Annotated in this window: 57 protein-coding genes and 1 other RNA gene (1 of these 58 running past the window's edge); 30 read left to right on the plus strand and 28 right to left on the minus strand. The window is 45.3% G+C overall.

The features are described from left to right. Positions 1-86: 86 nt before the first annotated feature. From hemW to R7O03_RS19000, 7 genes are all read right to left on the minus strand, one after another. On the minus strand, positions 87-1,265 hold the full coding sequence (gene hemW / locus R7O03_RS18970; RefSeq protein WP_042521300.1) for a radical SAM family heme chaperone HemW: 1,179 nt from the start codon (positions 1,263-1,265) through the stop codon (positions 87-89). A gap of 18 nt (positions 1,266-1,283) precedes the next feature. Then, positions 1,284-1,886 (minus strand): XTP/dITP diphosphatase, encoded by a 603-nt coding sequence (locus R7O03_RS18975; protein WP_005381009.1) that lies wholly within the window; start codon positions 1,884-1,886, stop codon positions 1,284-1,286. A gap of 118 nt (positions 1,887-2,004) precedes the next feature. Further along, positions 2,005-2,436, minus strand: a complete 432-nt coding sequence (locus tag R7O03_RS18980; protein WP_005381010.1) for a DUF4426 domain-containing protein — start codon at positions 2,434-2,436, stop codon at positions 2,005-2,007. Positions 2,437-2,564: 128 nt separating this feature from the next. Continuing rightward, a complete protein-coding gene (yggU, locus tag R7O03_RS18985; protein WP_005381011.1) occupies positions 2,565-2,855 on the minus strand; it encodes a DUF167 family protein YggU in 291 nt (96 codons plus the stop codon). Next, complete coding sequence (locus tag R7O03_RS18990) at positions 2,855-3,412, minus strand: YggT family protein (RefSeq protein WP_005381012.1); 558 nt, start codon at positions 3,410-3,412, stop codon at positions 2,855-2,857. The genes yggU and R7O03_RS18990 overlap by 1 nt, the downstream gene beginning before the upstream one ends. Before the next feature lie 52 nt (positions 3,413-3,464). Then, positions 3,465-4,283: a pyrroline-5-carboxylate reductase gene (proC, locus tag R7O03_RS18995; RefSeq protein ID WP_005381013.1), complete on the minus strand. Its 819-nt coding sequence runs from the start codon at positions 4,281-4,283 to the stop codon at positions 3,465-3,467. A 159-nt stretch (positions 4,284-4,442) separates the two neighbouring features. Then, positions 4,443-5,144: a YggS family pyridoxal phosphate-dependent enzyme gene (locus tag R7O03_RS19000; protein ID WP_005384521.1), complete on the minus strand. Its 702-nt coding sequence runs from the start codon at positions 5,142-5,144 to the stop codon at positions 4,443-4,445. Positions 5,145-5,172: 28 nt separating this feature from the next. Here R7O03_RS19000 and R7O03_RS19005 point away from each other — a divergent pair, with 28 nt between their 5' ends. Continuing rightward, positions 5,173-6,213, plus strand: a complete 1,041-nt coding sequence (locus R7O03_RS19005) for a type IV pilus twitching motility protein PilT (protein WP_005381015.1) — start codon at positions 5,173-5,175, stop codon at positions 6,211-6,213. A 30-nt stretch (positions 6,214-6,243) separates the two neighbouring features. Next, positions 6,244-7,350, plus strand: a complete 1,107-nt coding sequence (locus R7O03_RS19010) for a PilT/PilU family type 4a pilus ATPase (protein ID WP_005381016.1) — start codon at positions 6,244-6,246, stop codon at positions 7,348-7,350. A gap of 61 nt (positions 7,351-7,411) precedes the next feature. Here R7O03_RS19010 and ruvX read toward each other — a convergent pair whose 3' ends face one another. The 8 genes from ruvX to metK form a co-directional block, all read right to left on the minus strand. Further along, on the minus strand, positions 7,412-7,837 hold the full coding sequence (ruvX, locus tag R7O03_RS19015) for a Holliday junction resolvase RuvX (protein WP_005381017.1): 426 nt from the start codon (positions 7,835-7,837) through the stop codon (positions 7,412-7,414). A gap of 35 nt (positions 7,838-7,872) precedes the next feature. Continuing rightward, entirely contained in the window at positions 7,873-8,436 is a 564-nt protein-coding gene (locus R7O03_RS19020; RefSeq protein ID WP_005381020.1) for a YqgE/AlgH family protein, read from the minus strand. 128 nt (positions 8,437-8,564) lie between these two features. Next, positions 8,565-9,515 (minus strand): glutathione synthase, encoded by a 951-nt coding sequence (gene gshB, locus R7O03_RS19025; protein ID WP_005381021.1) that lies wholly within the window; start codon positions 9,513-9,515, stop codon positions 8,565-8,567. A 14-nt stretch (positions 9,516-9,529) separates the two neighbouring features. Continuing rightward, positions 9,530-10,261 carry a 16S rRNA (uracil(1498)-N(3))-methyltransferase gene (gene rsmE, locus R7O03_RS19030; RefSeq protein ID WP_053304141.1) on the minus strand — a complete coding sequence of 244 codons (732 nt, stop codon included), beginning with the start codon at positions 10,259-10,261 and terminating at the stop codon, positions 9,530-9,532. Between the two features lie 113 nt (positions 10,262-10,374). Beyond that, positions 10,375-11,070, minus strand: coding sequence for a deoxyribonuclease I (gene endA / locus R7O03_RS19035; protein WP_053306786.1), 696 nt, complete (start codon positions 11,068-11,070; stop codon positions 10,375-10,377). Positions 11,071-11,220: 150 nt separating this feature from the next. Then, positions 11,221-11,718, minus strand: a complete 498-nt coding sequence (locus R7O03_RS19040; RefSeq protein WP_054866486.1) for a SprT family zinc-dependent metalloprotease — start codon at positions 11,716-11,718, stop codon at positions 11,221-11,223. A gap of 68 nt (positions 11,719-11,786) precedes the next feature. Then, positions 11,787-12,584 carry a DUF2189 domain-containing protein gene (locus R7O03_RS19045; RefSeq protein WP_213908004.1) on the minus strand — a complete coding sequence of 266 codons (798 nt, stop codon included), beginning with the start codon at positions 12,582-12,584 and terminating at the stop codon, positions 11,787-11,789. A 402-nt stretch (positions 12,585-12,986) separates the two neighbouring features. Next, positions 12,987-14,141 carry a methionine adenosyltransferase gene (gene metK / locus R7O03_RS19050; protein WP_005381027.1) on the minus strand — a complete coding sequence of 385 codons (1,155 nt, stop codon included), beginning with the start codon at positions 14,139-14,141 and terminating at the stop codon, positions 12,987-12,989. Between the two features lie 315 nt (positions 14,142-14,456). On the opposite strand from metK, the gene tkt reads away from it, so the two are divergent. Next, positions 14,457-16,451, plus strand: a complete 1,995-nt coding sequence (tkt, locus tag R7O03_RS19055; RefSeq protein ID WP_005381028.1) for a transketolase — start codon at positions 14,457-14,459, stop codon at positions 16,449-16,451. A 91-nt stretch (positions 16,452-16,542) separates the two neighbouring features. Here the strand turns inward: tkt and R7O03_RS19060 are convergent, their stop codons facing one another. Then, positions 16,543-17,436, minus strand: a complete 894-nt coding sequence (locus R7O03_RS19060) for a LysR family transcriptional regulator (protein WP_053306784.1) — start codon at positions 17,434-17,436, stop codon at positions 16,543-16,545. Positions 17,437-17,576: 140 nt separating this feature from the next. Between R7O03_RS19060 and R7O03_RS19065 the strand changes: the two genes are divergently transcribed. From R7O03_RS19065 to mscS, 5 genes are all read left to right on the plus strand, one after another. Next, a complete protein-coding gene (locus R7O03_RS19065; protein ID WP_054575406.1) occupies positions 17,577-19,535 on the plus strand; it encodes a ligand-gated channel protein in 1,959 nt (652 codons plus the stop codon). A gap of 135 nt (positions 19,536-19,670) precedes the next feature. Beyond that, entirely contained in the window at positions 19,671-20,708 is a 1,038-nt protein-coding gene (epd, locus tag R7O03_RS19070; RefSeq protein WP_318131945.1) for an erythrose-4-phosphate dehydrogenase, read from the plus strand. A 151-nt stretch (positions 20,709-20,859) separates the two neighbouring features. Further along, entirely contained in the window at positions 20,860-22,020 is a 1,161-nt protein-coding gene (locus R7O03_RS19075) for a phosphoglycerate kinase (protein WP_005384547.1), read from the plus strand. 154 nt (positions 22,021-22,174) lie between these two features. After that, positions 22,175-23,251, plus strand: coding sequence for a class II fructose-bisphosphate aldolase (fbaA, locus tag R7O03_RS19080; RefSeq protein WP_005380996.1), 1,077 nt, complete (start codon positions 22,175-22,177; stop codon positions 23,249-23,251). A 424-nt stretch (positions 23,252-23,675) separates the two neighbouring features. Next, on the plus strand, positions 23,676-24,542 hold the full coding sequence (mscS, locus tag R7O03_RS19085) for a small-conductance mechanosensitive channel MscS (RefSeq protein ID WP_005380995.1): 867 nt from the start codon (positions 23,676-23,678) through the stop codon (positions 24,540-24,542). 47 nt (positions 24,543-24,589) lie between these two features. Here the strand turns inward: mscS and R7O03_RS19090 are convergent, their stop codons facing one another. Both R7O03_RS19090 and R7O03_RS19095 read right to left on the minus strand, forming a co-directional pair. Continuing rightward, a complete protein-coding gene (locus tag R7O03_RS19090) occupies positions 24,590-25,072 on the minus strand; it encodes a YbaK/EbsC family protein (protein ID WP_017633558.1) in 483 nt (160 codons plus the stop codon). A 26-nt stretch (positions 25,073-25,098) separates the two neighbouring features. Next, on the minus strand, positions 25,099-25,728 hold the full coding sequence (locus R7O03_RS19095; protein WP_213867360.1) for a LysE/ArgO family amino acid transporter: 630 nt from the start codon (positions 25,726-25,728) through the stop codon (positions 25,099-25,101). 147 nt (positions 25,729-25,875) lie between these two features. Between R7O03_RS19095 and R7O03_RS19100 the strand changes: the two genes are divergently transcribed. Continuing rightward, complete coding sequence (locus R7O03_RS19100) at positions 25,876-26,772, plus strand: LysR family transcriptional regulator ArgP (RefSeq protein WP_064368772.1); 897 nt, start codon at positions 25,876-25,878, stop codon at positions 26,770-26,772. Between the two features lie 208 nt (positions 26,773-26,980). Then, positions 26,981-27,673: an oxidative stress defense protein gene (locus R7O03_RS19105; protein WP_064368771.1), complete on the plus strand. Its 693-nt coding sequence runs from the start codon at positions 26,981-26,983 to the stop codon at positions 27,671-27,673. A 71-nt stretch (positions 27,674-27,744) separates the two neighbouring features. Here the strand turns inward: R7O03_RS19105 and serA are convergent, their stop codons facing one another. The 5 genes from serA to R7O03_RS19130 form a co-directional block, all read right to left on the minus strand. Further along, positions 27,745-28,977: a phosphoglycerate dehydrogenase gene (gene serA / locus R7O03_RS19110; protein WP_005384551.1), complete on the minus strand. Its 1,233-nt coding sequence runs from the start codon at positions 28,975-28,977 to the stop codon at positions 27,745-27,747. Between the two features lie 274 nt (positions 28,978-29,251). Further along, positions 29,252-29,908 (minus strand): ribose-5-phosphate isomerase RpiA, encoded by a 657-nt coding sequence (gene rpiA, locus R7O03_RS19115; RefSeq protein WP_005380982.1) that lies wholly within the window; start codon positions 29,906-29,908, stop codon positions 29,252-29,254. Between the two features lie 53 nt (positions 29,909-29,961). After that, on the minus strand, positions 29,962-30,561 hold the full coding sequence (locus tag R7O03_RS19120; RefSeq protein ID WP_065274855.1) for a 5-formyltetrahydrofolate cyclo-ligase: 600 nt from the start codon (positions 30,559-30,561) through the stop codon (positions 29,962-29,964). 5 nt (positions 30,562-30,566) lie between these two features. Continuing rightward, a non-coding RNA gene (gene ssrS / locus R7O03_RS19125) (6S RNA) lies at positions 30,567-30,751 on the minus strand. 8 nt (positions 30,752-30,759) lie between these two features. Then, on the minus strand, positions 30,760-31,068 hold the full coding sequence (locus R7O03_RS19130; protein WP_005384553.1) for a cell division protein ZapA: 309 nt from the start codon (positions 31,066-31,068) through the stop codon (positions 30,760-30,762). 249 nt (positions 31,069-31,317) lie between these two features. Between R7O03_RS19130 and R7O03_RS19135 the strand changes: the two genes are divergently transcribed. Genes R7O03_RS19135 through R7O03_RS19145 form a run of 3 tightly spaced genes read left to right on the plus strand, consistent with a single transcriptional unit; the run spans position 31,318 to position 34,338 of the window. Further along, positions 31,318-31,896, plus strand: a complete 579-nt coding sequence (locus tag R7O03_RS19135) for a YecA family protein (RefSeq protein ID WP_005380976.1) — start codon at positions 31,318-31,320, stop codon at positions 31,894-31,896. Between the two features lie 23 nt (positions 31,897-31,919). Beyond that, complete coding sequence (gene ubiH / locus R7O03_RS19140; RefSeq protein WP_318131946.1) at positions 31,920-33,098, plus strand: 2-octaprenyl-6-methoxyphenyl hydroxylase; 1,179 nt, start codon at positions 31,920-31,922, stop codon at positions 33,096-33,098. Positions 33,099-33,129: 31 nt separating this feature from the next. After that, complete coding sequence (locus tag R7O03_RS19145; RefSeq protein ID WP_318131947.1) at positions 33,130-34,338, plus strand: FAD-dependent 2-octaprenylphenol hydroxylase; 1,209 nt, start codon at positions 33,130-33,132, stop codon at positions 34,336-34,338. Positions 34,339-34,403: 65 nt separating this feature from the next. On the opposite strand, the gene R7O03_RS19150 is transcribed toward R7O03_RS19145, so the two are convergent. From R7O03_RS19150 to ygfZ, 3 genes are all read right to left on the minus strand, one after another. Then, positions 34,404-34,610, minus strand: a complete 207-nt coding sequence (locus R7O03_RS19150; RefSeq protein ID WP_005380970.1) for a DUF1107 domain-containing protein — start codon at positions 34,608-34,610, stop codon at positions 34,404-34,406. Between the two features lie 639 nt (positions 34,611-35,249). Continuing rightward, a complete protein-coding gene (locus R7O03_RS19155; RefSeq protein ID WP_005384562.1) occupies positions 35,250-35,723 on the minus strand; it encodes an aminoacyl-tRNA deacylase in 474 nt (157 codons plus the stop codon). Next, positions 35,716-36,684, minus strand: a complete 969-nt coding sequence (gene ygfZ, locus R7O03_RS19160) for a tRNA-modifying protein YgfZ (RefSeq protein WP_238762462.1) — start codon at positions 36,682-36,684, stop codon at positions 35,716-35,718. Before ygfZ ends, R7O03_RS19155 begins: the two co-directional genes overlap by 8 nt. Positions 36,685-36,873: 189 nt before the next feature. Between ygfZ and R7O03_RS19165 the strand changes: the two genes are divergently transcribed. Together R7O03_RS19165 and R7O03_RS19170 are read left to right on the plus strand one after the other, a co-directional pair. Continuing rightward, positions 36,874-37,134 carry a succinate dehydrogenase assembly factor 2 gene (locus R7O03_RS19165; protein WP_005380951.1) on the plus strand — a complete coding sequence of 87 codons (261 nt, stop codon included), beginning with the start codon at positions 36,874-36,876 and terminating at the stop codon, positions 37,132-37,134. Next, positions 37,082-37,564 carry a protein YgfX gene (locus R7O03_RS19170; RefSeq protein WP_309304495.1) on the plus strand — a complete coding sequence of 161 codons (483 nt, stop codon included), beginning with the start codon at positions 37,082-37,084 and terminating at the stop codon, positions 37,562-37,564. The genes R7O03_RS19165 and R7O03_RS19170 overlap by 53 nt, the downstream gene beginning before the upstream one ends. A gap of 22 nt (positions 37,565-37,586) precedes the next feature. Here R7O03_RS19170 and nadB read toward each other — a convergent pair whose 3' ends face one another. Further along, complete coding sequence (gene nadB, locus R7O03_RS19175) at positions 37,587-39,200, minus strand: L-aspartate oxidase (protein ID WP_005380947.1); 1,614 nt, start codon at positions 39,198-39,200, stop codon at positions 37,587-37,589. Between the two features lie 554 nt (positions 39,201-39,754). Here nadB and rpoE point away from each other — a divergent pair. From rpoE to acpS, 11 genes are all read left to right on the plus strand, one after another. Continuing rightward, entirely contained in the window at positions 39,755-40,333 is a 579-nt protein-coding gene (rpoE, locus tag R7O03_RS19180) for an RNA polymerase sigma factor RpoE (RefSeq protein ID WP_005380946.1), read from the plus strand. 26 nt (positions 40,334-40,359) lie between these two features. Further along, positions 40,360-40,986 carry a sigma-E factor negative regulatory protein gene (locus R7O03_RS19185; RefSeq protein WP_005380944.1) on the plus strand — a complete coding sequence of 209 codons (627 nt, stop codon included), beginning with the start codon at positions 40,360-40,362 and terminating at the stop codon, positions 40,984-40,986. Further along, the gene (rseB, locus tag R7O03_RS19190; RefSeq protein WP_005380941.1) at positions 40,983-41,942 is read left to right on the plus strand and encodes a sigma-E factor regulatory protein RseB; all 960 of its coding nucleotides are present in this window, start codon (positions 40,983-40,985) and stop codon (positions 41,940-41,942) included. Before R7O03_RS19185 ends, rseB begins: the two co-directional genes overlap by 4 nt. A gap of 2 nt (positions 41,943-41,944) precedes the next feature. Beyond that, positions 41,945-42,415 carry a SoxR reducing system RseC family protein gene (locus tag R7O03_RS19195; protein ID WP_005384575.1) on the plus strand — a complete coding sequence of 157 codons (471 nt, stop codon included), beginning with the start codon at positions 41,945-41,947 and terminating at the stop codon, positions 42,413-42,415. Between the two features lie 158 nt (positions 42,416-42,573). Continuing rightward, positions 42,574-44,367, plus strand: coding sequence for a translation elongation factor 4 (lepA, locus tag R7O03_RS19200; protein WP_005384577.1), 1,794 nt, complete (start codon positions 42,574-42,576; stop codon positions 44,365-44,367). 104 nt (positions 44,368-44,471) lie between these two features. Further along, positions 44,472-45,371: a signal peptidase I gene (gene lepB / locus R7O03_RS19205; RefSeq protein WP_171343182.1), complete on the plus strand. Its 900-nt coding sequence runs from the start codon at positions 44,472-44,474 to the stop codon at positions 45,369-45,371. Between the two features lie 21 nt (positions 45,372-45,392). Continuing rightward, complete coding sequence (gene rnc, locus R7O03_RS19210) at positions 45,393-46,070, plus strand: ribonuclease III (RefSeq protein ID WP_005380932.1); 678 nt, start codon at positions 45,393-45,395, stop codon at positions 46,068-46,070. Further along, entirely contained in the window at positions 46,063-47,025 is a 963-nt protein-coding gene (era, locus tag R7O03_RS19215; protein WP_005380931.1) for a GTPase Era, read from the plus strand. Before rnc ends, era begins: the two co-directional genes overlap by 8 nt. A 115-nt stretch (positions 47,026-47,140) precedes the next feature. Next, the gene (gene recO, locus R7O03_RS19220) at positions 47,141-47,872 is read left to right on the plus strand and encodes a DNA repair protein RecO (RefSeq protein ID WP_005384578.1); all 732 of its coding nucleotides are present in this window, start codon (positions 47,141-47,143) and stop codon (positions 47,870-47,872) included. Continuing rightward, positions 47,869-48,603, plus strand: a complete 735-nt coding sequence (gene pdxJ / locus R7O03_RS19225) for a pyridoxine 5'-phosphate synthase (protein ID WP_053306777.1) — start codon at positions 47,869-47,871, stop codon at positions 48,601-48,603. The genes recO and pdxJ overlap by 4 nt, the downstream gene beginning before the upstream one ends. Before the next feature lie 10 nt (positions 48,604-48,613). Then, on the plus strand, positions 48,614-48,994 hold the full coding sequence (gene acpS / locus R7O03_RS19230; RefSeq protein ID WP_053306776.1) for a holo-ACP synthase: 381 nt from the start codon (positions 48,614-48,616) through the stop codon (positions 48,992-48,994). Positions 48,995-49,063: 69 nt separating this feature from the next. Here the strand turns inward: acpS and barA are convergent, their stop codons facing one another. Further along, positions 49,064-51,862, minus strand: a complete 2,799-nt coding sequence (gene barA, locus R7O03_RS19235) for a two-component sensor histidine kinase BarA (protein ID WP_033907441.1) — start codon at positions 51,860-51,862, stop codon at positions 49,064-49,066. Positions 51,863-52,054: 192 nt separating this feature from the next. Here barA and rlmD point away from each other — a divergent pair, with 192 nt between their 5' ends. The 4 genes from rlmD to R7O03_RS19255 form a co-directional block, all read left to right on the plus strand. Continuing rightward, entirely contained in the window at positions 52,055-53,374 is a 1,320-nt protein-coding gene (gene rlmD, locus R7O03_RS19240; RefSeq protein WP_053306774.1) for a 23S rRNA (uracil(1939)-C(5))-methyltransferase RlmD, read from the plus strand. A gap of 123 nt (positions 53,375-53,497) precedes the next feature. Next, entirely contained in the window at positions 53,498-55,717 is a 2,220-nt protein-coding gene (gene relA, locus R7O03_RS19245) for a GTP diphosphokinase (RefSeq protein WP_005380915.1), read from the plus strand. A gap of 349 nt (positions 55,718-56,066) precedes the next feature. Beyond that, positions 56,067-56,870 (plus strand): nucleoside triphosphate pyrophosphohydrolase, encoded by an 804-nt coding sequence (mazG, locus tag R7O03_RS19250; RefSeq protein ID WP_005383780.1) that lies wholly within the window; start codon positions 56,067-56,069, stop codon positions 56,868-56,870. A gap of 205 nt (positions 56,871-57,075) precedes the next feature. Further along, positions 57,076-57,671 carry the beginning of a CTP synthase gene (locus R7O03_RS19255; protein WP_021034029.1) on the plus strand. The gene runs 1,045 nt beyond the window's last position, so 596 of the gene's 1,641 nt are visible here — the first part of the coding sequence; the start codon lies at positions 57,076-57,078; its stop codon lies off the right edge, out of view.

The raw sequence follows: 57,671 nt of genomic DNA on the forward strand, positions 1-57,671 counted from the left end.
GGCGCTGGACTAAACAAAGGCCCCCTTTTAGGGGGCTCACACAAAGCCACCTTCTTTAGAAGGTGGTAATTTACTTTGGGGTTGCGTTACTCTTCGCTTTCTTCGGCCATAAAGGCTTCGAGCAAATCATTAAGGAAGAGCTTCCCTTTTTCAGTAATTTGCCAATGGGTAGCCGTTTCACTCAGGTAGCCCATTTCTATCGCCCAGTCGATGGTTTCTTGAATCGTACTAAGCGGTAAGCCCGTGGTGTCCACATAATCTTGCTTCGGACAGGCTTCGATTAAGCGGAATCGGTTCATAAAAAACTCGAATGGACGATCTTCATCCGCGACGACATGTTCTGTATGCAGATAAGGTTTGACCATATTTTGATAAGCCGCTAAATAGCCTCGCGGGTGTTTTACCTTTGTCGTTCGAATAATACGTCCGTCGGTAAAACTGAGTTTGCCATGAGAGCCACAACCGATACCAAGGTAATCACCAAAGCGCCAGTAGTTGAGGTTGTGCTGACACTGATAGCCCGGCTTGCTGTAACCGGAGATTTCATATTGCACATAACCCGCGGCTGCAAGTTTTTGGTGTCCGAGCTCGAAAATATCCCACAAGTCATCATCGTCAGGTAGCGTTGGTGGCTTGTAGTAGAACATGGTGTTTGGTTCGATGGTCAGCTGATACCAAGACAAGTGCGGCGGTGCCAACTCAATCGCTTTGTCCAAATCTGCCAAGGCTTGTTCGATGCTTTGATCAGGTAAGCCGTGCATGAGATCGAGGTTAAAGCTGTTCAAACCGATTTGGTGCGCCAGCTGAGCAGCGTTGACGGCTTCGTCTTGGCCGTGAATACGCCCCAAACGCTCAAGCTTTTGTTGCTCAAAGCTTTGCACGCCGATAGAGATACGCGTTACCCCGGCTTTACGGTAGCCAACAAAACGCTCTGCTTCGATGGTGCCTGGGTTCGCTTCCATGGTTATTTCGATTTCAGGCTTGAACGGAATACGCGCTTCAATGCCCTTAAGTAGACGCTCGATGCCTTCTGCCGAAATCAAACTCGGCGTACCACCACCAATGAAGATTGAATGCAGTGGACGTGGCGCTTCGTTAAGTCGGTATTTCTCAATGTCGGTATCCAAATCTTCTAAAAGGGCACTGATGTACTCTTCTTCTGGAATCTCGGTTTTGAGCGCGTGAGAGTTAAAGTCGCAATACGGGCACTTTTGCACACACCAAGGGATGTGTACATACAAGCTGAGTGCTGGGGGCGTTAACATGGTCTAATTCGCTCGTGATTACTGAGACACTTGCTCAGACAGTTGAGCAAACAACGACTTGAGCGCTTTACCGCGGTGAGACAGTTGTTTCTTACGTGCAGGTTCAAGTTCGGCTGACGCACAGTTGTCTTCAGGAACAAAGAAGATTGGGTCGTAGCCAAAGCCATTTTCACCGTGTGCTTCAGTTAGAATTCGGCCTTCCCATTTACCGTGACAGACGATAGGCGTTGGGTCGTTCTCGTGACGCATGAGGACTAATACACAGTGGAAACGTGCTGTACGCTCTGCTTCTGGTACGCCTTCCATTGCCGCTAGCAATTTTTCTAGATTCTCTTGATCAGATGCGCTCTCGCCTGCGTAACGTGCAGAGTAAATGCCCGGAGCGCCTTTTAAGAAATCGACTTCTAATCCAGAGTCGTCTGCAATGGCAGGAAGCCCTGTTTCTTGTGCGGCATGGCGAGCTTTAATGATTGCGTTTTCAATGAAAGTTGTACCCGTTTCAGCTACTTCCGATACATTGAATTCACTTTGCGCTAATACTTCAAAGCCGAAGTCAGACAATAAATCTGCCATTTCACGAACTTTGCCTTGGTTACCAGTTGCTAGCACAATTTTTTTCATGGGAATCTCTTTTAATAGTGATAGAGGAGAACAAATCGTTCTCCTCTAGATATTCTTTAACTAATAAGTGGTTTTTAGCCTGCTTAGATCCAAAAGCTTTTGGAACATCACAACCCAATTACTCTTCAACATAAAACTTCTGGGTGAATTTAAGCTTACCTGAGCCTTTGTTTCCAGCTTTTACGTCAATATCGAAAGTAAAAGTTTCTTCGTGGGTAATTGGTAGTTCGGCTAAATAGTATATCGCATTGCCTTCTTTGACTTCACGAAAGGTCAAGGTCTGAGTTTGGCCGATAAGGTTCTTCGCGCGTCCAGCAATTTTTGCTTCTAATGCTGGCTTACCCAATGAAGCTCTATCTAACACGCTAATATTAACCACAGCGAGGTATCCATTACGTTTGATATCGTAGCTACGTGCGACTTTGGGTGTTAGGAATGTTGAGTTAAACGCGACATAGTGTACTTCGATATCTTTCATATTTTTAAACTGATCGGCGAAGCTTGGTAACGACAACAGGCTAATCAGTAATGCGGTAATCCATTTGCTCATTGTTACTTCCTCAAAGCACTTGTTATAAAACAACCATAGCTGCAATTTTACCTTGGTCAGGGGGTAAAAAATGCGTACTCAGTCGTTGGTATTAGTAAGTGTGGTACAAAATCGTAAATAAAAAGCCATCATATGATGGCTTTAATTTCTGTCGGTATCTGGGTAGGCGATTCTATCCGAATTTGTTTGTGCCGTCCTAATTCACCTTTTTCTATGTGAACCAAGCCCTTAGCGATTTTAAACTGCTTGGCTAAGAACTTAGTTAGGTGTGCATTAGCTTTGCCATCGACAGGTGGAGCAGTAATGGCGATTTTTAGCTCTTCACCATGCAAGCCAACGATTTTATCGCGGCTAGCTTTAGGTTGAATATAGAGCTTCAGGATGATGTCCTCACCATCTTGCCAAACTGCAGCTGACATTATAGCTGGAACCAAATTGGACCAATGATATCGCCCATTAAGAAGTTCGCGAACTGCAAGCCGATAAATAGCACCAGTACGCTTAAATCAAGACCACCAATAGCCGGAAGAATACGACGGATTGGAGCGCACATTGGCTCGGTCAGTTGATGGAATACGTACTCGATAGGGCTGCGGCCTTGGCTTACCCAGCTCAAAATTGCACGGATCAATAGTACCCAGAACAATAGGCCACCTGCGGCTTTGATTAATGATAATAAGCCCAAGAATAAGAAGTCAGCGCTGAAAGAGACGGAACCGTTCGAAGCTATTAGGATAAGCACGACAAATTTAAGCACACACAACACGTAGGCAAACAACACGGTTGCTAGGTCAATATTCCCCACGGAAGGGATAACGCGGCGCAATGGACCAATGACCGGCTGAGTCGCTTTTACTATGAATTGCGAGAATGGGTTGTAGAAGTCTGCGCGCGCAGCTTGCAACCAAATTCGCAAAATTACGACCATGATGTACAGGTCAAATAGGGTTGAGATGAGAAAACTCATTGAATTCATAAGGTACCCTTAACAAGTGATGGATGATACTAAACGGAGTTCATCCAAATAATTAAAACAGTTTTTCCATTTCTTCCGCGCGAGCCACAGCAGCTTGCATGGCTTTAGCGACAATATCTGAAAGTTGATGTTCGTTGAATGTACGCAGTGCTTCTGCCGTTGTCCCACCTTTCGATGTTACGTTCTCACGCAGGGTTGATAGCTCAGTTTCTGGGTTGCTAACCACCATACTGGCCGCGCCCAGTGCAGCTTGCTGAACCAATAGTCGAGCGGTCTCTTTATCAAAGCCTTGCGCAATCGCTTCTGCTTGCATCGCTTCCATAAACAGGAAGAAGTATGCTGGAGCACTGCCCGCTGCGGCAATCACATTATTGATGCCAGACTCTTGCTCAACCCAGCATACTTTACCGACCGCTTCCATTAACTCTGCGGCAAAAGCTTTGTCGTGCTCGGTTACATGAGTTGGTGCGAATAACCCACTCATACCCAACCCAAGTTGTGATGGCGTATTTGGCATAACACGAACCAAGTTCAATTTGGTGGCTAGCATATCATCCAATCGTGAACAGTTGATGCCTGCGGCAATAGAAATCACCAGTTTATTAGTGAAATCGATCGATTGCAGTGGTTTACAGACATCAGCCATCATTTGCGGTTTTACAGACAATACCACCACATCCGCCTCGGTCGCAGCTTGGATGTTATCGCTGGTGGTACGGATGCCAAAATCTTGTTCTAGCAGAAGGCGGCGAGCCTCTGAAGGAGCCGTCGCGGTAATGTTTTGCGCTGGGTATCCGTTAGCAACCAAGCCGGAAACAATGGCTCTCACCATGTTGCCAGCACCAATGAAGGCGATTTTTTTATGTTCCATTTGTCTGATTTCCATCATGATATTTAGAATTTGTTGTGCGCTCAGGTGTATAATGGCGCCGCTGTTACTTACTGCTCCTATTGGCGAGTAAGATGATTGCGCATTTACGCTCTAACGATTGACGACATAACTTATGTCGCGAGTGAGCGTTTTGTTGATTTAGCTGTAGTCTCGTGCGCCGAAAATAGCGGTTCCAATACGAACCATTGTACTACCAGCTTCGATTGCAGCGGTCATATCACCACTCATTCCCATTGATAATGTATCGATTTCTGGGAACTGTGCTTCGAGTGTTTGCTTCAACGTAGCCAACTTCTGAAATTCACGGAGTTGTGATTCGTAGTCAGACACGTTGGCAGGAATCGACATCAACCCTCTTAAAGTGAGGTTGGGTAGGCGAGAAATCAACTCCGCCAGCTCGAATACTTCCGCTTCAGTGACACCAGACTTAGATGCCTCACCACTGGTGTTAACCTGAATCAGAACTTGTAGCGGTTTAAGTTCGCTTGGCCGCTGATCATTCAGGCGTTGAGCAATCTTGGTTCGATCGATGGTGTGAACCCAATCGAAATGTTCAGCAACAAGTCGCGATTTATTCGATTGAATCGGGCCAATGAAGTGCCATTCGATTCGATTATCTGGATAATGCTCGGCAAAGTGCTGAACTTTACTGACGCCCTCTTGAACGTAGTTTTCACCAAAGGCGGTTTGTCCCGCTTGGTAGGCTTCGAGAATTGCCTCGACAGGTTTAGTTTTGCTTACCGCTAGAAGTTGCACTGACTCTGGAGTTCGACCACATTTTTGCTCGTCATATCGAATTTGAGAGGTGATATGTTCAATATTTTGTTGAATACTACTCATAGCTGTACTTTAGACTTAAGGATTTTAAATGGATATCACTGAGTTACTGGATTTTAGTGTAAAACATAATGCCTCGGATCTACATCTTTCTGCAGGTGTCCCACCAATGGTTCGTATTGATGGGGATGTGAGAAAACTAGGCATTCCAGCGTTTACACACCAAGAAGTGCATCGTTTGGTTTTCGAAATCATGAACGATGCCCAACGCAGTGAGTTCGAAGAAAAACTCGAAGTCGATTTCTCTTTTGAGTTGCATAACGTTGGCCGTTTCCGTGTCAACGCTTTCAACCAATCTCGCGGTTGTGCGGCAGTATTCCGTACCATTCCAAGTAGCATTCCAACTCTGGAAGAGCTAGAAGCGCCAGAGATCTTCAAAAAAATTGCGAACGCTGAAAAAGGCTTAGTTCTGGTCACTGGCCCAACAGGTTCAGGTAAATCGACGACCTTAGCAGCCATTGTTGACTACATTAACCGTAATCACAACAAGCACGTACTCACAATTGAAGATCCGATTGAATTTGTTCACAACAACAATAAATGTTTGATCAACCAGCGTGAAGTTCACCGTGACACCCATAGTTTCCAAAATGCTTTGCGTAGTGCATTGCGCGAAGACCCAGACGTTATTCTGGTTGGTGAGATGCGTGACAAAGAAACCATCAGCCTTGCCTTAACGGCGGCAGAAACGGGTCACTTAGTTTTCGGGACGTTGCACACCAGCTCGGCGGCAAAAACCATTGACCGTATTATCGATGTGTTTCCTGGTAGTGATAAAGATATGGTTCGCTCGATGCTATCTGAGTCTCTTCGTTCGGTTATCGCGCAAAAGCTTCTGAAGCGTAATGGTGGTGGACGTATTGCATGCCATGAAATTATGATGGCAACGCCTGCGATTCGTAACTTGATCCGCGAAGACAAAGTCGCGCAGATGTATTCGATCATTCAAACAGGTGCGGCTCACGGCATGCAAACCATGGAGCAAAATGCTCGTCAGTTAATGGCGCAAGGCATGGTTGCTCGTGAAGAGGTCGATAGTAAGATCGGATTAGAAGTGCAGCAATTCTCGTAACGTTCATACAGATAATGGTGAATACGGAAGATGGATCTAGATAAATTTCTCGAAGGCATGCTGGCGCTGAAAGCGTCGGATCTTTACATCACGGTTGGAGCGCCAATTCTATTTCGTGTGGATGGCGAATTGCGTCCGCAAGGGGAAAAACTCACCGAGAGTGATGTGGCTGCATTACTCGACAGCGCTATGGAACCAGATCGGCGTCAGGAATTTCGTAAAAGTCGCGAGTCGAATTTTGCCATTGTGAGAGATTGTGGTCGCTTCCGTGTGAGTGCCTTTTTTCAACGCGAGTTACCAGGCGCAGTGATTCGTCGTATTGAAACTAATATCCCTACTTTTGAGCAGTTAAAGTTACCGTTAGTGTTGCAAGATTTGGCGATAGCTAAGCGTGGTTTGGTGCTGGTGGTCGGTGCTACTGGATCGGGTAAATCGACCACCATGGCGGCGATGACAGGCTATCGAAACAGCAATAAAACCGGGCACATTTTGACGGTCGAAGATCCGATCGAGTTCGTGCATGAACACAAGCGCTGTATCGTGACTCAACGTGAAGTTGGGTTAGATACGGAAAGCTATGAAGTTGCGCTTAAAAACTCGCTGCGCCAAGCACCAGATATGATTTTGATTGGTGAGATCCGTAGCCGTGAAACAATGGAATACGCGATGACCTTCGCCGAAACGGGTCACCTGTGTATGGCAACGTTGCACGCCAACAATGCAAACCAAGCTTTAGAGCGCATTCTTCACTTGGTACCGAAAGATCAAAAAGAACAATTCTTGTTCGATTTGTCGATGAACCTAAAAGGCGTGGTTGGTCAGCAGCTGATCCGAGATAAAAATGGGCAGGGACGTCATGGTGTATTTGAGATCTTGCTAAATAGCCCACGTGTGTCGGATTTGATTCGTCGCGGAGATTTACATGAGTTGAAGTCAACCATGGCTCGCTCAAATGAGTTTGGTATGCTGACGTTCGATCAATCTCTTTATAAGTTAGTGATGCAAGGTAAGATCAGCGAAGAGGATGCACTACATAGTGCCGACTCGGCAAATGATCTGCGCCTGATGTTGAAAACGCAGCGTGGTGAAGCATTCTCTACGGGCAGTTTGGCAAACGTTAAGATCGATATGGATTAATCCAATCCAGAAACAAAAAAGGTTGGCAGAAGCCAACCTTTTTTCATTGTGCTTGAAGTGTTTACTCACCCCAAAGGGCTTCAAACCAGCTTTCTAGAATCACCACCGCTGACTGGCAGTCAACATTACCTTTCGATAGGGCTTTGTAGCCGCCCATGCTGAACAACTCCGCACGAGCTTCTGCAGTAGATAAACGCTCATCATGCAGCTCAACAGGCAATCCGTATCGGCCTTGCAGACGCTTAGCAAATTTTCGTGCACGAGGGGTTATGGTCTCAAGGTCTTTACCATGCAGATCGGTCGGTAAACCGACCACTAGCAAATCTGGTTGCCACTCTTTGATTTGCTTTTCGATATCGTCCCAGTTTGGAATACCGTCATTGGCTTTAAAGGCTTTTAATGGGGAAGCTGTACCAGTAATTTCTTGGCCAATAGCGCTACCAATGCTTTTGGTTCCAAAGTCAAAAGCCATAATTGTGCGTGACATAAGGTGTCTCTATCTAATGTAACTGTATATTTGGACTAAGCATGTCCAGAGTCTGCTGAAAGGTGACTTGGGTCGATACCCAGCTTTTCGACCGCTTTCTTCCAACGCTCGTTGATTGGTGTATTAAAGATAATTTCAGGCGTCGCTTCAATGGTGAGCCAAGAGTTTTCGACCAGCTCACTTTCTAATTGGCCTGCACTCCAACCGGAGTAGCCAAGTGCCACTAAGTAATCACTTGGTTCTGCTTCTGTTCCTAACACCGACAGAATATCACGCGAAGTGGTTACCGCGAGGTCATCGGTCATTTGGACGCTGGACTCGTAGTAATCTTTGGGTTTATGCAAAATAAAACCACGATCTTCCGAGATTGGGCCGCCATTGTAGACTGGTCTATCTAGACTGGCTTCAAACAGGCGCGGGTGTACTGGCTGAACTTCCACCTGCTTGAGCATGTTGCCGACGGTGATATCAACAGGAGCATTGATCATCAGCCCCATAGCGCCGTCTTCGTTGTGCTCACAAACGTAGATCACGCTGTTTTGAAAGTACGGATCTTTCATCCCAGGCATGGCAACCAAAAAGTGATTTGTGAGATTCATACTCATATTGACCCTTAACTCTCGTAAATGCCCTTAAGCAAACATCATACAGTTTACCATCTAGGTATGTGCATGAGTTTGCTTAAGTTAATGTACTACGCTCTCTATTAACTGTAATACAGTTTGAGTTATTCGCCTTTTACTCGACGCTCAATCGCATCCATCAGCTTGCCTGTGATTGAGATATCAAAAGCAGCTTCAATTTCGCGAATACAGGTTGGGCTGGTGACGTTGATTTCTGTTAGCTTGTCGCCAATTACGTCAAGGCCAACAAAGATAAGGCCTTTTTCTTTCAGTGTCGGAGCAACGGTTTGCGCAATTTTGAGGTCGGTTTCGCTTAGCGGACGAGCTTCACCAGTACCACCAGCGGCTAGGTTGCCGCGCGTTTCGCCTTTAGCAGGAATGCGTGCTAGACAGTAAGGCATAGGTTCGCCATCTACCACTAGGATACGTTTGTCACCGTTGCTGATGTCTGGCACGAAGGTTTGTGCCATTGCGTAGTTTTGACCGTGGTTAGTCAATGTCTCGATGATCACAGAGACGTTTGGATCGTTTTCTTTTACACGGAAGATGGACGCGCCACCCATACCATCAAGCGGTTTCAGGATGACATCACCATGTTTTTCACGAAATTCTTTAATTTTCTCTGCTTTTCGCGTCACGATCGTTGTAGGTGTCAGCTCTGGGAACCATGCCGTAAACAGCTTTTCGTTACAATCACGTAAGCTTTGAGGCTTGTTAACGATCAGTGCGCCTTGTTCTTCTGCACGCTCAAGGATGTAAGTCGCGTAGATGTATTCAGTATCAAACGGAGGATCTTTACGCATTAGCACCGCGTCTAGCTCAGACAGTTCGATAGTTTGCTCTGATTTGAACTCGTACCAACCGTTTGGATCTTCTTTTAGTTCTACCACTTTAGTATCTGCAATGGCAACGCCTTGATCGAGATGCAGATCATTCATTTCCATGTAGTGGATTTCATAGCCGCGTCGTTGCGCTTCAAGCATCATGGCAAAGCTAGAGTCTTTTTTGATGTTAATGGACGAGATTGGGTCCATTACGATACCGAGTTTGATCATTATTTTTCTCCGTTTTAACCAAGATCGCCGAAACGAACTTGTAAGGCTGTAATTGCTGTCAGAGCCGCTGTTTCGGTACGCAGAACGCGAGGGCCGAGTAGCGTTTCTTCAAATTGGTATTCTCGAGTCATCTCGATCTCTTCAGACGATAAACCGCCTTCAGGACCGATCAGTAGGCGCACTTTTTCAACCGGGGTTGGCAAAGTGTTGATTGAGTATTTAGCACGAGGGTGAAGGTTAAGCTTTAAACCATCGTACTCTTCTTGACACCACTCTTCCAAGCTCATAATTGGACGAATTTCGGGCACGACATTACGCCCACATTGCTCACAGGCACTGATGGCGATTTTCTGCCATTGCGCGAGTTTTTTCTCAAAACGCTTTTGGTCAAGCTTGACGCCACAACGTTCAGAAATCAGAGGAGTGATGGTATTGACGCCAAGTTCAACAGACTTTTGGATGGTGAACTCCATCTTATCGCCACGTGAAATGACTTGACCAAGGTGCAGATCTAAAGGGGATTCAATACTGTTTTCTACGCGCTCGGTGATGTTAACCAAAACTGATTTCTTGCTGACTTCACTGATAACCGCTGGGAACTCTGCGCCACTGCCGTCAAAAAGGAGAACGTCTTGGCCTTCTTTCATGCGCAAAACACGACCGATATGGCCTGCTGCGTCGTCACTTAAAGCAAGTGAGCCAAGTTGATGAATGGTTTCTGGATGATAAATTCGAGGGGTACGCATGAGATTTCCAGCAAGAGAATAAACTTAAACCCTAACATGGATGCTTTGCACCGAAAAAACAAGGGGCAAGAAGCGTTTCAATATCAGTAATTGAAACGCTTCGAGGTCGGAGGTTACAGTGCGCGGCAGGCTTCTTGAACAAATGGGTTGTGATTGCCCTGTACTTTTGCAATGCGCTCGTCACGCTCACATTCCCATTTATCGACAGGATAGGTTTTGTTCCAAGCACTCATTAATTGCGTTTGCTGCTTCGACAGTTTGAAACCGTACTCTTTGCTCATGTATAGATAGGTACGAGCAATTGAGCCACGCGCACGGTCTGGTGGCATGACTTTACGCTGCTTAAAGTTCACTTGCATCTCACAGCGACCATAACTCACGCCATCCATACCGTTCCATTGGCTGAAGTTGTAGTTCGAACGGTCACCGTTTACTTCACCAATAGCAGGAGTTAGGTTGTGCAAGTCTGCTTCCATCAAACGAAAAGTTTTGTCTTTTTTCTTACAGTTTTTACGTCCGCCATCTTGCCAGCATTGACGCTGGTGGCCAAATTGCCACGCAGGAACAACGTGCTCCCATTCGATTCGTGCAGCCCGTTTTTCTTGTTTACGGACTTGGTAGCCGCAAGAGGCTAAATCGGGTAAGCCTTTCTTGCCTTGCCATTGAATGTTACAGCCACAGTAGAAGCTTGTTGGGTGGTCTTGATAAATTTTGACCGCCTCACGTTTGGCTGCAGAGAATGAGCTCGGTGGCGCGGCAATCGCAGTGCTAGAAAGCGCGATAAGCAACAGAGAGAGTAAGTATTTCATGATAAAAGTCTTTATAAAGTATGACTTTATTCATGATAACACGCATAAAATAGCTTTAGTGATGAGTAAGTTAACAATAAGTGGCGAAGGGAAGGTTTTGATCAACTCGATCTTTATTTTGGGAACGCAAGTAACACTATGAGGTAAGGGCTACGATAACTGAATGCCGGTGAAGTTAAGTGGTTGGCGGCACTTTTGACAAGAGTACGTCGCCTCTTTGCGCAGTACTTTATTATGACGGCGAATCGATAGAGGGTAGGTCATACAACCACAACGATACTCAAAGGTTTTACCTTGAACGGATTTTACTTCAAAGTTGTGAGTGGTTTTGGCTGGTACGTTAAATACGGCTTCCATGACGCCTTTCCATTCTTTGCCGTGAGGCCTAACTCGCCCGTAAACCTGATAAGTAATCAGGTGTGCTACTTCATGAGGAATGACTTCATCTAAGAATGCTTGGGTGTTTTCGCGAAATAAAACAGGGTTTAGGCGTACTTGATTTAATTGAAGGTAGGCCTTTCCTGCCGCTTTCCCACGGACGTCGAAGGTGATTGTTGGAATCGGGAAAGAACGTTTGAAAGCTTGTTCTGCCATCGCGATACAGCCCGCCATCACTTGCTTGGCTTTATAGCTGAGTTCTATATCCACAATTCACCTCGATAAATCAAATAAAAAAGCCCCCGCATTTGCGAGGGCCAGATCATAGCATCAGTTAATTATGGTGTGTGTTTTTTCTTGATGGTGGCATGGTAAGCGTGCCATGTACCGTAGCCTAGAATTGGCATGGTAAACAACATTCCGATCCCGTAGGTCGCAAAGCCGATAAGAATACCGCCACAGATGATCGCTGCCCAAACAATCATTGCTGGAATGTTGGATTTCACGGCATTAAAGCTGGTAAATACAGCGGTCATCATGTCTACGCGACGCTCCATCATGAGCGGAATAGAAAAGGCTGAAATACTAAACACCACACAAGCCAAAACAAAGCCAACTAAAGAGCCGATGACAAGGAAGGGTAGAAACTCCCTTAAAGGTGCCCCTTGAACAGAAGGGTAGAGCGCATGAAGTAGAGCGGCAATGCGCATCCAAAATATCATACACACTGCGAGTAACACGGCGAACGCCCATTGAGATGTTGAGTTACGACCGATCGCTTTCATTGAATGGAACAAGCTTGCTTTGTGTCCGCGCTCTCTCTCCCAACTGGCATCATACAAGCCGAGCGCGAGAAACGGACCGATTAACATGTAAACAATCAAACTGGGCATGACGACCAAGTGTGTGCCTTGCCACTGTACGAGCAAAACAATGCCTATCGCAGCTGCCATAAAACAGATGCCATAGAAAGCACTAATAAGTGGCATTCGCACGAAATCATGCAGACCTAATGCGAGCCAATGAAAAGGTGCAGAAAGATTGACCGTATTGCACGGTATGGTTCTGGCGTATTCGTTGTCTGGCACTTCCTTTCGCTTGTTGTGGAAGTCCGATGGATTAACAGTTCGAGGCATAACTCCTCCTTGATTTATTCCCACATTATCCGCTTATACCAACTGACAGCGGTTTTTGTTCAGTCAAACTTGAAGCGACTTTTTCAAGTTTACATCTGAGCATTGGCTTAGTTTGGTATCGGCCATAAAGATGCCTGACTCATGTCTTTACTTAAGTGTTGCTTCCACAGTCGCCAGCATCCGACGTCTCTATTTAAATTGGAGTTAACAATATTTTAACTATTGGCGGAGATGGGATAATTTACAAATAATTGCTTAAAATTTATTCGGTATAAAAATGAGGGAGAAACAGGACTGCTTTGTGGGGCAGGGCGGTATGAGTCGAAATGACTAGATAAAAGTTGCTGAAAATAAAAAGCCCCCACCATAGGCGAGGGCTTGATTGATTCTTGCTTGGCTTGATTATTTGATGCCAGCGAAATCGCGTAGAAGTGCAGCTTTGTCTGTTGCTTCCCACGGGAATTCTTCACGACCGAAGTGACCGTAAGCCGCTGTCTTCTTGTAGATAGGTTGAAGAAGGTTAAGCATTTCTTGTAGACCGTATGGACGTAGGTCGAAGAATTGACGAACCGCTTCAATGATGATGTCGTGAGATACTTTCTCAGTACCGAACGTTTCCACCATGATAGACGTTGGATCAGCAACACCGATTGCGTAAGAAAGTTGGATCTCACAACGGTCAGCCATGCCTGCCGCTACGATGTTTTTCGCTACGTAGCGTGCTGCGTATGCTGCACTACGGTCAACTTTTGATGGATCTTTACCAGAAAACGCACCGCCACCGTGACGAGCTGCGCCGCCGTAGGTATCTACGATGATCTTACGACCAGTTAGACCACAGTCACCCATAGGACCACCGATTACGAAGCGACCGGTTGGGTTAATGAAGAAGTTTGTTTCTTTGTTGATCCACTCAGAAGGTAGCACTGGCTTAATGATCTCTTCCATTACCGCTTCACGCAGGTCTGAAGTTGAGATTGAATCACAGTGTTGAGTTGAAAGAACAACCGCGTCGATACCAACGATGTTACCTTGATCGTATTGGAATGTTACCTGAGATTTTGCATCAGGACGCAACCAAGGTAGTGTGCCGTTTTTACGAACTTCTGCTTGCTTTTGAACAAGACGGTGAGAGTAAGTAATTGGCGCTGGCATTAGTACTTCAGTTTCGTTACAAGCGTAACCAAACATGATGCCTTGGTCGCCTGCACCTTGTTCTTTAGGGTCAGCTTTATCAACACCTTGGTTGATATCTGGCGACTGTTTACCGATTGTGTTTAGTACCGCACAAGAATCTGCGTCAAAGCCCATATCTGAATGTACGTAGCCGATTTCACGAACGGTTTCACGAGTTAACTCTTCGATGTCTACCCATGCTGAAGTCGTGATTTCACCACCCACCATTACCATACCGGTTTTAACGTAAGTCTCACATGCAACACGAGCCTTTGGATCTTGCTCTAGAATCGCGTCAAGAACCGCATCAGAAATCTGGTCTGCAATTTTATCTGGATGACCTTCTGATACTGACTCAGAAGTAAACAGGTGCTTAGCCATGTTAGCTCCACTATATCTGGTTTAAAACTGGGGAATGATAAACTCTCCAGCGCAAATTAATACTAATTTTTGTAGGTGTATCTACATCTAGACGTCTATTCTAAATTTGATTGCTCGAATTACAAGCTCTTTTTTGGTTTTTGTTATAACCAAACGTTTGCCTGATTTATTGATAATTTTAAGAACTTCGAACGATTTGGCGCGAAAGGTGCAATATTTGTGAGGTTTTGGACTGGAAAACGTTTGCACACCCAACAGGGCTTTGAGAGAATTATGACCTACTTTTCGTTTCGCTTAATGTACTCAGGAGCAGACATGTCGTCTCGTAAACATCTTGCCAATGCAATTCGTGCTCTAAGCATGGATGGTGTTCAACAAGCTAACTCAGGCCACCCAGGCGCACCAATGGGTATGGCTGATATCGCTGAAGTTCTTTGGCGCTCTCACCTAAACCATAACCCTTCAAACCCAGAGTGGGCCGACCGCGATCGCTTTGTGCTGTCAAACGGTCATGGGTCAATGCTTATTTACTCTCTACTGCACTTAAGCGGTTACGAGCTATCTATTGACGATCTGAAAAACTTCCGTCAATTGCACTCAAAAACCCCAGGTCACCCAGAGTACGGCTACGCGCCTGGTATCGAGACAACAACGGGTCCTCTAGGTCAAGGCATAACTAACGCTGTTGGTATGGCGATCGCAGAGAAAGCACTAGCGGCACAGTTCAACAAAGAAGGTCACGATATCGTTGACCACTTTACGTATGTGTTCATGGGTGACGGCTGTCTAATGGAAGGCATCTCGCATGAAGCATGCTCTCTTGCTGGGACGTTAGGTCTAGGCAAACTGATCGCGTTCTGGGATGACAACGGCATTTCTATCGACGGTCACGTTGAAGGCTGGTTCTCTGACGATACACCTAAGCGTTTTGAAGCGTACGGCTGGCATGTAATCCCAGCAGTCGATGGTCACGACTCAGACGCGATCAACGCAGCAATTGAAGCAGCAAAAGCGGACCCACGTCCTACGCTTATCTGTACCAAAACAATTATCGGTTTCGGTTCTCCTAACAAGTCTGGTTCGCACGACTGTCACGGTGCACCACTAGGTCACGATGAAATCCAAGCGGCTCGCGAATACCTAGGTTGGGAGTACGGCCCATTTGAGATCCCGGCAGATGTTTACGCTGAGTGGGATGCAAAAGAAGCGGGCGCCGCGAAAGAAGCAGCTTGGAATGAAAAATTCGAAGCATACGCTGCAGCTTACCCTGCTGAAGCGGCAGAGCTTAAACGTCGTCTAAACGGCGAACTTCCTGCACAGTGGGAAGAAAAAGCGAACCAAATCATTGCCGATCTTCAAGCAAACCCAGCGAACATTGCATCACGTAAAGCATCGCAAAATGCACTAGAAGCGTTTGGTCAAATGCTTCCTGAGTTTATGGGTGGTTCTGCTGACCTAGCGCCTTCTAACCTGACCATGTGGTCTGGTTCTAAGTCTCTAGAAACGGAGGACTTCTCTGGCAACTACATCCACTACGGTGTACGCGAATTCGGTATGACTGCTATCATCAACGGTATCGCATTGCACGGTGGTTTCGTTCCTTACGGCGCAACATTCCTAATGTTCATGGAATACGCTCGTAACGCAATGCGTATGGCTGCGCTGATGAAAATTCAGAACATCCAAGTTTACACGCATGATTCGATCGGTCTTGGCGAAGATGGCCCAACTCACCAACCTGTTGAGCAAATGGCGTCTCTACGTGTAACTCCAAACATGAGCACATGGCGCCCATGTGACCAAGTTGAGTCTGCAGTTGCATGGAAACTAGCGATTGAACGTAAAGATGCACCAACTGCACTTATCTTCTCTCGTCAAAACCTAGCGCAACAAGAGCGTACTGCTGAACAAGTCGCAGACATCGCGAAAGGTGCTTACATCCTGAAAGATAGCGAAGGTAAGCCTGAGCTAATCCTTATCGCAACAGGTTCTGAGGTTGAGCTTGCAGTGAAAGCCGCTGAGCAACTAACTTCAGAAGGCAAGAAAGTACGCGTTGTTTCAATGCCATCAACAGATGCATTCGACAAACAAGACGCCGCTTACCGTGAATCTGTACTGCCATCAGACGTAACGGCACGTATCGCTATTGAAGCGGGCATTGCGGATTTCTGGTACAAGTACGTAGGCTTCGACGGTCGCATCATCGGTATGACAACATTCGGTGAATCAGCACCTGCTGGTCAGCTATTCGAGATGTTTGGCTTCACGACTGAAAACGTAGTGAACACAGCTAAAGAATTGCTAGCGTAATTGCAGGACCGTCTAAACAGTCGAACGTAAACGACGATTGTTAAACGCTAAAGTTAGAAAGGCCATCATTATGATGGCCTTTTTATTTTTGTCAGGTTTTCCAACCTTGTGGAATGCTTTGGTGAATGCAGTCTAAAAGTACGGATAAGCGCAGTGGTGGTCGTCCTGCTGGTGTATAGCAGTTAATGGAAATAGGCTCAGAAAGCCAACCTTCTAAGCAAGGCGTGATTCGCCCTGGGTGATGTTTCTCATAGCCGTATGCTGTCCAAGTCGGCAGCAGTCCAATACCATGACCATTCGCGATACTGTCTATTTGCATTGCTATGTTGTCGCTGTATAAGCGACTAACAAAGGGTTCTAAAAAGAACTCACCGTGTTGAGGGTGTGCTAGCATCAATCCATTTTCTTGCACTGAACCAAAATCGATCCATGGATGTGCTTCAAGTTCTTTGGGGTGCGGTATAGGCCCATGTTGTTTTAGATAATTTGGAGAGGCAAAAGGCGTATAGCGAAATACCCCCAGCACTTCTTTTCGCCAGTCTAGCTCTTTACGTTCACCGAGCCAGATGAACAAATCTGGGTCATGATGCGCCTCAGAAAAGTCACTGGTAAGTTGAACTCTAACATCGGGATTATCAGCAAGAAAACGATTGAGTACGCCGCCGAGCCAGCTTCTAACTAAGGCAGTATGACAAACAATATGCAGTGGCCCTGAAACTTGGTTCGTTAAACCTTGCAGTGCATCATAACTCTCTTCGCTTAACTCAAGAATCTGGCGGCTGTAGTGGGCAAAGATTTCTCCAGCTCTTGTCAGAACTAATCGATTACCTTGTCTGGCGGTTAGAGCCTGACCGAAGTCTTCTTCTAATTGTGCCAAGCGACGACTTAGCGTTGATTTTGGCTGATTAAGGGCTTTAGCAGCGGCTGTCAAACTTTTATGCTGATTGAGCGCATCAAAGGCTCTAATTGATGCTAAGTCGTGCATATTTCTTTTACTCCTTACTGCGTTATGTACGAGTTCCATAAATGGAAAGAACCGTTCCATAACTCTCACTATGCATCTCATTCTATTTGTGAATAATTCACTTTCGAAAATAATAATCATTATCAATTATGGAGATGTAGATGTCTACTCTTAGACTGCCAGTTATTACCGCAACTGGTATTTTAGCCTTCGTCAGTGTCCCTCATGTTTTTGCCAATGATGCAGTTTCTAAAATGGAAACAGTGGTTGTAACTGCATCAAGTTATGAGCAATCTCAAGCGGACGCGCCTGCAAGTATTAGTGTGATTTCACGTGAGGAGTTGGACTCCCGTTATTACCGCGATGTGACTGATGCACTAAAAAGTGTGCCAGGTGTTGTCGTGACAGGTGGTGGTGATACCACCGACATTAGTATCCGTGGTATGGGTTCTAAATACACTTTGATACTGGTCGATGGTAAACGTCAAAGTACGCGTGAAACTCGTCCAAATAGTGACGGCCCTGGTATCGAACAAGGTTGGTTACCTCCTCTTCAAGCGATTGAGCGAATCGAAGTTATTCGTGGCCCAATGTCGACGCTTTACGGTTCTGATGCGATTGGTGGTGTGATTAACGTCATCACACGAAAAGATGCGCTAGAGTGGACGGGTAATGTTCAACTGGGCACGGTACTACAAGAGAATAGTCGCTCAGGGGGAGAGCAGAGCGCGAACTTTTTCGTTAATGGTCCGTTGGCTGAAAATTTATCTCTCCAAGTATATGGTCAGTACACAACCAGAGAAGAAGATGACATCGAATACGGTTATGAAGATAAAGATATGCAGAGTATCTCTTCAAAACTGACTTACCAGATTAATGATCGCCACTCGGTGCAATTAGAAGGCGGCACGTCGGCACAAAGTCGTCGTGGTAATGTAGGCCTTTCAGTGCCGACCACTGGGTGTCGTGGTGGGTGTGAAGACTCACTGAATGAATATCGTCGTAATTACGTAACGGTAAGCCACAACGGTGATTGGGATTCGATTGGCATTTCAGATACTTACTTACAGCGAGAAGAGAGCGAGAACAAATCTCGTGAGATGACGATCACCAACACCACGTTCAAATCGAGCTTGGTGACTGGTATCGGAAACCATACGTTGACGACGGGTGTGGACGCCACTCATGCAGAGCTTGAGGATTTCACCTCCAACAAAGCGTCATCGAAGACTGAAACATCGAATACGCAGTGGGCTGTTTTCATTGAAGATGAATGGAGAATCGCTGATCCGTTTAGCGTTACGCTTGGTGGTCGTCTAGATCATGACGAAAACTATGGCGCGCACTTTAGTCCGCGTGTTTACGGTGTATGGCGAGTTGATCCGTCTTGGACGGTGAAAGGCGGTGTGGCAACAGGTTTCCGTTCTCCACAATTACGTGAAATTACTCCTGGCTGGGCGCAAGTCAGTGGTGGCGGTAATATCTACGGTAACCCAGATCTTGACCCTGAAACGTCGCTAAACAAAGAAATCAGCGTCTTGTATCAAGGTGATTCTGGCTTAGATGTTTCTTTGACAGCGTTCCATAACGAATTCAAAGACAAGATCACACGTGTTGTTTGTCCAGACACTATCTGTACTGATGGTCCAAACCAATGGGGCGCAGATCCAACGTACCGTATTAACGTGGATGAAGCCGTCACACAAGGTATTGAAGCGACCTTAGCATCGCCGTTAACGGAAACCATTTACCTTAGCTCGAGCTACACATTTACCGACTCAGAGCAAAAAACAGGTGAATACAAAGGCATGCCGCTGCAGCAGTTACCAAAGCATCTGTTTAATGTGGATGTGACTTGGCAAACGACAACAGATCTAGAGAGCTGGGCGAAAGTCACGTACCGAGGTAAAGAAATGGATCCGGTTACTGGCCCATCAAGAAACAGTATCGTAGAGCCAGCTTATACCTTTGTGGACGCCGGTGTGACATACCAGTTAACCGACAATACTCGTATTAAAGGCGCTATCTATAACTTGCTGGACGAGGAAATCAGTTACGAAGAATACGGATATATTGAAGATGGTCGTCGCTACTGGTTAGGTTTAGACGTCGCATTTTAATTATCTATCGTTGTAATAAGGTCGAGCATAGTCTCGACCTTTTTTAATCCTGCTTTACTGTGATTCAACAGGTGCGTTTGTCAGCCTGATCAGGTAGTATCTGTAACACGAAATTTTTGGTAGGGCGAAGGATAAATGCTAAAGGTTGCGATCAATGGATTTGGACGTATAGGTCGTAATGTTCTGCGAGCGGTGTATGAAAGCGGAAAACACCAGCAGATCAAGGTTGTGGCGGTTAACGAACTAGCACAGCCAGAGGCGATGGCACACCTACTGCAATATGACACCAGTCATGGTCGCTTTGGTAAAAAAATTTCCCATGACCAAGAACATTTGCATGTTCATCATGACAGCGGTGAATATGATTCCATTCGCATTCTCCACTTCTCCGAAATCGAATTACTTCCTTGGCGTGATTTAGAAGTTGATATCGTCTTGGATTGCACTGGCGTATTTGGTTCGCAAGCGGATGGGCAAGCGCATATAGAAGCTGGCGCGAAGAAAGTACTGTTTTCGCACCCGGGCGCAAACGACCTAGATAATACGATTATCTATGGCGTGAACCACGAAACTCTGAAAGACGAGCACCGTGTTGTCTCCAATGGCTCTTGCACCACCAACTGTATCGTTCCCATCATTAAAGTATTAGACGAAGCCTTCGGCATAGAGTCTGGCACCATTACCACAATTCATTCGTCCATGAACGATCAACAAGTAATTGATGCGTATCATAACGACTTACGCCGTACCCGCGCTGCAAGCCAATCTATTATTCCGGTGGACACTAAGTTGCATAAGGGGATTGAAAGAATCTTCCCGAAATTTTCCAACAAATTCGAAGCAATTTCTGTTCGTGTTCCAACGGTTAACGTCACTGCAATGGATTTAAGTGTCACAATTAGTACAAATGTGAAAGTTAATGACGTAAATCAAACCATTGTTAACGCATCTCAGTGTACATTACGTAACATTGTTGACTATACTGAATCGCCACTCGTTTCCATCGACTTTAACCACGACCCCCATAGTGCGATTGTGGATGGAAGCCAGACTAGAGTGAGTAACGGGCAACTCGTAAAAATGCTCGTTTGGTGCGACAACGAATGGGGCTTTGCTAACCGGATGCTGGATACTGCCTTAGCAATGCAAGCTTCTTCGCAAGTGGAACAGTAATGACGAAGAAGTGATGGAGAATTTTTATTTCTAGCCTTGAAATAAATCCATAATATCTCCATATCTATAACCAGTTTGAAGAATTAACAGGCTTGGCAGGGTTGCCGAGTTTTCAAAAACTTTAATTATTAAATATTTGAGAGGACACATCATGTCTGTAATCAAGATGACTGACCTGGATCTTGCAGGTAAACGTGTATTTATCCGTGCTGACCTAAACGTGCCAGTAAAAGACGGTAAAGTAACTTCGGATGCACGTATCATCGCATCTCTTCCAACTATTAAGCACTGCCTAGAAGCAGGCGCTAAAGTAATGGTTACGTCTCACCTAGGTCGCCCAACTGAAGGTGAATACGCTGAAGAGTTCTCTCTACAACCAGTTGTTAATTACCTAAACGACGCACTAGATTGCGAAGTGAAGCTAGCAAAAGACTACCTAGATGGCCTAGAGCTAAATGCGGGTGAACTTGTTGTTCTTGAAAACGTTCGCTTCAACAAAGGCGAAAAGAAAAACGACGAAGAGCTATCTAAGAAATACGCAGCACTATGTGACGTATTCGTAATGGACGCATTCGGTACGGCTCACCGTGCTCAAGCATCTACTCACGGCGTTGGTATGCACGCAGACGTAGCATGTGCTGGTCCTCTACTAGCGAACGAACTAGAAGCGCTAGGCAAAGCAATGGACAAGCCAGCTCGCCCAATGGTTGCTATCGTTGGTGGTTCAAAAGTATCTACTAAGCTAACGGTTCTTGAGTCTCTATCTAAAATCGCTGACCAACTCGTTGTTGGTGGTGGTATTGCTAACACATTCATCGCAGCTGCTGGCCACAACGTTGGTAAGTCTCTATACGAAGCAGACCTAGTTGAAACAGCTAAGAAGCTAATGGACGAGTGTGCAATTCCAGTAGCAACTGACGTTGCATGTGCGAAAGCATTTGACGAGAACGCAGAAGCTGAAATCAAGCACGTTTCTGAAGTACAAGACGACGACATGATCTTCGACCTTGGTCCAGATTCAACTGCTGAACTAGCTGAAATCCTTAAAAACGCTAAGACTATCCTATGGAATGGTCCAGTAGGCGTATTCGAATTCAAGAACTTCGAAGCAGGTACTAAAGGTATCTCTGAAGCTATCGCAGCTTCTGAAGGCTTCTCTGTTGCTGGTGGTGGTGACACGCTAGCGGCTATCGACAAGTTCGGTATCAAAGCGGATGTATCTTACATCTCTACTGGCGGCGGCGCTTTCCTTGAGTTCGTAGAAGGTAAAGTTCTTCCAGCAGTAGAAATGCTAGAAGCACGCGCTAAGTAATTAAAGCAAAGCGGGGGAGTGATTCTCCCGCTTTCTTGTTTGCTGCAACGTGTGAGGAACTCTGCTAGAATAGCCTCAGTTGTGAGCAAACGTTTGCAAGATTTTCAACTTAACAAGTTTTGTTTAAAAACGACAGATAAATAGGATTACATCCATGTCTAAGATCTTCGACTTCGTAAAACCAGGTGTTATCTCTGGCGATGACGTTCAGAAAGTATTTGAAGTTGCAAAAGAAAACAGCTTTGCACTTCCAGCAGTAAACTGTGTGGGTACTGACTCTGTAAACGCAGTACTTGAAGCAGCTGCAAAAGTTAAAGCTCCAGTTATCGTTCAGTTCTCTAACGGTGGCGCTGCTTTCTTTGCTGGTAAAGGTCTAAAACTTGAAGGTCAAGAAGCTCAAATCCTAGGTGCTGTTGCTGGTGCGAAATACGTTCACGCTGTAGCTGAAGCTTACGGTGTTCCAGTAATCCTACACACTGACCACGCAGCTAAGAAACTACTTCCTTGGATCGACGGTCTACTAGACGCTGGTGAAGAGTACTTCGCGCAAACTGGTAAGCCACTATTCTCTTCTCACATGATCGACCTTTCTGAAGAGTCTCTAGAAGAGAACATCGAAATTTCTGCTAAGTACCTAGAGCGCATGGCTAAAATGAACATGACTCTAGAAATCGAACTAGGTTGTACTGGTGGTGAAGAAGACGGCGTTGACAACTCTGATATGGATGCGTCTGAGCTATACACTTCTCCAGAAGACGTTGCATACGCATACGAGAAACTAAGCGCAATCAGCCACCGTTTCACTATCGCAGCATCTTTCGGTAACGTACACGGCGTATACAAGCCAGGTAACGTTGTACTAACTCCAACTATCCTACGTGATTCTCAAGCGCACGTTTCTGAGAAATTCGGTCTTCCAGCGAACTCTCTAAACTTCGTATTCCACGGCGGTTCAGGTTCTTCTCTAGAAGAAATCCGTGAATCTATCGGCTACGGTGTAATCAAAATGAACATCGATACTGATACACAGTGGGCTACTTGGGATGGTATCCGTAAGTTCGAAGCTGAAAACCACGATTACCTACAAGGTCAGATCGGTAACCCAACGGGTGAAGATGCACCAAACAAGAAGTACTACGATCCACGCGTATGGCTACGTGCAGGCCAAGCTTCAATGGTTACTCGTCTAGAGCAAGCATTTGCTGACCTTAACGCAGTTGACGTACTATAATCGTTACTGATTAAGTTACTTAAAAACCCGCTCTCTGAGCGGGTTTTTTTATGTCTATCACTTTCTTCCCCGCTGCTTTCTCCCGATATTTTTATGCGTTAGGTTGTATTTGCTAGTGAGATATCTCACCTTTAACGTTTTTTTAAAGAAAACATGGGAATATCAGTCTTAAGAGTGGCGAAATCAGAGTGCATTGCGTAACCTGTAACAAGTCAGTGTCAGAAAGCTCTGATAAAGTCTTGTTTTGCATATCTTTGCGAAACTCTGACTTTGAAAAAAGTCAGAGTTGGGATATTGTGCCAAAAATCTGACACTGTTCAGTGGAGCAATAGGGATGTTGTTTTAGAAAAGAGCCTTTAAAAAACAAGGTTCATAAATTAACGGCAATTGGATTTATATCTCTTTATTTTTGAGGATAAGAATTATGGCAGGTGAATCGGTGGGTATCGATACCACTTTAACGGATGGTCTAACTCAGGCTGAAACTTGGCTGACAAACAATTCAGATCTACTGGTTCAGTACGGTGTGAACATTATCTCTGCGCTGCTTATTCTGTTTATCGGTAATCTTATCGTTAAGGCAGTCGCTGGTAGTGTTTCTAAAGTACTAGAAAAGAAAAACATGGATAAGGCCGTCGTTGAATTTATTCACGGTCTTGTTCGTTACTTGCTATTTGTAATCGTGCTAATCGCGGCTCTTGGTCGATTAGGAGTTCAAACCGCTTCTGTTGTTGCTGTGATTGGTGCGGCAGGTCTTGCTGTTGGTCTTGCACTACAAGGTTCACTATCAAACTTTGCAGCAGGCGTACTTATTGTTGCGTTCCGTCCATTCAAATCAGGCGACTACGTAGAAATCGGTGGTGTAGCGGGTAGTGTTGAAGCAATTCAAATCTTCCAAACCGTTCTAAAAACACCAGACAACAAAATGGTTGTTGTGCCTAACTCTTCAGTTATCGGCGGTGCCATTACTAACTACTCTCGCCATGCGACACGACGTGTCGACCTAGTGATTGGTGTTTCATACAAAGCAGACCTTAAACTAACGAAGAAAGTGATTCGTGAGACGCTAGAGAAAGATCCACGTATCTTGAAAGACCCAGATATCACAATTGGTGTACTTACGTTAGCGGACTCTTCAGTTAACTTTGTGGTTCGTCCATGGGTGAAAACTGCAGATTACTGGGGCGTATACTTTGATGCAATGCAAGGTATTAAAGAAGCATTGGATGAAAATGGCATCGAGATTCCATTCCCACAAATGGATGTTCACCTGAACAAAGTCGACGCTTAATCAAAAGCAGTCGATATTCAAAAGCGAGGCCAATAGGCCTCGCTTTTTTATACTTCGTAAAGGGTGTGATGACCAGCAAGTAAGAGGCGTTTTAGATGTTTACCTGCAAATCCAAATGTGAACTCAGGTAAGCCAGGCGTATAGAGCAACTCTTGATGTTGATAGAGATTGGTATCAACAATGATAGTGATGTATTCCGGTAAGCCTATTGGGCAAACCGCGCCGGGTACGCAACCTAACACTTCGACCATTTCATCGTCATTACAAATAGAGGGACGTTTACCTGTAATCGCTTTAATCTGCTTGGCATCGAGGCGCGAGTCCTTATCTGTCAGATAAACCGCGTAACCTTGTCCTTTGAGTGTTAAAAAGAGGCTTTTGGTATGCGTACCCGTCCAACCAAGCTCTCTCGCAATGCGTATATCTGTCTCAAAGTCTAAGATGGCTTCGTGCTGCCATTCCCGAAAAGGAATAGAGAGCGCGTTGAATCGCTCTCTATTGTTGTTATAAATACGTTTTAGTGACTCCATGTCTTTGCTGCCTTACTACCTGGTGATTACCAATACTTATCAATAAGCTCACTCGCTAAGATATACGCTATTGTGAACATCATCATTGCGATTGCAATGTCGATGGTTTTTTTCACTTTTGGTTGAGAGAGTGTTGGACCTAGTTTGGCTGCTCCTATCGATAAAGTGTAGAACCAAACAAAGGAAGCCATAATCGTACCTAGTGCAAAAGCAATGCGTTCATGGCCTTCAAATTGTCCACCGATCGAACCTAGAATAACGACTGTATCTAAATATAAGTGCGGATTAAGCACAGTGACAGCTAACGCACCTAGAATAACTGTTCGACGACCTCGAGCTACGATCTCCCCTTTTGATTCCGATTCACTCTCTGGCTTAAAAGCACTTTTTAGCGAGAGCAGTCCATAGAAGATCAAGAAAGCAATACCACCAAGTGTCACCGACGTCAGTAAGATTTCATTTTGAGACAGAATTGCACCACCACCAAAGATACCTAGAGAGATGAAAATCATATCTAGCACGCTACAAATAGTGGCGGTTGTTAGGTGGTGGTTACGCTTTATGCCTTGATTCAAAACATACGCATTTTGCGCGCCGATCGGAATGATCATTGATGCTCCTAAACCAAAACCTTGCAATAGAACCCACAAGCTCACACTTCACCTCACTTCAAAATAACAAATACATTTACATAGAGGGGAAAGATAAAGCGTTTATCTAAATAAGTATAATTAATGATTTTAATCTTACATTAGATAGACTAATTTAACGGGAGGCGTTTGATCAAGAGTGAGAGGGAAGGTATGCGAGGGTTAGATTACAAATGGATTGAGGCATTAGACGCTATAGTTTATCAGGGTAGCTTTGAGCGTGCTGCTGAGCATTTATTTGTTTCTCAATCCGCCATTTCTCAACGTATCAAGCAGTTAGAGAAGTTTCTCGCGCAGCCTGTTTTAATTCGAAGCCAGCCACCTAAGCCAACGCCAATTGGTAAAAAATTGTTGGGTCTTTATCGGCGAGTACGCTTGCTAGAGCATGAAATTCTCCCCGAACTAAAGAATGATACCAGTACGCGACCTGTGCAACTCTCTTTAGCGACTAATGCAGATAGCCTTGCAACATGGCTACTGCCAGCGCTGCAAAATGTTATGAAGCAGCGTCAAGTTGAACTAAAACTGACTATCTATGGTGAATACCGCTCTATTGAAAAACTCAAAAGTGGCGAAGTGACAGGAGCGATCAGCTTGGAGTCCCAGCCAATCCCCGGATGCAGAGCAGACTATTTAGGTCGCATCGATTATGTTTGTGTCGCGAGCCCAGAGTTCTATCAGCGTTATTTTTCTAAAGGTGTAAATAATCAGACATTGGCAAAAGCACCAGCCGTTTCATATGACCAATATGATGATCTACATAAAACATTTCTTACCGAGCATTTTAACGTCAATCCTGACAGCGTTATTCATCACAACATCAGTAGTTCTGAAGCGTTTCTAAAAGTGGCGTTAGCTGGTGTTGCTTATTGCTTGATCCCCCGCTTGCAAATTAACGACGAATTAGACAGAGGTGTGTTGGTTGATGTGACTCCAGGTTTTTTAATGTCCCATCGGATTTATTGGCACCACTGGCAGTTAGAAACTGGGGTATTACAAGAAATCTCAAACGCGATAGTGGGGTATGCGCAGCAGCATCTACCTCAATAAGTTTGTCAGAGCTGTATATCGTTAACTTAAGTGTGTGTTGTTTAAAAATTACGCCAATGTTACATAGTCAAAGTTGTGTTAGAAGTCACTATGGGTGCTTGGATAATCGGCGGAAGTTTCTATTATGAAACCACACGCTTTCTCAGCCATGATAGTGATGTTGGAATCTGAGATTAAGTACTTAATTTTGTATGGATGGATTTATTGAATGAAATTGTATTCATTTTTGCTGGCTTCAGCACTCAGCCTTACCAGTGCTTCAGTTTTGGCGAATACGCCAGAGTTTGCTCATGTTACGACAACGGGGTATGGCGAAGTGACGGCCACACCTGATATGGCTACGTTTTCTGTAAAAGTAGTCGATACGACAATGACGGCCGAACAAGCGAAATTGTCCGTAGATAAAACCGTTGAAGAGTTTCTAAAAAGCTTATCGGATGCCGGCTTGTCAAAAGACAATATTACTAGCTCGAATTTATACCTTGCTCCTCAGTACCATTACCCTAAATCAGGGAAAGCAGAACTTGTTGGGTATCGAGCATCTCGCAGTATTGATGTCACGGTGACGGATCTGAAAAACCTTAACCAATACCTAGATATGGCGTTAGAGGCGGGAATTAATCAGGTTGATAATATTCAACTTAAGATAAGCAACCAAGCCGAGTATCAGCAAAAGGCACGAATGGCTGCGATTAAGGACGCAAGAGAAAAAGCAGGGTCATTAGCGACGGGTTTTGAGAAAAAGTTGGGCGATGTATGGCAGATCAATTACAGACAGATGCACGTTCAGCCTGTGTTAATGCGTTCAATGGCGATGGATAGTAAAGAAGGAGCGAATAGCTACCAAGATTCAACTATGATCATTCGCGATCAAGTCGATGTCATTTATAAGCTAAAGTAAGGCTTAGCAAACAGTAAAAAGCAAAAGGCAGGGAGTCATAACCCCTGCCTTTGTCGTTTCTGTTTCACTGTTTAGTGAAGGATACGGGCACGGATTGTGCCTTCAATGTTTTTGAGCTTTGTTAGAGCTTCTTCTGAGCGCTCAGTTTCAACGTCGATCACTACGTAGCCTATTTCAGCGGCTGTTTGTAGGTACTGCGCGGCAATGTTAATGCCTTCTTCAGCAAAGATGGTGTTGATCTGAGTTAGGATACCAGGACGGTTCTTGTGGATATGAAGCAGACGAGAACACTCACCACTGTGTTCTGGCAATGACACTTCAGGGAAGTTTACGCTTGAAAGTGTCGATCCGTTATCAGAGTACTTAGCCAGTTTGCCCGCCACTTCTAAGCCGATATTCTCTTGTGCTTCTTGCGTTGAACCACCAACGTGTGGAGTAAGGATGACGTTATCGAATTTTTGTAAAGGAGACTCGAACGGGTCAGCATTCGTTTTTGGTTCAGTTGGGAATACATCAATTGCAGCGCCAGCAAGGTGACCAGCTTCTAAGCTATGGCAAAGTGCAGGAATATCCACAACGGTGCCACGTGCCGCGTTGATAAAGATGGAACCTGGTTTCATTCGAGCAAATTCAGCTTCACCCATCATGTTTTTCGTTTCCGGTGTTTCGGGAACGTGCAAAGAAATCACATCACATTTGTTCAATAGTTCACTCATGGTATGTACTTGCGTCGCATTACCAAGGGACAGTTTGTTCTCAATATCGTAGTAGTAAACGCGCATACCTAAGTTTTCGGCAATAATACCAAGCTGCGTACCAATGTGACCGTATCCGATAATGCCAAGGCACTTACCACGAGCTTCGTAAGAGTTGTCTGCACTTTTCTTCCAAATACCGCGATGTGCAAGTGCATTCTTTTCAGGAATACCACGCACTAGTAAAAGGATTTGCCCAAGTACAAGCTCTGCCACGCTTCGAGTGTTAGAGAATGGTGCATTAAAGACAGGAATACCGCGTTTTGCTGCTGCATCTAGGTTTACTTGGTTAGTACCAATACAAAAACAGCCAATTGCAACCAGCTTGTTCGCCGCATTGATTACCTCTTCGGATAGGTTCGTACGGGAGCGGATACCAATGAAGTGCACGTCTTTTACCGCTTCAATTAGTTCTTCTTCCGGAAGGGAACCTTTATGGTATTCAATGTTGGTATAACCAGCTGCTTGAAGAACTTCAACTGAAGAAGGGTGGAGTCCCTCTAACAAGAGGATCTTAATCTTTTCTTTTTCCAGTGAAACTTTGGCCATTTTTTCTCGTCCTTAAAATGGAAAGGTGGGCTAATGTGGCGCACATTGGGCAAAACTATTAAAAAGGGGATAATTAACAGTTTTGTAGGAAGACAAACGTTTCCCTGTGCGTCTTCTGTTCAATAAAGTAACAAAAAAAAATTGCTTTGGGTAAGAAAATTACGGAATAAGAGATAATTTTCTTATAGAAAGGAATAAAAAACGGTGCCTTGCAGCACCGTATGTAATGAAATAACAGAAAAGTGAACCAGATAGGTTCATTTTGGGCTGTTATTTATTCTTCAATTTTTGCACCTTCTGGTGTGCCAGTGATCACTACGTCAGCACCACGATGAGCGAAAAGACCCACAGTCACCACACCAGCGATGCCGTTTATTTTGTCTTCCATTTCTTTCGGATTGGTAATTTGCATATTGTGCACATCCAGAATCACGTTGCCGTTGTCAGTCACAACGCCTTCACGGTAAGCTGGATCACCACCTAGTTTTACCAATTCACGAGCCACGTAAGAGCGTGCCATTGGGATTACTTCAACAGGCAATGGGAACTGGCCAAGTACGTCAACTGCTTTAGTGCCGTCAACGATACATACGAACTTATCAGAGATTGCTGCGACAATTTTCTCACGAGTCAGAGCCGCGCCGCCGCCTTTGATCATTTCACGTGCTGGGTTGATCTCATCTGCGCCATCAACATACACATCCAGCTTCATTACATCGTTACACTCGTATACTTCAATACCAAGCTCTTTAAGGCGCTCAGTTGAAGCGACAGAGCTAGACACTGCACCTTTAATATCATCTTTGATAGTGCCTAGTGCATCGATGAAGTGATTCACGGTAGAGCCAGTACCAACACCGACAATGCTGCCTTTCTCAACATATTTTAGTGCTGCCCAACCAGCCGCTTTTTTCATTTCATCTTGAGTCATGCCAATCTCCTGAATAGATGTTCGTTAACGTTTGCGGGCGTGATTATAGCGGCTTACTTGTCACTTTCCCATTGCCATATTTGGCTTGGGGTCACGATCTTAGGTAATGGAATGTCCCAGCTTTCAATTGGTAAGCGTTCTACATGTTGGCAGTCATGAGCGATACCGACAGGTTTAGCACCCTCTCCAGTTACAAACCAACGTGACAGAGTACGATCGTAGTACCCCCCGCCCATGCCTAAGCGGTGTCCGATGCTGTCGAACCCAACTAAAGGTGTGCAGATTAAATCAAGCTGGCGAACGGGTTTGAGGTGTCTGATATCGAGCTTGGGCTCTAAGATGCCGTACTTGTTGTAGACGAGCTGTTCATCACTTATATACTGAAGAAACAGTAACTGACCTTTAGAAAAGGGATGGATGACGGGCAGATAAACCGATTTTCCCTGTTGCCATAACCATTCAATGAGCGGTTTAGTATCAAGCTCACCGTCTGCAGAAAGGTAGATGGCAATATGTTGCGCCTGCTCGATTTCAGGAAGTTGGGAAAATTGAGTAATAAGGTCGATTCCCGCTTGGTATTGTGTATCACTGCACAGAGCGTTGCGCTTTTCACGAATCAGTTTGCGGAAGTCTTGTCGAGAGAGGTCTGACATAGAGAGAATACCCCAGGGTGCCGTTGAGGATTGTGGCCCTTGAACCAGCTGGTTCAAGGCGGATCAGCAATGACAACCGTAGGCTTCTCGGTGCATGCCGAGCTTGCTCAATAGTTACCAAATACTAACCCTTAGGTATTGCTTATCGGCTCAGGGACTTAAATCCTGCTGACGCACACCCCAGGGTAAATTTTGTATTTACTGCTGTCCTTGCGTAACTTTGCTTAGTGCGTTCTCTAAAGACGCGGTGAGCTTTTCCATTCGCTCAGTAATTTCTTGCTGTTGACCATTGGATTCGTATGACTTGGTGTGCAACTCATAGCAAATATTCAATGCAGCAAAGGTCAGCAGTTGGATTTCATTGGTTACCTTAGTACGTTCGCTCATTTCTTTCAATCGGCGATCCAGATCTTTTGCCGCTGCAACAAGAGACTCTTCTTGTCCTGTCGGACAATTCACTCGTGTAAGTTTGCCTAATATTTCAACGTCGATCGCTTGATTGCTCATGATGAATAAACTCTATATTCGCGCTATCTAAGGTGTTGCTTCATACAACTACCGAGGAGCAAACTATAGGAAAACCGCTATTAAGATTCAAGCATTTCCCATCACAGAAAGAGAAATGATGACGAGATCACACAGGAATTGGGCAAATTGAACAAATGCTGTCCAAAATTGAATTTGATAGCCGTTTCAGACCACTAACCTTGATGGTAGGATATACCAATACATTATTACGCAAGAATGAGCCAAGTTATGAGTGAAATCACCCTTCCTGAATACCAATCTATTGCTGCTGAACTGCAATCGGCAAGCCTGGCTGTGACACCGGCGGAGTTACATGGCTTATTTGTTGGCATGTTAAGTGGTGGATTGGCGATCAATGATCAAACTTGGCAGCCGATTCTTTTTGACTACACCAATGATGGGATGGGGTGGCCCTCGACAGCACTCACTTTTGCTCAGAGCATATTCAACGTTACTGTTAATGAGCTTACTGGCACATCAATGGAGCTGTCTTTACTATTGCCAGATGAGCCGGGCGAAGAAGGCTTATTCGCATTAGCCGACAGTGTGTCCGACTTTGTAAACCACTTTATTTCTGGGCTAGGTCTAGCAGGCGTTGCGCTTAATAAAGCATCTGATGACGCTAAAGAAGCACTGGCTGACTTAGAAGAGATTGCCAAATTAGGCATTGATGAAGATGACGATCTTGGTGAACAAGCGCAATTGCTAGAGCAAGTGATTGAGCACATCAAAGCTTGCGTACTAACGATTCATGCTGAATTTGGTGTTCGTCCTGAAAGCAGCGACAAAAAACCTACTATTCACTAATCGTAGACCGTCCAGAGGTTAGTATGAAGCAATATGATGTAGTCATTGCTGGTGGTGCCATGGCTGGTGCAACGTTAGCATTGGCGATTGACCATTTGTCTCAGGGAAAGCTCCGCATTGCCGTCGTTGAGCCTTTTAAAGCACAATCAGATATGCACCCTGGTTTTGACTCTCGCTCAATCGCATTGTCTTACGGTACTGTCAATCTGTTGCGTCAACTACAGCTCTGGACGTCAGTAGAACCGTTTGTCACACCCATTGAACATATCCACGTTTCTGACCGTTCTCATGCTGGGATGACGGAGATTACCAAGCAAGAGGTTGGGGTGGGAGCTCTAGGGTATGTTGTAGAATTAGCCGATGTTGGGCGTGTATATCAAGAATTATTAGACAGCAGCGAATCAATTACGCTGTTTTGTCCTGACTCCGTTACCGATATCGAGCGCGAGCAAAACTGTACCCATGTGACGTTGAAAAGTGGTGAGCAACTTGAAGCAAAACTGCTGGTGGCTGCAGATGGTGCTGTTTCGACCTGTTGTCAGAAAATTGGTCTAGAACTTTCTGAGCAAGATTTTGAACAAGTGGCTGTCATTGCCAATATTGTGACTCAAGAATCTCATCAAGGTAGAGCCTTTGAACGTTTTACTGAAAATGGCCCTGTTGCTTTATTGCCAATGAGTGACAATCGAATGTCCTTAGTTTGGTGTTTGCACCCTGAAGAAGCCCAAGCCGTTCTTGAGTTATCTGATCAAGCATTTCTCCAGCATTTACAGAACGATTTTGGTTGGCGTTTAGGCGCGATGAAAAAAGTGGGGCGTCGTGCAAGTTACCCATTGCTTCTTCGCCATCGAAAGCAAAATATTTCACATCGCTTTGCGATTGTTGGAAATGCGGCGCAAACGCTGCACCCGATAGCTGGACAAGGCTTTAATCTCGGTATTCGCGATGTAGTCTCACTAGCAGAAGAAATTGTGCAGCAAAGTGAGGATGTGGGTCTTTATCAAGGCCTGATGCGCTTTAGTCAACGTAGAGAAGCAGATCGAAGCGAAACTATTTGGCTAACCAGTGCCTTGGTGCATGTTTTTTCAAATGATTTACCCGCGATGCGAATTGGCCGAAATACTGCCTTAGCAGCGATGGATAACCTTTCTATTTTTAAGCAGCCGCTACTACGCCATACACTTGGCTTGGTAAAACGATGAACGGCCGCACTGAATTAGGTAATAAAAAGCAATGATGCAAAGTGTAGATATCGCCATCATCGGCGGAGGGATGGTTGGGTTGGCACTTGCTGCCGCGTTCAAAGACAGTGATCTGCGTGTCGCCGTTATTGAAGGTAAAGTGCCAGATGATTCGTTGAAAGAATTGCCCGATGTTCGTGTGTCTGCGCTGAGCCGCTCTAGTGAGACGATTTTGCGTAAACTTGGTGCTTGGCAGGGCATAGAACAGCGCCGAGCTTCACCATACTACGGTATGGAAGTGTGGGAGCAAGATAGCTTTGCTAGTATTGAGTTCAATGCACAAAGCATGGCACAACCTGATTTAGGGCATATTGTTGAGAATCGAGTGATTCAACTCGCACTGCTCGAACAAGTCCAAAAGCTCGATAACGTCACTATGTTTATGCCTGCACGTTGCGCGACTCTCGCGGTCGGTGAGCAAGAAAGCTGGCTGACGCTCGATAATGGCCAAGCCATGACCGCTAAATTAGTGGTCGGAGCCGATGGGGCGAATTCGTGGCTTCGCCATCAAATGGATATTCCATTAACGCATTGGGACTATGGTCATCATGCTTTGGTCGCGAATGTCAAAACTGCCATGCCACACAACAGCATTGCGCGCCAGATATTTACTCCTCATGGACCGTTGGCATTTTTGCCAATGTCGCAACCAGATATGTGCTCTATTGTTTGGTCCACGGAGCCAAATCGAGCAGAGCAGTTAGTGGCAATGAGTGAACATGATTTCAATAAAGCGTTGACGAGTGAGTTTGATGCTCGACTTGGTCTATGTGAAGTAGTGGGAGAGCGTGCTGCGTTTCCTTTGAAAATGCGCTATGCGCGAGATTTTGTTGTCGAGCGAGTCGCGCTGGTTGGTGATGCGGCCCATACCATTCACCCATTAGCGGGGCAGGGTGTGAATTTAGGTTTATTAGATGCGGCCAGTCTTGCTCAAGAGGTGTTAGCACTTTGGAAGCAGGGACAAGATATCGGCAGTAAACGCAACCTAAGAAGCTACGAGCGTTGGCGAAAAGCGGAAGCGGCAAAGATGATCGCTACTATGCAAGGGTTTCGAGATTTGTTCTCTGGCGAGAACCCTGCTAAAAAGCTTGTTCGTGGCATTGGCTTGAGTTTAGCGGGGCAACTGCCGGGAGCGAAAGATGAGATCATGAAGCGCGCGCTTGGTTTAAAGGGACACTTGCCGGATCTGGCGCGTCAGTAAGTGCAAAGCAAACTTCAAATACACAAAAGGCTGGTTAATCCAGCCTTTGTTTTATCAACATTTTGCTAAGCATATGCGCATCGGAGTTTCATTATTTCTTGATTGATCTCTTTGACCGCTCGGAAATGGCGTTGCTCTGCTTTCTCCGGCAGTATTAACTTACCGTTATCAAACTCGAATCTACCGACCCCGTAAATATAAATTCTTCCTTTAAAAAGACGACTTATATGTTTAGCAATCATACTTGGTGTATAGCGCTTAAACAGTCTCATATTTACTTTCCTTTTATCTAACCTAGCCTAGGTATTCTACGTTCTGGACGCGAAAATTATTGTGACAGCAATAGTATTAAATACAGATGTAGGGTGTTGCGTCAGAGAATTGTGTTGTCTTAGACAATTTGACAGTGTCATCTCTTAAATAGCGTGAGGATTACCCCAAAAATAACCTCTCTAAAGGAACCCTTACGCCAATACACTCCTTTTTACGTGACGCATTAAGCAATAGTTTTGTTACAGAATTAAGAATAGAACGAAAACGGTTGTTTGCTAGTTGTTTCTATTAAGGTCGTGCCTCGCGCAACACACTTTACGTTCTAACGATTAGAGGAAATGAAAGAGAAAAAGTTCCACGTAAAAAAAAGCCCGCTTCAGCGGGCGAATAGTCACAGATGCATTACACAAAAGTGGATAACTAACTGCATGAATGCTGTCACTCAGCTAGCTGACTCACTTTATATCGGTTAAGTGCTTGTTTGAAACTTAACCAACAAATTCAGCATATACGAGTTTTATCTTTGTGACTATTTATGTTTTATATGTGATTAAAAATTCTCATATCTATTTTTGTAGATATGAGCGAGATCACGCAGTGATAGAAACACTACATGTCATTACATTGTTTTTAGACGATTAACGACAGATCTCAGCTACGGTCGGCTGGCACAATTGGATAAGATCTTGAATAGAAAGCGCCAGTCCAGCCATGCGATCGCCACTGCTGATCGTGACTTCCTGTTCTTCTAGTAAGCTGGGGTCGAACACGATTGGCATATGACGTTTGAGTAGCAGAGGAGTGACAGTACCAATTTTGTAACCAGTGATGGACTCAACATCGGCTTGATCAACACAAGTCATCCGGCGACATTTCAGTAACGAGCGCACTTTTTTGGGATCAACGCTACGATCACCTGGTGCACAGGCGAGTGCATATTGATTACCCATGTCTCGTAGCAAGATTGCTTTCACCATTTGAGAGGGGCGAATGCCGCGTTGGTGCGCGGCATCCTCAATGGTCGTTGCTGGTCTTTGATGCGGTAGCAGACGAAACGGAATGTGTTGGTCTGTGAGAAATTGCATCAAAGGAGTATTGATTGTATTACTCATCATCAAGACTGTAAGGCAGTGATTCGATTGTCCATTCACATTCTGGTTGCGCAACCAAACGAAGACGAGTGTCCTCATCGAGATTATTAGGCAGCACGATCAGGCCAATCGCGTGATTGTCACTGAACTGGTAGTGATTTAATAAAGCACCTACTGAACGCCAGTTTTCACCTACGCTGCGTTCGAGCTCAATTGGTTCGTCACTGAATGGAGCAGAAGTTGCACCTTTTACGATATACATCGCACGTTTATTGGTACCGCGATACTTCGCTCGTGCTACCGTTTCTTGTCCCGTGTAGCAGCCCTTTGTGAAGCTTATGCCTCCTAAAGCTTGCACGTTAAGTGCTTGTGGAATGTGAGCATTCTGCGCGGATGCAGAGACAAATGGTAAACCTGCTTCAATATCGAAACGATTCCAAAGCTCATTTGTCGTAAAGACAGCGTCGGTAGTTTCAACGATTTGCTGTGCTTCTGGCGCACTTAATATCAGTAACCAGCGATCTTGTGCAACTTGCACTGCTGTGCCACCGTCAACTGGGCGAACGCTGCCAGTTGTCTCGCTCATTGTTGAAATGAATTCGTCGGCTTTGACGCCAGCAACACCTAAGATAACGTCATCAGAAGCTTCAATCGTTACTTTAGAGAAAATGGCGTATTTCTTTATTTCACTAAGTTCTACGTCAATCGCCGATTTTGGTTGGATCATGCCGTAGCCATCATGATGATGGAAAAGGCGGAACACGCTCCACACTTTGCCTTTCGCATCACAATGTGCGCCCAGTGTTGATTGGTCTTGTTCTAAAGAAACAACATCGCAGGTAACCTGACCTTGTAAGTATGATTTTTTATCATCACCGATCATGGTGATCATGCCGAAGTTATCCAGCAGTGAGATAGATAACTCTGGAAGCGCGTCTTGAGTTGAGAGAGGTAATGCTGAAAAACGAGTTTGCCATTCCATAATTACAATGCCTTTTGAAGATATTTTTCCGCTATGTTATACCCAAATAACCTTGAGATACTAGGGGAGCGATTTACGAATCAACATTTGTCTGCTTTCACTATCGTATTGTGACCCGCACACTAGTGACGTAGCACATCCCTTGTTACACTCCGCACTAACAACAAGACATCTATGAAGGAATAGTGAATGTACACTCCGGAAGAAAAAGCGCGTATTAAATGGGCTTGTCGTCGAGGCATGCTTGAGCTTGACGTAGTAATTATGCCGTTTTTTGAAGAGTGCTTTGATACTCTGAGTGAACAAGAGCAGCGTGACTTTGTTTCTTTACTTGAATGCGATGATCCTGATCTGTTTACTTGGGTAATGGGGCATGGCCGTAGCGAAAATTTAGGTCATGCAGCAATGGTTGATAAAATTGTCGCCCATAACCTCAGCAAAGTTCGTTAATTTTACTGCTTCTCCCTCTCTGACTGCCCGAGTCTTCAATGTTGTACTTTTCTTATTGATGACTTGGGCTGTTATCCTCTCTAGCATTCCGCTCGTATTATCGACTTATTTGTTATTACTGATTGTGAAGGCTTTCTCAAACCAAAGTCTTGTTCAACCTACAAGTCATGGGCATTGGTATGTGCACTGCGATGGCTCGGTTAGGTTTGATGCCCTTGAGTGTGGCGAATACTCGGAAGATATTGAGTCCGAAAAGGGTCATTTACAGCGAGTTGATAGATCGGCATCACCATTCAAGATAACATTCCAATTGCAATCTGGCCGTAGTGTTACGATTTGGCGTGATAGCTGTGACGATGAGCAGTATCGTCAACTATCTTTGGTATTACGCCAATGGGAAATGAAACAGGGAGCTGATGCTCCCTGTTGATGTAATAGTTTAATTGGTAAAGTTAAAGCTGTTTAGCTGGAACCAAAATTGTTGGTCCGCTGTTTTCCAGTTGGTTCGGATAATCAAGCGTGTAGTGCAAACCTCGACTCTCTTTACGCTGCATCGCACAACGAACCATCAACTCTGCTACTTGTAAAAGGTTACGCAGTTCTAATAAGTTGTTCGACACTCGGAAATTGCTGTAGTACTCGTGTGTTTCTTGTTGCAACAGTTGGATACGGCGTAAGGCGCGCTCTAAACGCTTATCAGTTCGCACAATGCCCATGTAGTCCCACATAAACAGACGAAGCTCGTGCCAGTTGTGCTGAATGATCACTTCTTCATCACTATTGGTTACTTTGCTTTCATCCCAACATGGCACCTGTGAAGGTAGCTCAACGTTAGTGTGATGTTTTAGAATATCTTTTGCCGCAGACCAAGCATAAACCACGCATTCGAGAAGTGAGTTTGATGCCATGCGGTTAGCACCATGCAGCCCGGTGTAGCTAACTTCACCAATCGCATACAAATTTTTCAGATCGGTGCAGCCATTTCTATCCACCATGACACCGCCACAAGTGTAGTGTGCAGCAGGTACGATTGGGATTGGCTCTTTAGTCATGTCAATGCCCAAGTCCATCAAACGTGAATAAATGGTTGGGAAGTGTTTCGTAATAAAGTCAGCAGGCTTATGACTGATGTCGAGATACATACAGTCGGCGCCTAAACGCTTCATTTCGAAGTCGATAGCACGAGCCACGACGTCACGCGGAGCAAGCTCTTTACGTTCATCGAAATCTGGCATAAAGCGAGAGCCATCTGGACGACGCAGGTAAGCACCTTCGCCACGCAACGCTTCAGTCAGCAAGAAGTTACGTGCTTCTGGGTGATATAAACACGTCGGATGGAACTGGTTAAATTCCATATTCGCCACACGACACCCTGCACGCCAAGCAATCGCAATACCATCACCAGACGACACATCTGGGTTAGAGGTGTATTGATAAACCTTTGAAGCACCACCTGTAGCGAGAACCACAAATTTGGCTCGCACGGTTTCGACATGCTCTTCGTTGCGGTTCCAAATATAAGCACCGATAACTTTGTTTTTATCACCGCCAATTTTGTCTTCGGTGATTAAGTCCAGAGCGTTGTGACGTTCGAGAACATGAATGTTTGGATGGTTGTGAGCGTTATCTTGCAGGGAGGTTTGCATCGCCATACCTGTCGCATCTGCCGCGTGAAGAATACGACGACGGCTATGACCACCTTCACGAGTTAAGTGGTAGCGAGGTTCATCGTCAGAGTCATCTTCTTCACGATCAAATGGGACACCACCGTCAATCAACCACTGTACACACTCTTTTGAATGCTCAGCAATGAACCTTACGGTCTCCTCATCGCAAATACCATCCCCGGCGATTTGCGTGTCTTCAACGTGTGAATCAATGGTGTCTGACTCATCAAATACGGCAGCGATACCGCCTTGAGCATAGTAGGTCGCCCCTTCGCTGCGTGGTCCTTTACTCAGCACCATCACCTTACAGTGGTTAGCAACGCGCAAAGCCAACGACAAACCTGCCGCGCCACTCCCTACCACTAATACATCACACTCATGTTCACGATTTGTGTTCATATAACTTTTATAATCCCAAGCTAAGGTAACAAAGTTACCTTGTGTATTATTTGCACACCATGTGCATTCCATTATCGCGACATCTGTCGCTAAGGGCTAAGTTGGGAGACCTATCGACGTCCGTGTTACGGCGGTGACTGAGCCACTCTTCTTTTTCATGCAGAGCATGAGCATGCTTCCTAAGTTATAATTTGTAACGCGGTGTTCAGATAGCCATTAGCCATGCAAATGAAAAGTAATAGTTTGTCAATGCCATTGCTTTTCCATGCTCGACCCAGCACAATCTGGGACAGAGATCATTCATTATACCCATTTCCCTCCAAGATGCTCGCTTGTCAAACTTAGACTAAAGTCAGGCAGCGGTGGTCATTTGGGTACAGACATCACACTGTGAAAAAACAATGACAAAAAACTTGAGAAACCATGGAACTTTCTCATTCACGTTAGGGTCACAATAGTGCTCAAGTAAGCAGTGGTGTCAATACTACGTTTTGCATAATTAGTACCCATATCTGAGAAGAGTAGGGGCATAACAAATAGGAGTATCCGCTCGAATGAACGAGCAGCTGACCGATCAAGTATTGATTGAGCGAGTTCAGAATGGCGATAAGCAAGCATTCAACCTGTTGGTAACAAAGTACCAGAATAAGGTATGTAATCTTATTTCCAGATACGTTAGTAATCCTGGCGATGTACCAGATGTAGCACAAGAAGCGTTTATTAAAGCTTACCGAGCTATCCCTAGCTTTCGTGGGGAAAGTGCGTTTTATACGTGGCTGTATCGCATTGCAGTGAATACTGCGAAAAATCACATTGTTGCTCAAGGGCGTAGACCTCCAGCGACAGATGTCGATGCTGAAGATGCTGAATTTTACGAAACAGGTAGTGCACTTAAAGAAATATCGAACCCTGAGAACTTAACGTTGTCCAAAGAATTGCAACGGGTGGTGTTCAGTGCAATCGAAGCTTTACCTGAAGATTTAAAAACCGCAATGACATTACGAGAGCTCGATGGCTTGAGTTATGAAGAAATTGCAGAAGTGATGGATTGCCCGGTAGGAACGGTACGATCGCGTATCTTCCGTGCTCGTGAGGCGGTGGAAAAGAAAATCAGACCTCTTTTGCAACGCTAGTACAAGTAATAACTATGGTGAAAATAATGGCTGACAAAGAAAAACTTTCAGCTCTCATGGATGGAGAATTGGTCGATAAGGCTTTAATTCAAGAGTTAGAGCAAGACCAAGAGAGCCGTGATGCTTGGCAGAACTATCACCTGATTGGTGATGTGATGCGAGGCGAAGCGCCAGCAAAACCTGAGTGGAATATTGCTGAAAGCGTGGCGTTAGCGTTAGAAGATGAACCTGCACACCGTGCGTTTGATTCGCACAGTGCAAATGTTATCTCAATTGCGGATACGCCAAAAGAGTCGCAACCAGAACCGCAAAAAGCAAAACGTCAGTTGCCAGGTTGGTTGACGCAGTTTGGTCAAGTTGCTGTTGCTGCATGTGTATCGCTTGTTGTTATTTTAGGTGTACAGCAGTACGGTGGTAGCGATTCAATGTCGCCGCAAACAGATCAATTACCTGTATTGCAGACGGTTCCGTTTGCTGGCAGCGCAGAACCAGTGAGTTTGACTCGTGAGTCTGTAGAACGTTCTGTAGGCGAGGCAAATATGCAAGAGCAGCGCAAGCGTGTTCATGCTATGCTGCGAGACTACGAATTGCAGTTACGAATTAACAGTGATGCATCTCAACAAGATGCAAATCTGAATCCGGATATTGAATGAAAAAATTTCTGATCAGCGCTTGCGCTCTGTTCAGTATGATGTCTTCTCAAGCCTTTGCTGGTGATAAGCCAGCGGAGGCTTTATTGCATCAAATGAGCGAGGCGAGTAAGAATTTAAGTTACGAACTCTCTTATATCCTTATCAAAAAGAACAGCATTGAGCCGTTGCTGTATCGTCATGCCACGCATGGTGACGATCAATATGCTCATCTTGTCTACTTAAGTGGCCCTGTGCGTGAAGTGATTCGTCGCGGAACTGAAGTAAGTTATATCGAAACGGGTTTAGAACCATTCACCATCGAGTCAGGTAAAATGGTCGCTCCGACTATGCCTATGCTCAACACCAATATCGATGAGCTAAACTTGTATTACGACTATGTAAAAGTGGGTAGAGCTCGTGAAGCTGGTGTGGCAACACAAGTGCTGCGTATTGTTCCTAAAGACGGTCTGCGCTATTCATACGTACTATGGATCGATGAGAAGAGTAAATTGCCGTTACGTGCCGACCTTGTGGACCGCGATGGTGAGATGCTTGAACAATATCGCACTATTTCTTACACGGTAAACCCAAAAATCGCAGAGTTAATGAGTGGCCTGCAAGATGTTCAATTACCTGCTGTTCTCACCATGCCAAAAGGCGATATTGGGACCAGTAATTGGCAGGTTGGTTGGATCCCTGAGGGTTTCGAGCCGAACGAGCTCAACCGCTATCGAATGGCCGTTACTAATCAAATGGTGGAGAGCCAGCTGTATTCTGATGGTCTGTTTAGCTTCTCTGTTTACGTAGCAAACAAAGATGAGCATTCGTTAAAAGGGCAGTTGGTTCGCCAAGGCAGAAGAACGCTACACAGTTTTGTGAGCGGTCAACATGAAATCTCTGTTGTAGGAGACATTCCACCGACCACAGCACAGCGTATAGCCCAATCTGTCACATTTAATGTAACAAAGAGTAAATAACAATGATGACCGCGTTGGCTACCGTGACAGACGTGCATCGTCGCGGCAAGCAATACGAAATTGATTTAAGTTGCGAACAGCAGACCAGTTGCAGTAGTTGCTCTTCACAGAAAAGCTGTGGAACGGGCGTTGTTACTAAAGCCATTGGTAACAAGAGTTTATCTTGGCACCTGCGCACGGATAAATCGGTGAAAATAGGTCAAGTCGTCGAGATTGGTTTTCCTGAGTCGAGCCTAATAAAATCAGCAATGGCGGTTTATTTACTGCCATTGTTTGGTTTGATTATCGGTGCGATGTTTGGTCACTTCCTATTAGCGCCGCTGACAGCCGGCGGGGAAGGCATCATCATATTGGCATCGGTATTGTTTGCCGCTGGTGGAATGTGGATCGCAAAACGTGTTTCTCGTCCGTTAGAAGATGAATCTAAGCGCCAAGTTACCCTCGTTCGGGTACTTGGAGAGCCAATCCAGTAAGTGCTGTCCCCCTCCACTAAAGGTTATTTGGGTATGTACTTTAAATTACGTGCGCCCGTTAACGAAATTCGGTAGAATCTGCCAACTTGATTGAAATGCCGTCAGTAGATGGCGTTTCTTACTGTCCCTATTTGTAAAGAGTTAGTCACCCTAAATCTATGAAGCACATTCGTAACTTTTCGATTATCGCCCACATCGACCATGGTAAGTCGACCCTATCAGACCGTCTAATCCAAGTTTGTGGCGGGTTAACCGATCGTGAAATGGCCGCACAGGTTCTGGATTCAATGGATCTTGAACGTGAGCGTGGCATCACCATCAAATCTCAGAGTGTGACGCTAAACTACACCGCTAAAGACGGTGAGACGTATCAGCTGAACTTCATCGATACTCCGGGGCACGTTGACTTTGCATATGAAGTATCACGTTCTCTAGCGGCTTGTGAAGGTGCGCTATTGGTTGTGGATGCGGGTCAAGGTGTTGAGGCTCAAACACTGGCTAACTGTTACACCGCGATCGAAATGGATCTAGAGGTTGTGCCAATCTTAAACAAGATTGACCTACCTGCAGCTGATCCTGAGCGTGTAGCGGAAGAAATTGAAGAAATCGTTGGTATCGATGCAATGGAAGCAACCCGCTGTTCTGCGAAGACAGGCATCGGTGTTGATGACGTTCTAGAGAACATTGTGTCAGCGATTCCAGCACCGGAAGGTGATCCAGATGCGCCACTACAAGCGCTGATCATTGACTCATGGTTTGATAACTACCTTGGCGTTGTTTCTTTAGTGCGTATTAAAAACGGCGAACTGAAGAAGAACGATAAGATCAAAGTGATGAGTACGGGCCAAGTTTGGGGTGTAGATCGTCTTGGTATCTTTACGCCAAAACAAGTGGATACCGATATCCTTCGTACTGGTGAAGTAGGTTGGGTTGTTTGTGGTATCAAAGACATTCTTGGTGCCCCTGTTGGTGATACGCTGACTCTAGCGAAGAATGGTTGTGATAAACCGCTACCTGGCTTTAAGAAAGTTAAACCTCAGGTTTACGCAGGTCTGTTCCCTGTATCTTCTGACGATTACGAAAACTTCCGTGACGCACTAGGCAAACTAAGCCTAAACGACGCATCGCTATTCTACGAGCCAGAAAACTCTGCGGCACTTGGCTTTGGTTTCCGTTGTGGTTTCCTTGGCATGCTGCATATGGAAATCATCCAAGAGCGTCTAGAGCGTGAATACGACTTGGATCTTATCACCACAGCACCAACGGTAGTTTACGAAGTTGAGAAGACGGATGGCGATCTGCTGTATGTTGATAGCCCAGCAAAACTACCAGCGATCAATGACATTGAAGAAATTCGTGAACCGATTGCGCGTTGTAATATCCTTGTGCCTTCAGAGTACCTAGGTAACGTAATCACTCTGTGTGTTGAAAAGCGAGGCAGTCAAGTTGATATGGTTTACCACGGTAACCAAGTCGCTGTGACTTACGATATTCCAATGGCCGAAGTGGTACTGGATTTCTTCGATCGTCTGAAATCAACATCACGCGGTTACGCATCTTTGGATTACAACTTCCAGCGTTTTGAAGCTTCGAACATGGTACGTGTAGACGTTCTTCTTAACGGTGACACTGTTGATGCATTGGCGATGATCACACACAAAGATCAGTCTCAGACTCGCGGTCGTCAGTTGGTAGAGAAGATGAAAGAATTCATCCCTCGCCAAATGTTTGATATCGCAATCCAAGCGGCAATTGGTAACCACATTATCGCTCGTTCAACGGTAAAACAGTTGCGTAAGAACGTTATCGCGAAATGTTACGGTGGTGACGTAAGTCGTAAGAAGAAACTTCTGAAGAAACAGAAAGAAGGTAAGAAACGCATGAAGCAGATCGGTAACGTTGAGCTGCCTCAAGAAGCGTTCCTAGCCATCCTTCACGTAGGTAAAGACTAAAGTTGAACTTTGTCTCACACTTGTCGGTCTTAAGACGTTAGATATTAAAATAAGTGAAAGGGTTTCGGCTCTTTCACTTTCGTATTTTTAGATAAGGGAATTTAATGGCGAATACATTCTCACTGATGTTGGTTATTGCGACTTTGGTAACTGGCGTTGTTTGGCTATTGGAAAAGCTGGTTTTCGCGAAAAAGCGTCAGGAAAAACTGGCTGAGATTCAAGCTCAGACGTCTAATGGTTTGGATGCAGTGACCTTGCAAAAAGTTGAGCGTCAGCCTTGGTGGGTTGAAAATAGCGTCTCTATTTTTCCTGTGATCGCGTTCGTTTTAGTATTACGTTCTTTTATCTACGAACCATTTCAAATCCCATCAGGCTCAATGATGCCTACCTTGCTGGTTGGCGATTTCATTTTAGTTGAGAAGTACGCGTACGGTCTAAAAGACCCAGTATGGCGTACTCAGCTAGTGGAAACTGGTAAGCCTGAGCGTGGTGATATCGTGGTCTTCAAATACCCACCACAACCAAGTGTGGACTACATTAAGCGTGTAGTTGGTTTACCTGGTGATATCGTGCGTTATTCAAGTGATAAGCAGCTTTGCGTGCAAAGCCAAGGCGAATCGGCATGTAAGCCAGTTAAACTGAGCAATGTTGAAGAAAGTCAGTTTAGCTCGAACGGTATTCCAATGATCCAACTGGATGAAAAATTGGGTAACGCTGAGCACAATATTTTGGTTAACCCTCTTGTGCGTAACCGCGTGGAGCAATATTTCCCACGCAGCGGAACGACAGAGTGGGTTGTACCACAAGGTCAGTATTTTGTGATGGGTGATAACCGTGACAACAGTGCTGACAGCCGTTACTGGGGCTTTGTTCCAGAAGCAAACTTAGTCGGTAAAGCTGTCGCGATCTGGATCAGCTTCGAGTTTGATCGTGGCGCAGATAGTGTTCTACCTTCATGGATTCCAACTGGTGTGCGTTTTAACCGCATCGGTGGCATTCACTAACCATTCAAATATCGAGAGAGTATGAATTCTCCAATTGATAAACTAGAGAGAAAGCTCGGCTACCAGTTTCAAGATGCCGGGCTTATCAATTTGGCGCTGACGCACCGCAGCGCCAACAGTAAGCACAATGAACGTCTTGAGTTTCTGGGCGATTCAATTTTAAGTTTTGTCATCGCTGATGATCTGTACCATCGTTTCCCAAAAGTGAACGAAGGTGACATGAGCCGCATGCGTGCTACTTTGGTTCGCGGACATACATTGGCGGAACTGGGTCGTGAATTCGATCTAGGAGATTATTTAAAATTAGGTCCAGGTGAATTGAAGAGTGGCGGTTTTCGCCGAGACTCTATTTTAGCCGATGCGGTTGAAGCCATTATTGGCGCAATTTACCTAGACAGTGATCTTGAAGTTGTGCGAGGCATTGTACTGAGTTGGTATCAGTCACGCCTTGAAGCCATTAAACCTGGCGTCTCACAAAAAGATCCGAAAACTCGCCTACAAGAGTTCCTACAAGGCAGAAGAAAACCGCTGCCTGTGTACACAGTGACTAATATTAAAGGTGAAGCGCACAACCAAGAGTTTACGGTTGAGTGTGAAGTAGCAGGTGTGGATAAGCCTGTAATCGGTAAAGGCACCAGCCGCCGCAAGGCAGAACAAGCGGCTGCTGAAACAGCACTTGAGCAATTAACAAATGGCTGATAACGAATTCGATATCGATGCGTTTTTCGCATCACAAGGTGAGCCAAGCTCGCCAGAAAACCAACACTGTGGCTTTATTGCTATTGTTGGTCGTCCAAACGTAGGTAAGTCGACACTTTTGAACAAGATTTTGGGTCAGAAGATTTCGATCACCTCTCGTAAGCCGCAAACGACACGCCACCGTATTATGGGTGTGGATACGGACGGCGATTACCAAGCGATTTACGTCGACACGCCTGGACTTCACATTGAAGAAAAGCGTGCGATCAACCGTTTGATGAACCGTGCAGCTAACTCGTCATTGAGTGATGTAAACCTTGTGTTCTTCTTAGTCGATGGTACGCATTGGACTAAAGACGATGAGATGGTGCTGACCAAACTTCAAAAATCGAACTTCCCAGTTGTGCTTTGTGTAAACAAGGTCGACAACGTACAAGATCGTAACGACGTGATGCTACACATGGCGGAGATGTCGAAGAAGATGGACTTCGTGGATGTTGTGCCAATCTCTGCCAAGCAAGGTAAGAACATTGACGTACTGCGTAAGCACGTGCGTAATCACTTACCTAAAGCAACGCATCACTTCCCAGAAGAATACGTGACTGACCGTTCTCAGCGTTTTATGGCGTCTGAGATTGTGCGTGAAAAGCTGATGCGCTTTACTGGTGAAGAGCTGCCATACTCAGTAACGGTTGAGATTGAACGTTTTGATTACAACCCAGAAACCGACGGTTTCCACATCAATGCATTGATTCTTGTTGAGCGTAATGGCCAGAAGAAAATGGTGATTGGCAAAGGCGGCGAGAAGATTAAAACCATTGGTCGCGAAGCGCGTTTAGATATGGAAGAATTGTTCGGTCGTAAGGTTTACCTAGAAACTTGGGTAAAAGTGAAATCTGGCTGGGCAGACGACGAACGAGCGTTGCGATCGTTGGGTTATATAGACGATTTATAATCTTGGCTGCGAAGGTGCTTCGCTCCAACATCGATGAAAAATCAGTATCGATTAAAATAAGGAGCCGCTCGGCTCCTTATTTTTTATTTCACACTTTTTAGGCACAATGACTTAGATGAGTAATCTGTCTTCCGAAGGTTTACAGCGCTGTTTTGTATTGCACCGACGCCCTTACAGTGAATCGAGCTTAATCCTTGATGTATTTAGTGAGGAATATGGCCGAATGACTTTAATGGCCAAAGGCGCGCGCAGTAAGCGTTCGAACTTAAAAGGCGCATTGCAACCTTTTACCCCGCTATTACTTAAATGGTCGGGGAAAGGCTCAATGAAAACTTTGCGTCAAGCCGAGCCGATAAGTCTAGGTTTGCCGTTAACGGGCATTAATCTCTACTCAGCCATGTACGTCAATGAACTGATTGGCCGTATTTTGATGGCTGAAGTGCCGATGCCAGCACTATTTCATGATTATTTGCATGCGTTAACCGAGTTGGCGCACAACGAGAACCCTGAGCCTGCACTGCGTCGTTTTGAGTTAGCCTTGCTGTCTGCGATGGGGTATGGCGTGGATTTTTTGCATTGTGCAGGTACCGGCGAGCCCGTCGATCCAGAAATGACCTATCGTTACCGGGAACAGAAAGGGTTTATTGCTTCGGTTAGGCGCGATAACCTCACGTTTTTAGGGAATGAACTGATTGCTATCAGTGAGCGGCGGTTCGTCACTAAAGAGCAGCTAAAAGCGGCAAAACGCTTTACACGTATAGCCTTAAAGCCGTATCTTGGCGGCAAACCTTTAAAAAGTCGTGAATTTTTCATTCAGACCCCCAGAGCACGGAGTAACGGAAAATGAGCTCAATTTATTTAGGCGTCAATATCGACCATATTGCCACTCTACGTAATGCACGTGGTACAAAATACCCAGATCCTGTTCACGCTGCTGAAATTGCTGAGCGTGCAGGCGCGGACGGTATCACTATCCACTTACGTGAAGACCGTCGCCATATTTTGGATCGTGATGTACGTATTCTGCGTGAAACCATTCAAACGCGTATGAATCTAGAGATGGCAGTGACTGACGAAATGATTGAGATTGCGCTGCAAACTAAACCAGAGTTTGTGTGTTTAGTGCCTGAAAAACGTGAAGAACTGACGACGGAGGGTGGCTTAGATGTAGTAGGGCAGCTTGACAAAATTAAAGCTGCGACGAAAAAGCTGACAGATGCCGGCATTAAAGTTTCGCTCTTTATTGATGCTGACCGTCAACAGATTGAAGCTGCGAAAAAGTGTGGTGCTCCGTTTATTGAGCTACATACTGGCCATTATGCAGATGCGACGACAGAAGACGAACAACAAGCTGAACTGAAGAAGATTGCCGCTGGTGCGAGTTATGCACATGATCTAGGTATTATTGTTAATGCCGGGCATGGCCTGACTTATCACAATGTCGCACCAATTGCTGCATTACCAGAAATTTACGAACTCAACATTGGTCACTCAATCATTGGTCGCGCAGTATTTGATGGTTTAAATAAAGCGGTTGCTGACATGAAAGCACTGATGATTGAGGCTCGCCAGTCATAGGGCTATCTAGATGGCGATTATAGGGTTAGGGACCGACATTGCAGAAATTGAGCGTATTGAAAAAGCGTTAGCTCGTAGTGGTGAACCTTTTGCTCAGCGGATTCTTTCAGAAGAAGAAATGACCAAATTCTCACAGCTTAAGCTGCAAGGTCGTTATCTTGCTAAGCGCTTTGCTGTTAAAGAAGCTGCCTCAAAAGCATTGGGGACAGGGATCGCAAAAGGGGTCACGTTTCACGACTTTTCCATCTCGAACGATGAGCTTGGAAAACCAGTACTCGCATTGACGGGCACAGCCAAGCAAATAGCGGATGCGATGGGTGTTAACCACATTCACCTGTCCATTTCCGATGAGCGTCATTACGCTGTGGCGACGGTCATTTTTGAATCCTAGCTTGTAAGTCTTAAACAAAATACTAAAAAGCCAGAGCAGATGCTCTGGCTTTCTTGTCTCTCGAGCAGATTACTGTTCAAGGTATAATTTTGCAGTCGTTGTGACTTTAATCATTTCATCTTGCAGCTCGAACATTTCAGGCTCAACTTCCTCAAGACTGATCCCTGAGCGCAGTGCTTGCTCAAGCGTCGCACAGAGTGACTTCAGTCTTGGAACGCCACAATATGAACTACTGCCGTGCAGCTTATGGATGACATGAATTAGGTCATCACGAGAGATATCTTCTTGCTCTAGAGCTTGGTCAACAACCGCTTCTACTTCAGGGATGAACTCAATCAACATGCGCAGCATATCTTTGGCGAGATCCTCTTTATTCGCGCTCTGTTTCAAGGCCGCTTGCCAATCAATAATCACATCCTGTTGAGGTGAAGAAACGGATTGTGGTGCGCTTCCTTCAGGTTCATCAACGTATGAAGGGGCGACTTTGCCAATGCTCTCTGTACAAGCATTGGGGTTCCAGTGAACCAAAACCTGTTGTAGCACATGCTCTTCAATAGGTTTGGTCAAGTAGTCATCCATTCCTGCCGAGAGCAAGCGGTCTCGTTCCCCTGCCATGGCATGCGCCGTTACCGCAATCACTGGCGTGTCTTTATTTAGCTCCAACTCTTTAATGTGCTTACAAGCGGTCACCCCATCCATTTGTGGCATTTGGATATCCATGAAGATTAAATCGTACTTTTTCTCTGTCGCCAGGTTCACCGCTTGCTGGCCATTGCTACAGGCGGTGACGGTTTCTACTCGTTCGCGGAGCAGTGCAGAGATCAGCTTCAAGTTTGCAGGGTTGTCATCCACTGCTAGTACAGTGAGAGGTAAACGGTCCCCTTCGCTTGGCGTAATTGGAGCGCTTAATACCGGTGGCGATTCTACATGTTCGCTAATCAGGCTTTGTAGCAACTTACGGCGAGACAATGGCTTCGTCAGGCACTGGACGTGATGCTCTGTCATTATTTGGTCCGCAAGCGCCAATTCGGTACTCGGTGTCCCTAGGAGAACACTCGGAGCCATACGTTTCGCTTGTTCTATCCAAGGTGTAATAACTTCCGCATCGTGAGTCTGGTTGGCCGCTAAATTCAACAATACATAATCATATTGTTCTTCGTTGTTTGGTAGCGAAGAGCGGTAGGTTACTAAAATACCCTCCTGACTTAGAATCTGTTGGGTTACGGATGCGGCTTGCATGTTTGGTTCAATCAGCAGTAACTGCTTCCCAGTCAGAAGTTCCACTTCAATCAGTTCGCTCATTGGCATCTCGGTTGAGTGCAAGCGCACCGTAAACCAGAAGGTTGAACCTTGGTGTAGACGGCTGGTTAAACTGATTTCGCCGCCCATCTGGCTCACCAGTTTCTGAGTGATGACCAGACCAAGGCCAGTACCGCCGTAACGACGTGAAATACTTGCATCTGCTTGGCTAAAGGCTTGGAACAACTGCGCTTGCTGACGCTCAGAGATACCAATGCCGGTATCACGCACCATGAATTGCAGTTCGACGGAGTCTCCTGATTGAGAGCGCATTTCTACGCTAACATCAATGTTGCCTCGCTCGGTAAACTTGATTGAGTTACCTACTAAGTTCGTCAAAATTTGCTGGATACGTAGTGGATCCCCAACTAAACCTGGTGGAATTTTAGGGTCCACTTTTAGGGTGATTTCTAACCCTTTCTCATGTGCACTTGTGGCTTGTAGGTTAATTACCTCTTCTAAACTTTCTCGGAAATCAAAAGGAATGTTTTCCAGCGCCAGCTTACCCGCTTCAAGTTTCGAGAAGTCGAGAATGTCATTGATGATATTCAGCAAGTTGTTCGCCGATTTCTCAATCGTCTGTAGGTAATCCGTTTGGCTGTTAGAAAGCTGCGTTTTAAGCATTTGACGAGTAAAGCCAATCACCCCATTGAGCGGAGTACGCAGCTCGTGCGACATGTTCGCCAAGAACTCTGACTTAACCCTGGCCGCTTCTTGCGCGCGTTTCTTCGCGATATCCAGCTCAACGTTCTGAATTTCTAGCTGCTCAAGCGTTTCACGTAAGTCGGACGTGGCTTGGTCTATACTGTGCTGCATCTCTACGTGATATTCTGATAACGATACCGCCATGGCGTTGATGCCATTTTTTAGCTGGTCTAACTCACCGTGCATTTTGCCTTCGATACGCACATCCAGATGACCACGGCGAATGCGGTCAACGACATTCTTCATGTGGGTGATAGGTTGGGTCACATCGTGCATTAGACGTGAAGCAAACACACTTGCTAAGCCAAGACCGAGAACCAGAACTAAAAACGCAGAGAAGACTTCTTGATACTGTTGCAGCCTCAAGGAGGAGAGATCTAACTCGACGGCGATGTAACCAATCGCTTTTGTGCCTTGGCTTTCGTTCGACAACTCCGCTAAGTAGTGACCTTCTGACAAAATGGGGACACGCAATATCAGTGAGTTTTCGTAGATTTCCGAATTACCCAGTTGCGGGATCGGTTTATCTTTGGGAAACATCAAGGCTTCAAAATTAGGATGAAAGTTAGAGGTTACAAAGAGCTCATGATGTTCATCAAATACCGCGATACTACGAACCAGTTTGGAGTTTTTGCGGTGCGCGTAGCTTATCAAGCGACGTACCGCCTCTCGGCTTTCTGATAGTAGATGAGTTTCACTGGCAATCGCCAGCGGCTCAATAATGCTGTTACCAGTGGTGATAACTTGTTTCTCAAGGTCTTGGTAGCGGTTAAATGAGAAAAAGCCGCTCAGTAATAAACCAATAATGAGAGTGGGAGCGAGAGTTAGTGTAATTACACGTGCTCGTAAGCCATATCTGGTCATGTTATCTAATTACATCGGAGTCTGGATATGGGAAAATAACGCATTATTTCTCAAGCGCACGATAAAGCCTTGAGCAAAGAAGTGACGTCACCGAATAAACGGTAAGCATAATCAAGTCACTCGAATCACACAACGGCTGCAATCAAGAATAGTGAAGCCGAAGAGCAATTACACATAAATCAGGCACAGAGCATGGCACGCATCTTTCAACCGAAAAAGAAAACCCAACTCAATACTCGGCACCAAGCAGTGCAAGTAGAGCGTTTAGATCACCACGGCGCAGGCATTGCTTACCTCAAAAAGAAGCCATTGTTTATCGATGGAGCACTGCCGGGTGAGGAGGTGGTCACTCAATTGGTGGAAGAAAAGAGCAAATACGCTCGCGGTAAGTTGATTAAAATCCTTAAGCCGAGTGAAGCTCGTGTGGAGCCATTTTGCCCACATTATCATGAGTGCGGTGGTTGTGATTTGCAGCACTTAGATTATGACCAACAATTGACGTACAAACAGCAAACGTTGCGTCAGCTAATGCGAAAATTTTCAGGCAGTGACATTGAACTAGATGCCCCGTTATTGGGAGATTCGCAGGCCTACCGTCGCCGTGCGAGAGTGAGCTTGTTTGTTGATAAAAAAAACCGTCAGCTACATTTTGGTTTCCGTAAAAAGCAGAGTAAGCAAATTGCGCAAGTAACCGATTGCCCAGTGCTGGCACCGGAACTGAATGTTTTGCTGCCAGAGATTTACTCAGCCCTAAAAGCGTTCAAAAAGCCTGAACAATTGGGTCATGTAGAGCTGGTACTTGGTGATAATGGGCCGTGTATTACGCTGCGCCACTTGAGCGCTCTGACAACGAGTGAAACTCAATCTCTAACGGAGTTGGCAAAACGTCATGGCGCATCGTTGTACTTAATGCCATCGACAGAACAATTAGACCTTATCGAAGGCGATATGCCTTTTTATCAAGAAGTTGGAGTGAAAATCCCTTTTGCACCAAATAACTTTATTCAAGTAAACCAAGGTGTAAACCAACAAATGGTCAAACAAGCGGTTGAGTGGTTAGACCCACAAAAGAGTGACCGAGTGTTAGATTTGTTCTGTGGTTTAGGCAACTTTAGTTTACCAGTTGCGAAATTAGCTAAGTACGTGGTTGGAGTAGAGGGTGTTGCAGAGATGGTAGAAAAAGCCACAAACAATGCATCTTTGAACCAAATCAATAACGCGCAATTTTATCACGCTAACCTTGAGCAAGATTTTGAAGGCCAAGCCTGGGCCGCAGAGCGGTTTGATAAAGTATTATTAGACCCGGCACGCGCGGGAGCGAGTGGGATCATCGATCAAGTTTCTGAGCTTGGCGCACAGCGTGTAGTTTATGTTTCTTGTAATCCTGCTACCCTTGCTAGGGATAGTCAAAGCTTGATAGAGCAAGGCTATAAATTAACTAAATTAGGTATGCTGGATATGTTCCCTCATACCAGTCATCTAGAATCGATGGCATTGTTTGAAAAGTCCTAACTTTAGGACTTTGACCCCTTATTTGTGGTGGGTGGTCATAAAGCCAGCGTGTACGCGCGGTAAAAAGAACTAACCTGGACGGTGTTAGTCAAACCACACGAATATAATAATTAGGATGATGAGATGGTTGCGGTAAGAAGCGCGCATTTAAACCAAGATGAACAGTTTGAACTCGAAAACTGGGTGGCTAGCCTAGGACAAGAGAAAAACACAGCCTCACGCTTAATCGAAGTATATCGAGATTGCCAGACGGTATTAGCTGATAACGAGCAAGCGGAGCTGTTGTTGTGGCGTGGACGAGAAATGATCGAAATTTTGATCACCTTGTCTATGGATCAAGCCACTTTAGTGGCTGCTCAACTGTTTCCTTTGGTTTCAAGTGGTGCTTTTAACAGAGAAATTCTGGAAGAGAAATACAGCAAAGAAATCATAAAATTAATCGACGGCGTTGAAGAAATGGCTGCTATTGGCCAACTCAACGTCAACATGGAAGGCAGTGCAGCGTCATCTCAGGTAGATAACGTACGCCGCATGCTGCTTGCCATGGTGGATGACTTCCGCTGCGTGGTTATCAAGCTTGCGGAGCGAATTTGTAACCTTATTGAAGTTAAAAAAGCGCCTGATGAAGTTCGACGTGCGGCGGCAAAAGAGTGTGCCAACATCTATGCGCCGCTAGCAAACCGATTAGGCATCGGTCAGCTGAAATGGGAAATTGAAGATTACGCTTTCCGCTACCAACAGCCGGAAACTTACAAACAAATTGCCAAGCAGCTTTCTGAGCGACGCATCGTTCGTGAACAGTACATCAAAGACTTTGTTGAAGACCTCACGCACGAAATGGAAGTGTCGGGCATCAATGCCGAAGTGAGTGGTCGACCTAAGCACATCTACAGCATTTGGCGAAAAATGCAGAAGAAGAGTTTGGCATTCGATGAGCTATTTGATGTTCGAGCAGTACGTATCATCGCAGACAAACTGCAAGACTGTTACGCGGCTTTGGGTGTAGTTCACACCAAATACAAGCACCTACCGAGCGAGTTTGATGACTACGTTGCTAACCCTAAACCAAACGGTTATCAATCGATCCATACCGTAATTCTAGGGCCAGAAGGCAAAACCATCGAGATCCAGATTCGTACCAAGCAAATGCATGAAGAGTCGGAGCTGGGTGTTGCCGCGCACTGGAAATATAAAGAAGGGGCAAGCAGCCGAAGCGGTTATGATGAGAAGATCACGTGGCTGCGTAAGCTACTGGATTGGCAAGAAGAAATGTCTGACTCTGGCGAAATGCTCGATGAGCTGCGTAGCCAAGTCTTTGATGACCGTGTTTATGCCTTTACACCACGTGGTGATGTTGTCGATTTGCCAATGGGGGCAACGCCGCTAGATTTTGCCTATCACATTCACTCCGAAGTGGGACACCGTTGTATCGGTGCCAAAGTCGGAGGTCGTATTGTGCCATTCACGCATAAATTACATATGGGTGACCAAGTCGAGATTATCACTCAGAAAGAACCTAACCCATCACGTGACTGGTTAAACCCATCATTAGGCTTCGTTCATTCTGGTCGTGCGCGTGCCAAAATTAACGCCTGGTTCCGAAAACAAAGCCGTGAGAAGAACCTTGAAGCAGGTCGTGAAATCCTTGAGCATGAGTTAGCCAAAATTGGCGCAACGTTAAAAGATGCAGAGCATTACGCCCTCAAGCGGTTTAACGTCAAAACACCAGATGAATTGTATGTTGGTGTAGGTAGCGGTGATTTGCGTATCAACCAAATAATTAACCATATCAACGCGTTAGTTAACAAGCCAACGGCAGAGGAAGAAGATCAACAAGCACTGGAAAAACTGCAAGAAGCTGAGCATAAATCACCCGCGCAAAGCCGACCGAAAAAAGACGCAGTTGTAGTAGAAGGCGTCGATAACCTAATGACACATCTAGCACGTTGCTGTCAGCCAATTCCAGGTGACGATATCTCTGGTTACATAACGCAAGGTCGTGGGATTTCAGTACACCGTAGTGACTGTGAACAGCTAGAAGAACTGCGCCATCATGCGCCAGAGCGCATCATCGATACAGTCTGGGGCAGCGGCTTTGTGGGGTCATACATCCTCACCGTGCGTGTTGAAGCGATGGAGCGAGGTGGTCTACTCAAAGACATTACGACACTGTTCGCCAACGAAAAGATCAAAGTGACCAGTATGAAGAACCGAGTCGACTACAGACGTCAACTTGCCATCATGGACTTTGACCTAGAAGTCACCAATATTGAGGTGCTTTCGCGGGTTTCGAAACGTGTGGAACAGATCAAGGATGTCATGACGGTGAAACGCCTCGGCTAAAACTCTCGTCATAGTTATCGTTGTAGCGTTGTTGACTGCACGCACTCGCTCCATCACATGGTGAACCATGCTCAGGAGTCTCGTTTGTTTGTCGCCTAGCTACAACTTCAACTATTTACAGAGTTACACTTGCGTCATATTTGGCTTTTTATCTGCGTTAGCTGCACTTATTCCGACGTGCCGGCTCAGGGGCATCACATAGTAGGCTATGCTCAGGAGTCGCGAAAACTTGTTGCCTTGTCAAAGTAACAATTACTTAGTGAAAGCTGCTGAGAAAATATAATGTAGAAGGTGAGTGGTTTTGGCTGCTCACCTTTTTCTTTAATAGAAAGGTTTAAAGGAACAAAAAATGAGTCATCCAATTGAACAGTTAGAACAAATCATGGCGAAGCTGCGTGACCCCGAAAACGGTTGCCCTTGGGACTTAAAACAAACCTTTGACACCATCGTTCCGCATACAATAGAAGAAACCTACGAGGTGGTGGACGCGATTCAAAATCGAGATTGGCCCAATCTAAAAGAAGAGCTAGGGGATTTGTTGTTTCAGGTGATTTTTTACAGTCAGCTAGCGAAAGAGCAAGAGCTGTTCGACTTTTCGGATGTCGTCGAAACCGTGAACGAAAAACTGACTCGTCGCCACCCGCATGTTTTTTCAGATGTTGAGTTTGAATCTGACGAGGAAATTAACGCGAACTGGGAAGCGGAAAAAGCAAAAGAAAAAGCCCTAGTAGGCAAAGCGGAAGAAAGTATCCTAGACTCAATACCAAACTCTTTACCGGCACTTTCTCGTGCTACAAAAATTCAGAAAAAATGTGCAAAATTTGGGTTTGATTGGGATTCACTTGGCCCGGTTGTCGATAAAGTACGAGAAGAAATTGACGAAGTCATGGAAGAGGCACTGCAAGTTCAGCCCGATGAAGAGAAAGTTGAGTTGGAACTCGGTGATTTGCTATTTGCGACTGTCAATTTGGCTCGCCACCTTGATAAAAACCCAGAAGTCGCGCTAGGAAAAGCAAACGTAAAGTTTGCGCGACGTTTTAAACAAGTTGAAGGCAAGGTTCAGCAGTCAGGCAAAGTACTTACAGATTGTTCTTTATCAGAACTTGACCATTTTTGGGATGAAGTAAAACAAGAAGAATCGAGGCAGAGGTAAACTGGCAGAATACATAATATAAGGTCAGCTTGTTTGGTTACACGAAAACGGACTTTGGTTTGTCTTTGCTCACTTTGATTTGAAGCAAAAAATAAAAAATTACGGTGTGATAGATTTCACGTTGTGGCGGTAAGGAGCTTCTGGTATATTTATCTCCCGTCCAGAAGCACTCCATTTCCCTCATTCAACCAATTTCAGGTTAAACATGACGACAAATTACATTTTTGTTACTGGCGGGGTTGTATCCTCTCTAGGTAAAGGTATTGCAGCAGCATCTCTTGCGGCTATTCTAGAAGCTCGTGGTCTTAAAGTGACTATGATGAAGCTTGACCCTTACATCAACGTTGACCCGGGCACAATGAGCCCTACTCAGCACGGTGAAGTGTTCGTTACAGAAGATGGCGCAGAGACTGACCTTGACCTTGGTCACTACGAGCGTTTCATCCGTACCAAGATGACCAAGCGTAACAACTTCACTGCAGGTCGTGTTTATGCCGACGTACTTCGTAAAGAACGTCGTGGTGACTACCTAGGCGCAACTATTCAAGTTATCCCTCATATCACTAACGCAATCAAAGATCGCGTTATTGCAGGTTCTGAAGGCCATGATGTGGCTATTGTTGAAGTTGGCGGTACTGTTGGTGATATCGAATCACTACCATTTATGGAAGCGATTCGTCAGCTAGCTGTTGAGCTAGGCCGTGAGCGCGCAATGTTCATGCACCTAACACTTGTTCCTTACCTAGCGGCAGCGGGCGAAGTGAAAACTAAGCCGACGCAACACTCTGTAAAAGAACTTCT

It is taken from the genome of Vibrio sp. Vb2960 (genome assembly GCF_033337665.1).
GTDB lineage: Bacteria > Pseudomonadota > Gammaproteobacteria > Enterobacterales > Vibrionaceae > Vibrio > Vibrio alginolyticus.

Coding starts and splice junctions, on each gene's coding strand:
- R7O03_RS19100 (WP_064368772.1), top strand. CDS start 25,876: ATGCGAGGGTTAGATTACAAATGGATTGAGGCATTAGACGCTATAGTT.
- pdxJ (WP_053306777.1), top strand. CDS start 47,869: ATGAGCTCAATTTATTTAGGCGTCAATATCGACCATATTGCCACTCTA.
- rsmE (WP_053304141.1), bottom strand. CDS start 10,261: ATGCGTACCCCTCGAATTTATCATCCAGAAACCATTCATCAACTTGGC.
- acpS (WP_053306776.1), top strand. CDS start 48,614: ATGGCGATTATAGGGTTAGGGACCGACATTGCAGAAATTGAGCGTATT.
- R7O03_RS19135 (WP_005380976.1), top strand. CDS start 31,318: ATGAGTGAAATCACCCTTCCTGAATACCAATCTATTGCTGCTGAACTG.
- barA (WP_033907441.1), bottom strand. CDS start 51,862: ATGACCAGATATGGCTTACGAGCACGTGTAATTACACTAACTCTCGCT.
- R7O03_RS19065 (WP_054575406.1), top strand. CDS start 17,577: ATGTCTACTCTTAGACTGCCAGTTATTACCGCAACTGGTATTTTAGCC.
- ruvX (WP_005381017.1), bottom strand. CDS start 7,837: ATGTCACGCACAATTATGGCTTTTGACTTTGGAACCAAAAGCATTGGT.
- serA (WP_005384551.1), bottom strand. CDS start 28,977: ATGGCCAAAGTTTCACTGGAAAAAGAAAAGATTAAGATCCTCTTGTTA.
- R7O03_RS19120 (WP_065274855.1), bottom strand. CDS start 30,561: ATGTCAGACCTCTCTCGACAAGACTTCCGCAAACTGATTCGTGAAAAG.
- rpoE (WP_005380946.1), top strand. CDS start 39,755: ATGAACGAGCAGCTGACCGATCAAGTATTGATTGAGCGAGTTCAGAAT.
- epd (WP_318131945.1), top strand. CDS start 19,671: ATGCTAAAGGTTGCGATCAATGGATTTGGACGTATAGGTCGTAATGTT.
- R7O03_RS18975 (WP_005381009.1), bottom strand. CDS start 1,886: ATGAAAAAAATTGTGCTAGCAACTGGTAACCAAGGCAAAGTTCGTGAA.
- R7O03_RS19105 (WP_064368771.1), top strand. CDS start 26,981: ATGAAATTGTATTCATTTTTGCTGGCTTCAGCACTCAGCCTTACCAGT.
- rseB (WP_005380941.1), top strand. CDS start 40,983: ATGAAAAAATTTCTGATCAGCGCTTGCGCTCTGTTCAGTATGATGTCT.
- R7O03_RS19010 (WP_005381016.1), top strand. CDS start 6,244: ATGGATCTAGATAAATTTCTCGAAGGCATGCTGGCGCTGAAAGCGTCG.
- rpiA (WP_005380982.1), bottom strand. CDS start 29,908: ATGACTCAAGATGAAATGAAAAAAGCGGCTGGTTGGGCAGCACTAAAA.
- R7O03_RS19155 (WP_005384562.1), bottom strand. CDS start 35,723: ATGAGTAATACAATCAATACTCCTTTGATGCAATTTCTCACAGACCAA.
- relA (WP_005380915.1), top strand. CDS start 53,498: ATGGTTGCGGTAAGAAGCGCGCATTTAAACCAAGATGAACAGTTTGAA.
- R7O03_RS18990 (WP_005381012.1), bottom strand. CDS start 3,412: ATGAATTCAATGAGTTTTCTCATCTCAACCCTATTTGACCTGTACATC.
- R7O03_RS19145 (WP_318131947.1), top strand. CDS start 33,130: ATGATGCAAAGTGTAGATATCGCCATCATCGGCGGAGGGATGGTTGGG.
- R7O03_RS19090 (WP_017633558.1), bottom strand. CDS start 25,072: ATGGAGTCACTAAAACGTATTTATAACAACAATAGAGAGCGATTCAAC.
- rlmD (WP_053306774.1), top strand. CDS start 52,055: ATGGCACGCATCTTTCAACCGAAAAAGAAAACCCAACTCAATACTCGG.
- gshB (WP_005381021.1), bottom strand. CDS start 9,515: ATGATCAAACTCGGTATCGTAATGGACCCAATCTCGTCCATTAACATC.
- R7O03_RS19000 (WP_005384521.1), bottom strand. CDS start 5,144: ATGAGTAGTATTCAACAAAATATTGAACATATCACCTCTCAAATTCGA.
- R7O03_RS19020 (WP_005381020.1), bottom strand. CDS start 8,436: ATGAATCTCACAAATCACTTTTTGGTTGCCATGCCTGGGATGAAAGAT.
- R7O03_RS18980 (WP_005381010.1), bottom strand. CDS start 2,436: ATGAGCAAATGGATTACCGCATTACTGATTAGCCTGTTGTCGTTACCA.
- endA (WP_053306786.1), bottom strand. CDS start 11,070: ATGAAATACTTACTCTCTCTGTTGCTTATCGCGCTTTCTAGCACTGCG.
- R7O03_RS19060 (WP_053306784.1), bottom strand. CDS start 17,436: ATGCACGACTTAGCATCAATTAGAGCCTTTGATGCGCTCAATCAGCAT.
- R7O03_RS19185 (WP_005380944.1), top strand. CDS start 40,360: ATGGCTGACAAAGAAAAACTTTCAGCTCTCATGGATGGAGAATTGGTC.
- tkt (WP_005381028.1), top strand. CDS start 14,457: ATGTCGTCTCGTAAACATCTTGCCAATGCAATTCGTGCTCTAAGCATG.
- R7O03_RS19195 (WP_005384575.1), top strand. CDS start 41,945: ATGATGACCGCGTTGGCTACCGTGACAGACGTGCATCGTCGCGGCAAG.
- R7O03_RS19045 (WP_213908004.1), bottom strand. CDS start 12,584: ATGCCTCGAACTGTTAATCCATCGGACTTCCACAACAAGCGAAAGGAA.
- lepB (WP_171343182.1), top strand. CDS start 44,472: ATGGCGAATACATTCTCACTGATGTTGGTTATTGCGACTTTGGTAACT.
- yggU (WP_005381011.1), bottom strand. CDS start 2,855: ATGTCAGCTGCAGTTTGGCAAGATGGTGAGGACATCATCCTGAAGCTC.
- lepA (WP_005384577.1), top strand. CDS start 42,574: ATGAAGCACATTCGTAACTTTTCGATTATCGCCCACATCGACCATGGT.
- R7O03_RS19150 (WP_005380970.1), bottom strand. CDS start 34,610: ATGAGACTGTTTAAGCGCTATACACCAAGTATGATTGCTAAACATATA.
- mazG (WP_005383780.1), top strand. CDS start 56,067: ATGAGTCATCCAATTGAACAGTTAGAACAAATCATGGCGAAGCTGCGT.
- recO (WP_005384578.1), top strand. CDS start 47,141: ATGAGTAATCTGTCTTCCGAAGGTTTACAGCGCTGTTTTGTATTGCAC.
- hemW (WP_042521300.1), bottom strand. CDS start 1,265: ATGTTAACGCCCCCAGCACTCAGCTTGTATGTACACATCCCTTGGTGT.
- proC (WP_005381013.1), bottom strand. CDS start 4,283: ATGGAACATAAAAAAATCGCCTTCATTGGTGCTGGCAACATGGTGAGA.
- R7O03_RS19165 (WP_005380951.1), top strand. CDS start 36,874: ATGTACACTCCGGAAGAAAAAGCGCGTATTAAATGGGCTTGTCGTCGA.
- R7O03_RS19005 (WP_005381015.1), top strand. CDS start 5,173: ATGGATATCACTGAGTTACTGGATTTTAGTGTAAAACATAATGCCTCG.
- fbaA (WP_005380996.1), top strand. CDS start 22,175: ATGTCTAAGATCTTCGACTTCGTAAAACCAGGTGTTATCTCTGGCGAT.
- era (WP_005380931.1), top strand. CDS start 46,063: ATGGCTGATAACGAATTCGATATCGATGCGTTTTTCGCATCACAAGGT.
- nadB (WP_005380947.1), bottom strand. CDS start 39,200: ATGAACACAAATCGTGAACATGAGTGTGATGTATTAGTGGTAGGGAGT.
- ygfZ (WP_238762462.1), bottom strand. CDS start 36,684: ATGGAATGGCAAACTCGTTTTTCAGCATTACCTCTCTCAACTCAAGAC.
- metK (WP_005381027.1), bottom strand. CDS start 14,141: ATGGCTAAGCACCTGTTTACTTCTGAGTCAGTATCAGAAGGTCATCCA.
- R7O03_RS19075 (WP_005384547.1), top strand. CDS start 20,860: ATGTCTGTAATCAAGATGACTGACCTGGATCTTGCAGGTAAACGTGTA.
- ubiH (WP_318131946.1), top strand. CDS start 31,920: ATGAAGCAATATGATGTAGTCATTGCTGGTGGTGCCATGGCTGGTGCA.
- R7O03_RS19170 (WP_309304495.1), top strand. CDS start 37,082: ATGCAGCAATGGTTGATAAAATTGTCGCCCATAACCTCAGCAAAGTTC.
- R7O03_RS19130 (WP_005384553.1), bottom strand. CDS start 31,068: ATGAGCAATCAAGCGATCGACGTTGAAATATTAGGCAAACTTACACGA.
- mscS (WP_005380995.1), top strand. CDS start 23,676: ATGGCAGGTGAATCGGTGGGTATCGATACCACTTTAACGGATGGTCTA.
- rnc (WP_005380932.1), top strand. CDS start 45,393: ATGAATTCTCCAATTGATAAACTAGAGAGAAAGCTCGGCTACCAGTTT.